This is a genomic window from Streptomyces sp. NPDC055243 (assembly GCF_044544025.1).
Taxonomy (GTDB): Bacteria; Actinomycetota; Actinomycetes; order Streptomycetales; family Streptomycetaceae; genus Streptomyces.
On sequence record NZ_JBITWR010000024.1, the window covers coordinates 1 to 55795 of the forward strand.

Here is a 55795-nt window from a genome sequence, read left to right on the forward strand (position 1 = left end):
CGGGCCCCCCCCCGCCCCCGGGAGCCCACCCCCCCCACCCCCCCCCCCCCCCCCCCCAACCCCCCCCCCCCCCCCCCCCCCCCCCCCCCCGGGGGGCCCCCCCCCCCCGCCGTTCGGGCTTCTCATCTTTCTCTTATGCCGCCCTTATCCGTTCATCACGGCGCGTACTTAGCTTCACGCTCATGTTCTTCACCTACCTGAGGCGCGAGCTGCGCCGCCGCAGAAAAGCGGCCCTCGTCGTGGCCTCCGGACTCGCGCTCGGCATCGCGCTGGTCATCGTCGTCAGCTCCGTGTCGTCCGGCATGAAGCAGGCGCAGGGCAAGGTCCTGGAGTCGCTCTACGGGCTCGGCACCGACATGACCGTCACCAAGGCGGCCACTCCGCCCAAGGAGGGCGGCCAGAGTGGGCGCCCGCGCTTCAAGTTCGACGCCAAGGACGCCGACGAGGACGGCAAGGAGCAGAGCAGCGACCGCGTCATGGTGCAGGGCTTCCAGACGCTGTCCTCGTCCACCGTCGCCAAGGTCGACGGCCAGAGCGGTGTCGCCGACGCCGTCGGCGGTCTCAGCCTGCGGGTGATGAAGGTCAACGGCCAGTTCGAGCGGGGCGAGTTCGAGCAGGCGCCGGGCTCCACCGGCAAGGGCCGGCCGCCCGGCGGCGGCAGCGACCAGCAGGAGGGGCAGGTGCGCGGCGGCGGAGCCGACTTCGACGTCGACTCCTACAGCGTCTACGGCACGGACGTCGGCAAGCTCGACCTGGGCCCGCTGACCTCCTCCAAGATCAGCGAGGGGCGTACGTTCACGGGGTCGGAGTCCGACGCCAAGGTGGCCGTCGCCGACGCGTCGTACGCCAAGGAGAAGAAGCTCTCCGTGGGCGACACCGTCACGATCTCCGGCACCAAGATCAAGGTCGTCGGCATCGCGACGCCCGACAGCGGGGACGCCGCGGCCAACCTCTACCTGCCGCTCAAGCGCGCCCAGACCCTCGCCGACTCGAAGAACAAGATCACCACGGTGTACGTCAAGGCCGCGGACTCGCAGCGGATCGACGCGGTCAAGAGCGCCATCCAGAAGAACGTCTCCGGGACGACCGTGACCACGTCGGCCGACCTCGCCGACACCGTCTCGGGCTCGCTCTCCACCGCCTCCGACCTCGCGTCCAGCGTCGGCAAGTGGCTCTCCATAGCCGTGCTCGTCGCCGCCTTCCTGGTCGCGGGGCTGCTCACCTCGTCGGCGGTCAGCCGTCGCGTACGGGAGTTCGGCACCCTGAAGGCGCTCGGCTGGAAGAGCGGCCGTGTGACCCGGCAGGTCATCGGCGAGGCGGTGGTCAACGGCCTGGTGGGCGGCGTGCTCGGCATCGCCGTCGGCCTCGGCGGCGCGTACCTGGTGACGGCGATCAGCCCCACCCTGACGGCCCGGCTCGGCTCGGCCGGCGGGCAGTCGGGCGGCGGCATGGGCGGCGGACCCGGCGGCGGGGGCCCCGGCGCCGCGCTGAGCGAGTCGGCGTCCAAGGCCCTGGACATCTCGCTGACCGCACCGGTCAGCGCCACCACCATCGCGCTCGCCGTCGGCCTCGCCGTGGCCGGCGGTCTCATCGCGGGCGCCTTCGGCGGCTGGCGTGCCTCGCGGCTGCGGCCCGCGGACGCCCTGCGCCGCGTCGAGTAGGAGGCCAAGCGACCGCCGCTCACGCCGCCAACCCCCTTACGCATCGCAGGAGTCACACCATGTATCAGCTCAGAGGCGTCACCAAGCAGTACCGCAGGGGCAAGGAGACCGTCGACGCGCTCGCCGGAGTCGACCTGGCCATCGGCGACGGTGACCGGCTCGTCATCCAGGGTCCGACGGGCGGCGGCAAGTCCACGCTCCTGCAGATGCTCGGCGGGCTCGACCGGCCGACGTCCGGCAGCGTCGAGCTCGACGGGGTCGACCTGGCGGCGCTGCCCGAGGCGCGGCTCACCAAGGTCCGCGCCGAGTCGATCGGCTTCGTCTTCCAGTCCTTCAACCTGATCCCCACGCTCAGCGCCCAGGAGAACGTCGAGACGGCGCTCGTGCCGCTGGGCCTGCGCGCCGCCGACCGCCGTGAACGCGCCGCCGACGCCCTGGCGTCCGTGGGCCTCGGCGAACGCCGCAGTCACCTGCCCGCCGAGCTCTCCGGCGGCCAGCAGCAGCGCGTCGCCATCGCCCGCGCCCTGGTCAAGCGGCCGAAGGTGCTGCTCGCAGACGAGCCCACCGGCAACCTCGACGAGTCCATGCGCGACGAGATCATGGACCTGCTCGAAGGGCTCTGGAAGGAGCACGGCCTGACGTTCGTGATGGTCACGCACGACAGCGCCATCGCGCGCAAGGCACCGCGTCTCGCGACGATCCGGCGCGGGCGGATCGAGGTCACGGAGCAGGCCGCGCAGTGACCAACTCACCACTTCTGGCGCGCTATTGAACTTCTGACGCACTATTGAGCAGATGTTCGACTCTGGGCAATACTTCCTCGTCCAGGGGCGAGAGCCCCTTGACCTCCAGGGGGAGACTTGCGCAGACAAGTGAAGAGAGCCTACGGGGCCACGATCGCCACAGCGGCGGCCGTGGCCCTCGCCGCGGGCATGACCAGCCCGGCATCGGCGGCGAAGCAGGCGCCGGACGCGAACCCGGCGGCCGCGCATGCCGCGGGTCTCGACAGCGCCGAACGGACCACGCACCGCATCACCCTGATCACCGGCGACCGCGTCACCGCCGACTCCAAGGGGCGCGTCACCCGCTTCGAGCGGGCGAAGGGGCGGGAGCGGATCCCCGTCATGACCAAGCGGGTCGGCGGGCACACGCTCGTGATCCCGGCCGACGCGCAGCGCCTGATAGCCACCGGCAAGCTGGACCAGCGTCTGTTCGACATCACCGAGTTGAGCAAGAAGGACAACCGCAGGGCCCAGAAGAAGGGCCTCAAGCTGATCGTCGGCTACAAGGGGGCCGCCGCGGGGGCCAGGTCCGATGTGCGCGCCGCGGGCGACACCACGGTTCGCAGGACCCTGAAGTCCCTGAACGCCGACGCCATCACGACCCCGAAGCAGGACGCGGGCGACCTGTGGTCCGCGCTCGTGGCCGAGAAGGGCGCCGCCACCGCGTCCGGCGTCAGCCGCGTCTGGCTGGACGGCGTACGCAAGGCGAGGCTCGACAAGAGCGTGCCGCAGATCGGCGCCGACAAGGCGTGGGCGGCGGGCTTCGACGGCAAGGGCGTCAAGGTCGCCGTCCTGGACACCGGCGTCGACGCCACGCACGCCGACCTGAAGGACCAGGTCGTCGGCGAGAAGAACTTCACCACCGCGGCCGACGCCAAGGACCGCTTCGGCCACGGCACCCACGTCGCCTCCATCGCGGCCGGCACCGGCGCGAAGTCGGGCGGCAAGCTCAAGGGCGTGGCGCCCGGCGCCAAGCTCCTGAACGGCAAGGTCCTTGACGACAACGGCTACGGCGACGACTCCGGCATCATCGCGGGCATGGAGTGGGCGGCCGACCAGGGCGCCGACGTCGTGAACCTGAGCCTGGGCGGCGGCGACACCCCCGGTGTCGACCCGCTCGAAGCCGAGGTGGACAAGCTCTCCGCGGAGAAGGGCATCCTCTTCGCGATCGCCGCGGGCAACGACGGAGAGCCCGGCAGCGTCGGCTCCCCGGGCAGCGCGGACGCGGCCCTCACGGTCGGCGCGGTCGACGACAACGACAAGCTCGCCGACTTCTCCAGCCAGGGCCCGCGCGTCGGTGACGGCGCCATCAAGCCCGACGTCACCGCCCCCGGCGTGGACATCACCGCGGCCGCGGCCCCCGGCAGCGTCATCGAGCAGGAGGTCGGTCAGAAGCCCGAGGGCTATCTGACGATCTCCGGTACGTCGATGGCGACCCCGCACGTGGCGGGCGCCGCCGCCCTGCTCAAGCAGCAGCACCCGGAGTGGAAGTACGCCGAGCTCAAGGGCGCGCTGACCGCGTCCACGAAGGGCGGCAAGTACACGCCGTTCCAGCAGGGTTCGGGACGCATCGCGCTCGACAAGGCCATCAAGCAGTCGGTGGTCGCCGAGCCGGTGTCGCTCTCCTTCGAGGCGCAGCAGTGGCCGCACACCGACGACAAGCCGGCCACGAAGAAGGTGACGTACAAGAACCTCGGCAAGGAGGACGTCACCCTCGACCTCACGGCGACGGGCACGAACCCCAAGGGCGCCCCGGCCCCCGCGGGCTTCTTCAAGCTCGGCGCGAAGACGGTGAAGGTCCCCGCGGGCGGCACGGCGGCGGTCGACCTGACCATCGACACCAAGCTCGGCGGCACCGTCGACGGCGCGTACTCCGCGTATGTCGTGGCGACCGGCGGCGGCCAGACCGTGCGCACGGCGGCCGCGGTCGAGCGCGAGGTCGAGTCGTACGAGCTGACGCTGAAGCACATCGGGCGCGACGGACAGGCCCCGAAGTACTACGACAGCGACCTGGAGGGTGTCTCCGGGCTCGCCACCCGGAAGTCCTTCAACCCCCACGACGCCTCCGGCACGGTCAAGGTCCGTGTCCCCAAGGGCGGTTACCTGCTGAACACCAGCATGTTCGCCGACCCGGAGGACTTCACCAAGGGCGCCGACTGGATCGCCCAGCCGAAGCTCAGCGTCACCAAGGACACGACGGTGACGCTGGACGCCCGCAAGGGCAAGCCGGTCGACTTCACGGTCCCGGCCGCGGACGCCAAGCCGTCCTTCGCCCTGGCGGACTTCACGGTCGACACACCGCACACCAGCTACTCCTTCGGCTGGTTCCTCGACTCGTACACCGACTTCCGGACCTCGCACCTGGGTCCGCAGGTCACCGACGGGTCGCTCTACCAGCAGTGGAACGGACACTGGGTCAAGGGTGACGACGCCGAGTACGACACCGTGATCGGCGGCAAGGTCAAGCAGGTCGCCACGGGCTACACCAAGCACTTCAAGGCCTCCGAACTGGCCACGGTGAAGGCGAACCTGGGCGCTTCGGCCAAGGGCAAGAAGGGCACGATCGGAGCCCTGGGATACCTCCCGGGCAGCTCGGGCGGCTCCTCGATCAACGTTCCGCAGGCGCTGCCCGGCACCCGGACGCTGTACCTGTCCACGGCCGACGCCGTGAAGTGGGGCCTGTACTTCGAGCAGCAGGCAGGGGTCGACCCGGACGGCTGGCCGATCACGGACGCCGGTTACACGCTGGGCGCGGCGCAGAAGTTCGAGGCGGGCAAGAGCTACGAGAAGACGTTCAACACGGCCGTCTTCGGCCCGCGCATCGGCGGCGAGTACGGCGTCACGCGTCGGGGCAACGAGATCGGCGGCTCTCTGCCGCTGTTCGCCGACGGCAAGACGCACGTGGGCTCCTCGCTCTACACCTCGGTGAAGACCACCCTCCACAAGGGCTCCACCAAGATCGGCGAGAACGAGGACCCGCTGGCCGGCGGCTCCACGTTCAAGGTCCCCGCGGCCGAGGCCGAGTACAAGCTGTCGACGTCCGTGAAGCGCAGCGTCAAGGTGGCCGCCGCCTCCACGCGCATCGACGCCGCCTGGACGTTCCGCTCCAAGAAGGCCGACAACGCGAAGCTGCCGGTCTCCACGGCACGGTTCGCCCCGGCGGTCGACCTGAGCAGCAAGGCCAAGGCAGGCGAGACCCAGTCCGTGCCGGTGACGGTGCAGGGCGCGGCCGCGGGCGCGAACCTCAAGTCCCTCGCGGTGTACGTGTCGTACGACTACGGCCAGACCTGGAAGAAGGCCACCGTCAGCGGCGGCAAGATCAAGGTCAAGAACCCGGCCGCGGGCAAGGGGATCTCCTTCCACGCGAAGATCGCGGACAAGAAGGGCAACAAGTCGACGCTGTCGATCTACAACGCGTACTACGGCAAGTGAGGCAGGTGAGGCGAGTGAGGCGGGCAAGTTAGCCGCACCACGCGCTGACTAGGCAGGAACCGCGGCGCCGAAGGGGCTGTCGATCACGTATCGCCAGTACCCGTCGGCGCCGCGGCGTGCCACGTCTGTGGCCGTGGAGCTCACGACTCCCTCGATCTCCCAGTCGACGACCAGCAGCGCGATGTCGCCGGAGATGTGCACCTGGCGCGGGCGCACGGAGATCGGCAGGCCGGTCGCGAGGAACGGGCCGTTCGCCCGCGCGATGTCCGCGAGTCCGTGCACCGTGTCGCCCGACTGCGGCACGAAGGCGGCGTTCTCCTCGTAGAGCTCGTGCACCGCCTGCGGATCGCCGCTGTTGAACCGCTCGGCGAAGGCGGCGGGGACATCCTGGGGACGGGTGGGAAGAGCCGTGGCGGTCATGTGCAACCCTCCGGGAAGGGCCCTGGAGCGGGCCTGTGCCGGCAACAGTAGGAGGCGCTCCCGTGACTCACCGAACGGTAAGCCAGGGGGTGGGACAGGGGGTGGGGCAGGGCGCGGTGCAGGGGCTCCCGGACGACCCGATGGCCCGCGTCGGCGCACCCGCGCCCGGCTGCCCTGTGGAGATCGCCCTCGCCGCCCTGCGCGGCCGCTGGACCACCTTGATCGTCCGGGAGATGCTGCGGGTCGACTCCTACGCGTACAGCGAACTGGCCTCCACGCTGCCGGAGTTGTCGGACAAGGTGCTCACAGAGCGGCTCTCCCAGCTGGTCGCCGCGGGCGTCGTCCTGCGCACCAGAACGCCCGGCTGGCCCCCCACGGTCACCTACGAACTCACCCCCCACGGGAAAGAACTCGGCCCGGTCCTGCAGGCGCTGTGGGACTGGGGAGCACGCGTGCCGGCACCACCCACCGCACAGGAAGCCGACGTCACATGACCGTCCACACCGTCGAGTACATCCGCTACCGCATCCCGCCCGAGCTCTCCGCGGAGTTCCTCTCCGCGTACACCCGCGCCGCCGTCCCGCTGGCCGCGGCGCCGAGTTGCGTCGACTACGAACTGACGCGCTGCGAGGAGGACTTCGAGCACTTCGTCCTGCGCATCACCTGGACGTCGACCAAGGACCACATGGAGGGCTTCCGGCGCTCGGAGCTCTTCCGCGACTTCTTCGCGGAGATCCGTCCGTACGTCGAGAACATCGAGGAGATGCGCCACTACACGCCCACCGCCGTGCGCGGCAAGGGCGCGTCGACGCCGACCCTGTACGCGTGGGCGGGCGGCGAGGAGAACTTCGAGCGCCTGACGGAGATCTTCTACGCCAAGGTCCTCAAGGACGACCTCCTCGCACCGCTCTTCGAGGGCCTGCCCGCCGAGCACGCCCGGCACGTCGCCCAGTGGCTCGGCGAGGTCTTCGGCGGCCCCGCCGCCTACTCGCAGGAGCACGGCGGCCACTCCGAGATGGTCGGCAAGCACCTCGGCAAGGGCATCACCGAGCCGCAGCGCCGCCGCTGGGTCAACCTGATGCAGGACGCGGCGGACGACGCGGGCCTGCCGACGGACGCCGAGTTCCGGTCCGCCTTCCTCGCCTACATCGAGTGGGGCACCCGGCTCGCGGTCTACTTCTCGGGACCGGAGGCCAGCCGCCCGACCGACCAGCCGGTGCCGCTGTGGAACTGGGGCGCGGCGCCTCCCTACCAGCCGTGACGGCCGGGGGCGGGCGCCCGGGACGGCTACTTCCCGGCGCCCGCCGTGCCGGTGCGCGTCGCGTCCACGCCCCAGCTGGCGAGCAGCCGCAGGGCGTCGGCCGACGCCGAGTCCGGCTCCGCGTGGTACGTCACCAGTGACTGGTCGTGGTCGTCGGGCAGCCGCAGCGTCTCGAACGACAGGGTCATGTCGCCCACCAGGGAGTGGTGCAGGCGCTTGACGCCGTGGCCCTTCTCCCGCACGTCGTGCGTGGCCCACAGGCCCCGGAACTCCTCGCTCTTCACGGAGAGCTCGCCGACCAGCGCCGAGAGCAGCGGATCGTTCGGGAAGCAGCCCGCGTCCATCCGCAGGAAGCTCACGATGTCCGACGCCTTCTGCTCCCAGTCACGGAAGAGCACACGCGACTCGGGGTGCAGGAAACAGATCCGCGCCCAGTTGCGCTCCTCGGGCGGCATGGTGCCCCAGTCGCCGAAGAGCGCGGCGGCCATGCGGTTCCAGCCGAGGATGTCCGAGCGGCGGCCGACCACATAGGCGGGGACGCCGTCCATCGCGTCCATCAGCTGGAGCAGCGCGGGCCGCACGCGCTGGGGGCGGGCCGCCCGCTTCTTCTTGTGCTGCTTGGGCTTGGCCAGGTGCGTCAGGTGGGCGTGCTCGGCGTCCGTGAGGCGCAGGGCGCGGGCGATCGCGTCCAGGACCTCGCCCGAGACGTTGCGGCCGTTGCCCTGCTCAAGACGGGTGTAGTACGCCACGGAGACCCCCGCAAGCTGCGCCAGCTCCTCGCGGCGCAGGCCCGGCACCCGCCGGTGGCGCCCGAAGTTCGGCAGGCCGACGTCCTCCGGCTGCAACCGGGCCCTGCGGGTGCGCAGGAACTCGCTGAGCTCGGCGCGGCCGTCGAGGGGCTCGGGGGCGGGGGAGTGCTGGGCGTGGTCGTCCATGCTTCCCAGTATCAGGGCTCGCGGGGGTACGAGCCTGTCCCCACCAGTAGTAGGACCACTGGACGTAGGCAGAGCTGTGACCTGGGTAGATGTCCGCACGCCTGGCACGGTGGAGGACATGACCGCACAGACCAGCACCACCACCGTTACCGCCTACGCCGCCCCGTCCGCCAAGGCCCCCCTGGAGCGGACCACCATTCCGCGCCGCCCGGTGGGCGAGTCCGACGTGCTGATCGACATCAAGTACGCGGGCATCTGTCACTCGGACATCCACCAGGCCCGCGACGGCTGGGGCGAGGGCATCTTCCCGATGGTCCCGGGCCACGAGATCGCCGGTGTCGTCACCGAGGTCGGCTCCGCCGTCACCAAGTTCGCCGTCGGCGACCGCGTGGGCGTCGGCTGCATGGTCGACTCCTGCCGCGAGTGCGTGAACTGCAAGGCGGGTCTTGAGCAGTACTGCCTCAAGGGCAACGTCGGCACGTACAACGCCCTCGACAAGAACGGCGAGCCCACCTACGGCGGCTACTCCACGCACATCGTCGTGGACGAGGCCTTCACCGTCCGCATCCCCGACGGCCTCTCCCTGGACGTCGCCGCGCCGCTGCTGTGCGCGGGCATCACCACGTACTCCCCGCTCGCGCACTGGAACGCGGGCCCCGGCAAGAAGGTCGCCGTCGTCGGCCTCGGCGGTCTCGGCCACATGGCCGTCAAGATCGCGCACGCGATGGGCGCCGAGGTCACCGTCCTCTCGCAGACCCTGCGCAAGAAGGACGACGGCCTGAAGCTGGGCGCCGACCACTACTACGCGACCAGCGACGACGCGACCTTCGAGGAGCTCACCGCCTCCTTCGACCTGATCGTCTCGACGGTCTCCGCCCCGCTCCCGCTGGACAAGTACCTGAGCCTGCTGCGGACCGACGGCGCCATGGTGAACGTCGGCGCCCCCGAGGAGCCCGTCTCGCTCAACCTCTTCTCCGTCATCGCGGGCCGCAAGACCCTCGCGGGCTCCGGCATCGGCGGCATCCAGGAGACCCAGGAAATGCTGGACTTCTGCGCCGAGCACGGCCTGGGCGCGGAGATCGAGCTGATCGACGCCGACAAGATCAACGAGGCGTACGAGCGTGTCCTCGCCAGCGACGTGCGCTACCGCTTCGTGATCGACACGGCCACGATCTGACCGGTCTGATCGGCCGCCTTCAGCGAGGCGTGTGAACCAGGACGTGACCGCCGTCGCCCTGCTGCCCCGAAAGGGACAGCAGGGCGACGGCGTTTCCGCCCGGGGTGTGGGCGGGCGGCGGTGTGGCCGTGTGGCCGTGTGGCCGGAACTCGCCTCGGCCCGCGGCCCTAGGACACATTGCGCAGCAGGTGGGGGGCCGTGTGACCGATGTCGGGGGCGCGGCCCGTGCCTAGTGTGGTGGGCGTCAACACGGGCACTTCAGACGCAGAGGAAGAGGTCGCACGATGACCATCGCGCTCAACCACACCATCGTCGCCGCCAAGGACAAGAAGGCGTCCGCTCAGTTCCTGGCCGACATCCTGGGCCTCGAAGTGAGCCCCCAGTACGGCCCGTTCACCCCCGTGGAGATCCCCAACGGCGTCACGCTGGACTACTACGAGGGCGAGGGCGACGACGCGCCGATCACCCCCCAGCACTACGCCTTCCTGGTCTCCGATGAGGAGTTCGACGCCATCTTCGGGCGCATCAAGGAAGCGGGACTCACCTACTGGGCCGACCCGCAGCACAAGATCGTCAAAGAGATCAACACCAACGACGGCGGCCGGGGCGTGTACTGGGACGACCCGAACGGCCACGTCCTGGAGATCCTCACCAAGCCGTACGGCAGCGGGTCCTAGGCGCCTGCGGCTGTTGGCCCCTCCGCCAGGAAGTCGAGCACCAGGGGCGTCGCCTCCCGCGCGAACTCCTCGAAGTACGCGTGCCGCGCACCGGAGATGAGCCGCATCCGGGCCCCGGGAATGCGGTCCGCGAGCAGGGGCGCGTTGGCCGTCGGGTTGAACACGTCGTCCGTGCCGTGCACGACGAGCGTCGGCGCCGTGATCCGCGCCAGCGCGTCCCAGGAGTCGTGCCGGGCGCTGGCCCGCAGATGGCGGCGCCGGGCGTGCGGGGGCATCGCCGGATCGCCGAGCGTGTGGAACACCGGCTTCTGCGAGCCGCGTTCCCGCTCGGCGATCCAGCCGGGGGTGTACATCAGCTCCATGAGGGCGCGGCGCGCGGCCGAGGCGTCGGCCTGGCTGAGGGCGGCACGCACCTCGGGGCCGCGCTCGATGCCGTGCGGCGCCCCCGGTGACGTACATCCGAGGACGAGCCGGTCGACCCGCCCCGGGTGGTCGGCGGCGATCCACTGGGCGACACGGCCCCCCATCGACGTGCCGTACACATGCGCGCTGTCGATGCCCGCGTGGTCGAGCACGGCGACGACGTCGCGGGCGAAGCCCGGGGTGCTGTAACTGTCGGTCTCCGGGTGTCCGCTCTCGCCGGTGCCGCGCCAGTCGAGGACGACGGTGCGGTACGCGGCGGCGAAGTCGTCCCGCACCGGGTCCCACCAGCGGTGGCTGTTGGACTGCCCGCCGAGCAGGACGAGGGGGTGTCCGGAGCCGTGGACTTCGTAGTGCAGGGCGGTGCCGTCGGGGGCTTCAGCGAGGGGCATGGGTGAACGGTAACCATCCGCCGGCCGCGCCGCCCTCGCTAGGGTGCCGGGATGATCGGGACACCCATTCAGGTACCAGAGGGCTTCGCGCTCGGCACGGTCCAGCGGGAGGGCGATCGGGGCCGCGCGTGGCTCGCGACCCTGCCGGAGCTGGCCGGCGAACTGCTCACGCGCTGGGACTGCGAGCCGACACAAGCGGTCACGCACGGGCAGGTCGGCATCGTCGTCCCCGTGAGACGGCGGTACGACGGGACGCCCGCCGTCCTGAAGATCTCCTTCCCGCACCCCGGCAACGCGCACGAGCCGGACGCCTTCGCGGTGTGGGCGGGGCGGGGCGCGGTCCGGCTGTACGAGCGGGAGGACGCGCGGTTCGCGATGCTGCTGGAGCGGGCGGGTGCGGGAGCGGGCCCGGACTCGGGCTCGGGCCCGGGGGCAGGGTCTCTCGCCGACGTCGAGGACACCGACGAGGCGGTGACCGTCGCCGGGCGGCTCGCGCGCCGGCTCGCGGTGCCCGCGCCCGCGGGGCTGCCGCGGATGAGTTCGCTCGTGGCCGAGTGGGAGCGCGAACTGCGGGACGAGGACCGGGAGTTGGGGTCACCACTGCCCGCCCCCGTGGTCGCCGCGGCGATCGGGACGGTCCGTGAACTCGGCCGGGACCAGCCGGACACCCTCGTCCACGGCGACCTGCACTTCACCAACGTACTGAGGTCGGAACGCGAACCCTGGCTCGCCATCGACCCCAAGGGCTATGTCGGAGACCCGGCGTACGACTCGATCACGCTGCTGCGCACCCGCTTCGAGCCCCTGCTCACCGCGCCCGATCCGCGTGCGGCGGCCCTGCGCCGCCTCGCCGTCTTCGCCGACGCGGCGGAGGTCGACCGGGAGCGTGCCCGGAGGTGGGCGCAGGCGCGGGCGGTGACGGCGGCGCACTGGGGGCTGCGGCACGGGGACCCGGCGTGGGTGGTCAAGGCGACGGCGGCGTTGGCGGAGGCGCTGACGTGAGGCGCCGCGCGGCGGGGCGTTCGCCCGGGGCGGAACGCTGATCGCTGGCTGGCGGCCGGGGCGGCTCCTACCCTGAGAAGGTGAGCAGCCAAGAGCGGTACCACGAGCCGGAGCAGGCCTCGAAGACGGAGCGGCCCCCGAAGGTGGAGCAGCCCCCGACGGTGGAGCGGCAGGCCCGCGTCATCCCGCTGCGCCCCCGCACTGCGGGGGCGCCGCCGCACCGGCCCGCCGCCCCGGTGCGCACAACTCCCGTGTCACCGAAGGTGAAAGAGCCCCTGTGGCGGGACGTGGTGGGTGACGTGCTGCGCCGCGAGCGCCTCGCCCAGGAGCGGACGCTCAAGGACGTCGCCGACGCGGCCCGCATCTCGATGCCGTACCTCTCCGAGGTGGAGCGCGGCCGCAAGGAGGCTTCGTCCGAAGTCCTCGCGGCCGGCGCGCACGCCCTGGGTCTGAGCCTGGCGGACCTTCTCTCCCTGGCGCAGACCGAGTTGACCCGCCAGACGCAGTCGACGCGACCGCGCCAGGGAGACATCCGCCTGGCGGCGTAGGGGCTCTCCGGCACCTAGGCCGCGGCGAGCATCCGCCGGCTGAGCACCTCGTCCGCGAGTCCGTACGCCACCGCGTCCTCGGCGGTGAACACCTTGTCGCGGTCCATGTCCGCGCGCAGCGTGGCGACATCGTGCCCCGAGTGCCGGGACAGGACGTCCTCCACCTGCGAGCGGATCCGCACCATCTCCTTGGCCTGGAGGGTGAGATCGGAGACGGTGCCCTGCTGCCCGCCGCTCGCGGGCTGCCCGAGCAGTACGCGCGCGTGCTCCAGGACGAACCGCCGCCCGGGATCGCCACCGGCGAGGAGCACGGCGGCGGTGGACGCGGCCTGCCCGACGCAGAAGGTCGAGATGGGGGCGCGGACGAAGCTCATGGTGTCGTAGATGGCCATGAGCGAAGTGAAGGACCCGCCCGGCGAGTTGATGTAAATGGCCACCTCCCGCTCGGGGTTCGAGGACTCCAGGTGGAGCAGCTGCGCGATGACGACATTGGCCACGCCGTCGTCGATCTCGGTGCCGAGGAAGATGATCCGCTCCGAGAGCAGCCTGCTGAAGACGTCGTAGGCACGCTCTCCCTGCGGGGTGCGCTCGACGACGGTCGGAATCGTGTACTGGCTCATGTCAGACCCCCAGTCCCATCCGCGGCTTGGTGGCGGCGGGCCGCACATCGGCGAGCGAGTCGAGCACGCGGTCGACCATCCCGTACTCCTTGGCCTGCTCGGCGGTGAACCACCGGTCACGATCACCGTCACGCGAGATGGTCTCCTGCGACTGCCCGGTGTGCGCGGCGGTGATCCGCTCGACGGCCTTCTTCGTGAACTCCAGGTTCTCGGCCTGGATCGCGATGTCGGCGGTGGTGCCGCCGATGCCGGCGGAGGGCTGGTGCATCATGATCCGCGCGTTGGGCAGGGCGTACCGCTTGCCCGCGGTGCCCACGGCCAGCAGGAACTGCCCCATGCTGGCGGCGAACCCCATGGCAAGGGTCGACACGTCGTTGGGAATCAACTGCATGGTGTCGTAGATGGCGAGCCCGGCGGTGACGGAGCCGCCGGGGCTGTTGATGTAGAGACTGATGTCGGTCCGCGGGTCCTCGGCGGAGAGCAGCAGCATCTGCGCACAGACGCGATGCGCGGAGACCTCGTCGACCTGCGTCCCCAGAAAGACGATCCGCTGGGTCAGCAACTGCGCGGCCAGATGATCGTCGAACCGAGTCGAGGGCGTCTCGCCCTCGGAGGCTCGCGGGGCAGTGGCGTGGACGATGGGTGGCATCGTTGGTCCTCCTGACGGTGGGAGCGGCGGCTGACCTGTCGGCCGCGCTGTTCTGTCCCACCACCTTCGGCCGACCGTCCCTGCCGCGTAAGGCCTGTCGCCCCGCAGCAGATTCGCCGAGGGCAGAGCGGATGCCCGCCCGGCCGTCCGGACCGTCCGCCGATCTGCTGGTGCGCCGCCTCGGTGGGAAAATGAAAGCGGGTGATCCTCAGTTGAGGAGGCGGATCATGGGACAGGCACGTGACGTCATGGACCGGCTCACGGACGCGCTCACCACCCACCCGGATCTCAAGGCCATCGGCGAGCTGTATGCCGAGGACGCGGTCGCCCTCACCCCGGACGAGGGGGAGATCCGCGGCCGCGACAACATCGTGGAGTACTGGCGGCAGATGACGGAGGCGGTCCCCGAGGCCACGTTCGAGACACTGCACGCGTACGAGGCCGGTGACACGGCCATCGACGAGGGGATCTTCAGCGGCAGGAACATCGGGCCGCTGCGTCTGCCGTCCGGGGAGACCCTTCCCGCGACCCAGAAGGAGGTCAGGATCCGCGGGGTGGACATCGCCACCGTGGCGGACGGCCGGATCGTCGATTACCGGCTCTACTTCGACGAGATGGAGTTTCTCGGGCAGCTGGGAATGCTGCCCGACGAACCGTCCTGAGAGAGCTTGCCCGGCGCCGCCGCCCTGCCGCTACTCCGCCGTGGGAGCGGGAGCGGGGGCGATCCCTGTCGGGCAGGCCCGGCCCCAGTTCGTCTCCGAGGGGCTGTCCAGCTGCAGGCCCGTGCCGCCGATGCCGCAGTAGCCGTCGGGGTTCTTGTCGAGGTACTGCTGGTGGTACCTCTGCTTTTCGGGCAGTATTAGAACTGCCCGACAGGCAGGGGGAGTTCGACATGATCAAAGGCGATCAGTTAGTCCCGGTGGTGGCCTACGCGAGGATCTCGGCTGACCTGGAGAGGGACGGCCACGGGGTCGAGGACCAGCACAACGTCAACGACGAGACTGCGGCAGCGCTCGGCCTGAGGATCGTTCACTACTACACAGACAACGATCTCTCGGCAGCGAAGGCCAATGTCGTACGGCCGGACTTCGAAGGGATGTTGAAGGCCCTCAAGGCCGGACAGCTCCCGGACGGCCAAGAGGTACGTGGAGCGATCGTCGTCGCGGATGACCGACTGGTGAGGCGGGTCGGCGACTACGAACGATTCGTGGACGCGCTGACGTACGAGGACGGCCGGGTCTACGCGGACGCCAAGGGGCTCAAGGACCTCTACAACGAGGACGTCGAGTCCATGGGCCTGTTCGGAGTCGTCATCGCGAAGGCGGAAGTGCGCAAGATCAAGCGGCGCACGCGTCGCTCGCACCGTCGTCGCGCCGAGCAAGGCATTCCCGTTGGCGGTACGCGGCCGTTCGGTTGGAAGGCTGACAAGCGGACGCTTGAGCCGGAGGAAGCTGCTCTGTTGGCCAAGGCGGCGCGCGACGTGATCGGGGGAAGGTCGCTCCACTCCATCCTTGCCGAATGGAGTGATGAGGGTGTGAGGACCGTTCACGGAAACGTGTGGCGAAGCCGATCTCTGAAACTTTCCCTTTGGAATCCTCGATTGTGTGGATGGAGAAGGCACAACGGGGACCTGGTCAGAGATGCTGGCGGTGTCCCAGTGGTCGGGCAGTGGGAAGCCATCATCACGCCGAAAGAGTGGATGGCTATCGATGCCCTCTTTTCCGCTCGGCTTGGCCCCAACATCAAGGCCGACGGCACAATTACTGACTACCGGACTCCCTCACATCTTCTGACCGGGATTCTCCGATGCGGAAAGCCGAAGGCGGACGGGCAGATCTGCAACGCTCCCTTGAGGGCGAGCACCAGGGCAGATCTATCAGGTGGATACCTCTATCAGTGCCCGAGTCGGTCCATGGGTGGTTGCGGGGGTAGCGCCCGTAATGGAACCAAGGTGGACGAGTACATCACGGAGGCCGTACTCGCGAAGCTGGAGGAGCGTGCGGCCGTCAAGAGCGAGACGGACTCTGTGTGGGGTGGAGAGGACGAGCTCAACCGTTTGATGGCCAAGCAGCGGAAGATGTTGCAGGCGTGGCAGGAGGACCAGATCTCGGATGAGCTGTTCTTCCCTGAGAACCACAAGATGGAGTCCCGCATCAAGGAACTGCGCAAGGAGCGCACGCAGCATGCCTTGCGTGTTCAGCGGGCTTCGGTGGTGACTGAGGACGTTCGGGAGCAGTGGGAGTCAGGCAGGCTCGATATGGCGCAAAAGCGTGCGCTCATTCGCGAGGCGCTTCACGCTGTGATCGTTCGGCCTGTGGGCGGAGGGGGAAGGCGCCCGTTCAATCCTGACCTACTCGACCCCAAGTGGACCGAGGGATAGAGCAACATGCAGATGGAGGGAGCGCGACTATTAGCGCTCCCTCCATCTGTTGTTTAGCCGAGTCGGCGTGGCCGATGGCCCTTATGGTGGATTCGCTTTCCGTCACATTCATCGATTAGGTCGACGCCGAGAATCGTTGATATGCGGCGCCAACGCTCTTCGCTCCAAGCTGGTGCTTTCGCAGCCTGCGCCTTCCCCCATTCCCGAGGGTTCGGGTGAGTCATTCTCTCCACCCCGACCCCTCACATAGCTCGTCCTCCCGTGCTTCCCGAGCCAGTTGCCGGGACTGCGCGAGATCTTCGGCGATGCCTGCGGCGAAGAGGGCGGCGCCCGGGGTGTAGCCGGAGCCGAAGTAGCGCCAGGCAGATTCCTTGAACAGGTTCGGATCGTCGTCCGGTCTGGGGCCGCCACGCACGTAGTCGGCCCGTTCCTCGCGCAGTGCCGCGTATGTGGTCGAGTAACGGCGCGACTTGGTCAGGATGTGCCCCCGGTAGCCGAGCGTGTGAGCCCACGCACGCAGCCGCAGGGGTGCCAGCTCCACCAGGCCGCTCAGGCGCCAGCAGGTGCCCATCAGGGCCCGGATGTGAGGCGGGACGACCGCAGCGCGGATGTCCGTCAGACTCCGCACCGCGTAATCGAGTCCGGCCCCCGTGTCAGCGGCTCCCTTGGACACGTACTTGGCCACGTAGGCGGCCACCGCATCATCACTCAGGCCGTCGTCATCGCCGAACGCCTGGATCGGCCGGACATCCAGCTGAGCACCTAGCGAAAGGAGTTCAGTCCCGTACGCCTGTGATTCGGGCACCCGCACACTGGCCGACGAGGCAGCCGCCCGAATCGCGTCAGTCAGCAGTCCACCCGTGGCCCAGTCCGGGGGCGGGTCACCGGGGCCACTCGGACCGTCGAGGCGGACGACGGCATGGAAGTGCACCGCAGCCCGCTTCTGATACTCGGCGACCTTCGCGAACGACACCACCAGGTGCTCACCGAGCCGTGAGCGAGACACCCCGCCAACCGACGCCAGGAAGCGGCGCACACCAGTGGTGAACCGGTCCCAGAGCCGCCCCGCGTGCGCATGCCACAGCACGTGCCCCACGTAGTCGTAGCAGTCCGCGCACAGCGGCCGACCCACCAGCGGATCATCCTCACCGTGCAGACGGGAGCAACCGAGCCGCTGCCCGTGCTCGCACCGGGGATCATCCCGACGAGGACGACACCGCTCTCCCTCGCGATGGACCAGCCCGAAGGAGGGCGCGGTCAGGGTGACGAACAGGCGGGTCCTGCCTCTAACTTGATCGGGCACACCCTTGCCGCCGAGGAGGCCGGAGCGCACCAGGTGGAAGGTGTCCCCGCCATGCTGATACGAGCACGGCGCACAGACCGAGGAACGCCGGTTGCGGCAGCGCACGGCCAGCCGTTCGCCGGGCTCATCCGCTGTCGAGTAGGCGGCAACTGCCTCACCGGTCGTGGTGTCCCATGTGGTGGTGGAGCCGGACAGGTGCACCGGATGAGCGCAGCCGCCGATCGCTTCGATCTGCTCTAACCAGCGAGAGAACAGTGGATCACTGACGATTCTTATGACGTCACGGTCCACCTCTGAGGGGGCTTGCATTCGTTTCTCGTGTTCCAGCTCCGCCGAGCGTTCCTGCGGGGCGGACGTCGATGCGGACGGACGGGTATTGCGTGTGGTGCTGGCGTCGAATTCGGCAGACATGACGCGGCCTCCAAAGCCGGAAGTCGGGAAGTAGGTTGCGTGTATCCATGAGCGGTTCTCTCCTCTGCGCTAACAGGGCGCTTTGATCACAGGCGCCCAGTTCAGGCGCGTTCAACTTGCCCTTACATTCTATGAGTTGGAACTGGCAATGACCCCCGGATATATCCCCGGGCGAGTCTCAGGGAGGACACCACGGAGACGGGAATCCCGCGCCGAGGCCGGAGGGATCGCGCCTCATCAGCTCGTGCCGCACCCAGGCTGTGCGCTTCCCCAGACGCCCGCGATCGGACCTTGCGGGGCAGGGGTGGCGGAGACTGTCTTCACTTACTCAAGGGCGCGCCTGCGGCGCGCCGGGTGGCTTCGGCCGCACCGGCCGGGCGTGCGGCCTTCGGCCGGTCCCGTCCGCACGGCCACCACCCGGCGACCGCAGGCAACCCCGCGACGTGAACAGCAACCGCATCCCTGCCGCTGTCCCATCTCAGCGACCAGAAGCGGCAGCCACGGCGGACGGCTTCAGGCCTTGAGCCCCTCCCCGAGCGGAACCCCGCACCAGGCGACCCCAGAGCCCACCAGAGCAGTAACCGGGGCTTACCCAGGTCTCGGCTGGGGCCGACGGCCTTCGAGGCTTTAGGCAGCCGCCATGGGGCGAGCCTCGAAGAACAGGGGGCCGATCGGGCTATTGCGGGCAGGTCCCAAGGACTGCCCGATTCGCTGGCGAGCGTAAGGCCCCCTGTTCACTCGCCCCATGGCAGCTCCCGCCCAAAGCCTCTACGGCCGGCGGCGAGGTCACCGCACACCACAACCCCGGCTCAGGTCCACACCCTGATGAGGACCGCCCGCTGCGCACGGCACGGCCCGGTTCTCCCGCAGGGGCGGAAGAACCGGGGCCACAGCGGCAGGACGGGGGAACTAGCGCCTACCGCTCTCCCCACTCCATACCGGGGGAGCGGAACGGACGGGACTAAGTGTGAGGCCACGCCAGCCCCGCCCTGCTCTAGGTCGAGGTACGCTCCTCAACCGCCGGATCAGTGATCACGGCACTGAAGAACTGGAACGCCGTCAGCTCGAAGCCGGTATGGCGCGTCAGGCCCGCGTGCCTGAGACACCACAACTGCGCCTCACCCGGATCAGCCGAGTCCACCGAGCGCTCACTACAGGCAAGGCACGTGCCGACATGCCGCACGTCCGAGCCGGGCATGGCTGCCAGCGTCCATTCGAGCGGCACGAACCGGCCCCGCGGAACGCGTCTCCCTCTCATCCGGTCGCTCCCGGGGAAGGCTGCGGCCCTTCATCACCATCGTCCACGTCAGGATGATCCGATGCGGCCAGGCGATCACCCCGGCTCTCCGCGATCCGTTGAACCTCCCGAAGCGACTCGGTCAGCCGGGCCGCCACGAAGCGCAGTTCTTCGGGCGTGGCTTTGGAGTCGGCGATCACGTTCGCAGCGTGCCCAAGGAGATCACCGGCCATGCCCAGTTGCACACTTTCCGTGTTGTCGGCCAGCCGCGACACGAAGCCCGTGCCCGGGCCCACCAGGACGCAGGGATTTCCTTCCAGCGTCGACCACGGCAGCACCCGCGTTTGAATGGTCATGCCGTCACCTCGACCCCATGAATCAGGCGCGGACCGATATCCACGCCGTGCTCGGCCAGCCACAGTTCACGCCGCCGCGCCCTCTGCCGCCGCTCTTTCTGCCGCCGCTCGAAGGCGACGAGGTACGGGCGCACCAATCCGATGTCCTCACCGCGCAGCACAGGCACGCGCGGCAGCGGTCGGGGCGGCGCATCGACGCTCGGAACAGGCAGGGGCAGTTCAGGAGTCCGGTGGCGCCCCGCAGAGGGACGCAAGATCCGTAACAACGACTCGAAGATGCGAGCGATACAGTCCGGCATGTCGGCGCTCCAATCAGCGTTGACCACACCCCGGGGCCGGTCGCACGGTCGCCGGGGTCTGTCTCGCCATCCTTGTCGCGTGATGTGCGCTGCCGGGAGTTGACAGCCGTTGACAGCTACTCTGGAGAGAACGGTCAACACCAGGGGAAGCACATGAGCGCCGAATTCGGCCCACGGCTCCGCGCACTCCTCACGGAGAGAGGCATGACCCTGAGGGGCACTGCACGCGCCCTCAACTACAACGTGGCCTATATCTCCCGCGTCGCCAACGGCCACCAGCGCCCTTCAGCGCAACTTGCCGAGGCACTGGACAAACTCCTCCAGGCGGATGGGGAGTTGGTGCGAGATTCCGCACCCGTTGCACCGAATGAGCCGCCGGGCCCAGCTTCCGACATCGCACACATGAAAGCCAGTGCCGAACACATCCTTAAGCACGCTGACCACTATGGCGGAGATGCCGTAGCGCCCGTAGCAGTTCAGGTTTGGCAGTCCGCACAGCGCAAACTTGATGCCGGGGAGATCCCGGAACCGGCCCAGCGAGGCTATGTGGCCGCCCTAGCAGAAGCTGCTGAAGTCGCCGGATGGCTGCTCTTTGATTCCGGTGATTGGGTAGCGGCCCGTAATGCGTTCCTCGAATCACACATGCTGGCCCGGCATGCTGGAGAGCGGCCCATGGAGTGGTTCGCCCTGGACATGCTTGCCATGCTGGACACCGAATGCAGCCGTCCCGGAGGGGTGCGACGCATCACCGATGAGCTGTTGGCGCAGCCCCGGATCCCTCCGCGAGTAGCACTTCTGGCGCGCGTCAGGCGAGGCAGGGCACTCGCTCAGATAGGAGATCGTCAGCGAGCTCTGACCGACTTGGACGCAGCCCGAGGGGGAGCAGAAGAATCTCTGAGCCCACGTGATCCCAAATGGGCATGGTGGGTGAACCAGCAGGAAATTGGAGGGCATTCAGGGCATGCCCTCTTGAGTCTCGCGGAATTGAACGCGGCGATCTTCAAGTTCCAAAGCGCACTCGAACATGCAACACCGCGGGGCGTCATGCTGTACCGCATTGAGCTCTTGCACAGCTACGCAAGAGCCAAGGCGTGGAGGGAAGCTGAAGAGGAAATCCAAGAGATCTCACCTCTCCTCAGCACCATCACCTCGGGGAGGAACCGACTTCTCCTGAGAGACGCATTGCGGGTCGTCGAACGAACCTCGGGAGTGCCGGTAGGCCTGTCCGCTCTTGTCCGAGACACAGCCGCAACGATCACCCCCTGAGGGAGTCACCCGTTCTCGCCAAATGGCACCGGGTGCGGACACTGAGGCGAGCGCCCGGTACCTGGAGCACGTCACGCGGCGACGCCAGGTATCAGTGCCACTAGGCCGGACAGGAAACTTCCTGCCGCTGCCAACGTGACGAGGGTGGCCTTGCCATCTGAGAACAGGCCTGAGCAGAACTCACGTACTCGCCGTCGGAAGATCAGCATCTTGAGCTTTTGCCATCGATGCTGGTGGATATGGCAGCCCATGAGGATGCCGGTTGCGTTGTTGCGGCAGCCGTCCTTCCGCCCTCTGACGGGAGCTCCGCAAGTCACCGGGGCTTGGAAGAAGGACCAGAGGAGGACGACGCCGGACAGGGCGATGATCGCTGCCGGGCCTGCTGCCTCATTGATCCACGCTGCGATGAGTAGGGCGCCAGCCAAGACGCCCCACCATTGCCCTAGACCGCCAAGCAGACTGCCTCTTGCCCCCGAAGTCGCCATGCTTGTAATCGTGGCGAGGAGCTTGATGGTTCACGCATTAAGCGGGCGGTATGGCCGGATATGGCTTGAGGACGGCTAGCGCCTTGCGCAGTCACCAAGCTTGAACGATGCGTGGAGCGGCTGTGCCGCCGTACTGACTCACAGTCGGCGGCGCAGTCTGATTCGTCGAGGGGGAGCTGAACGCCTACTGCTCCGAGGCCTGAGGCGCCGGGGCGATCCCCGTCGGGCAAGCCCGTCCCCAGTTCGTCTCAGACGGGCTGTCCAGCTCAAGGCCAGTGCCGCCGATGCCGCAGTACCCGTCCGGGTTTTTGCTGCTCGAAAGATACTGCTGGTGGTAGGCCTCCGCCGGCCAGAACGGGCGGGAGGCTGCCGGGAGGATCGTCGTGGTGATCTCGCCGTGCCTCGCCGCCGTGAGGACCTGCTGGTACGCGTCTCGGGATGCCACCGCGCCCGCTTCCTGGTCGGCGGAGTGCGTGTAGATCGCCGAGCGGTACTGCGTGCCCACGTCGTTGCCCTGGCGGAAGCCCTGCGTGGGGTTGTGGGACTCCCAGAAGAGCTTCAGGAGCGCGGCGTACGAGACGCGGGTCGGGTCGAAGACCACGCGGACCACCTCGGCGTGGCCGGTCAGGCCCGAGCACACCTCCTCGTAGGAGGGGTTCTCGGTGTAACCGCCCTGGTAGCCGACGTACGTCGTCCAGACGCCCTCCGTCTGCCAGAACTTGCGCTCCGCCCCCCAGAAGCAGCCGAGCCCGAAGTCCGCGATCTCCAGGCCCTCGGGGTAGGGGCCCAGGAGGGGGTTGCCGAGGACCGTGTGGCGGGACGGGACCTCGAATTCGGGGGTCGCGCGGCCCTTCAGGGCCTGCTCGGGGGTGGGGAGCTCGGGCGTACGGCCGAAGAGCATGGAGCTGTCCTCCTGGGGCGGAACGGGGCGGAACGGGGTGAGGCGGGGTGAGGCGGTGTGGGGTGGGGCCGGGCGTTTTCTGTGCGGGGCTTTCGCTCCCGCGTCAACGCTCTCGGCACCAAACGCATTCCGTCTCAGTGCGACAGCGTCGCCGGGCTGCCGCCGTTCGCCTCGTACCCCGCGACCGCGAGCGCGCGGTACACCGCGTAGTCCGCGGCCGGGTCGGCGGAGACCGTCCAGGGCAGGGCGCCGACGTGGCCGTCCACGTGGATCAGCTGGTTCATCGCCTCCGCCCACCGCTCGCTGCGGACCAGGAAGAAGATCAGGAGGTGCCGGACGTGCGCCAGCATCGGGTCGTCCGGGCGGGCGGAGTGCACCGCGTAGAGCGCGCCCTCCATGGCCTTGCGTACGACCTCGCTCTCGTAGAAACCACTGACCATGTTGACCTCGGGCAGGTGCTCGTACACCGCGAAGAGCGGGAGTCCGGCCAGGAGCGAGCCCTTGGGGGCGCGGGCCGCCGCGGCCTCCGTGAAGTTGTTCGCCAGCTCACGCGAGCCGTGCCACTTCTCGCACCAGTAGTGCAGGGCCGCCAGGTGCGCCCCCATGTGCGCGGGCGCGCGGTCCAGGATCTTCAGCCACAGCTGCTCGAACTCCTCGCGCGGGTACGCGAGGCCGCGGGCGATGGAGAGCTCGATGATGTACGGCACGGGGTCCCCGGGGGAGAGCAGCGCCGCCTGCGCACAGGCCTCCTTCGCCTCCTCCAGGATGATCCGGAACTCGTCCGTCCCGGACGTGGACGACCTCCAGGCCTGCTGGACCAGGAACTCCGCGTGCACCGCCGCGCCGCCCGCGTCCTTGGGCGCCTCGGCCCGCCACACCCGCAGCCACTGCCCGCCGGGCTGGTCGCCGACCCCGCCGGGGCGCTGCTGGAGCTCCAGGGAGGCCGCTCCCGCGAACGCCTGCACGCGCTGCCAGCGCACCTCGCCGTGCACCTCCGTGCCCGCGAGCAGCTGCGAGGCCGCCTGCCAGCTCTGCGACCGCTGGACCACGTCGAGGACGTCCAGGAGGTCGCGGTCCGGTCCCGGCATGCGGATGTCCAGCTCCTCCTGCCGCGCGAAGCCGTAGTCGGCAGGGTCCGCGGCGTCCGGTGAACCGGGGGCGACCTGGCGGATTCCGCCGCGCCTGCGCAGCAGGACAGGGCCGAGCACCGCCCCGATCATGATCGCTGCCATCAGCACCCAGAGAATCTCCATGACTCAAGCGAACCAGACGGGTCTGACACTTGGCGAACCAGTCTCGAACTCGTCGGCCCGCTCCCCGTCCCGGACTAGGCTCTGGCCACATGAGTGACACGTTCAGCAGCCAGAGTTTCGAGACCGTCGCGATCCACGCGGGCAATACCGCCGACCCGCTGACCGGCGCCGTCGTCCCGCCGATCTACCAGGTGTCGACGTACAAGCAGGACGGCGTGGGCGGGCTGCGCGGCGGCTACGAGTACAGCCGCAGCGCCAACCCCACCCGTACCGCCCTGGAGGAGAACCTGGCCGCCCTGGAGGGCGGCAGGCGCGGGCTCGCCTTCGCTTCGGGCCTGGCCGCCGAGGACTGCCTGCTGCGTACGCTGCTCGCCCCCGGTGACCACGTGGTCATCCCCAACGACGCGTACGGCGGCACGTTCCGGCTCTTCGCGAAGGTCGTCTCGCGGTGGGGCGTCGAGTGGTCGGTCGCCGACACCTCCGACCCGGCGGCGGTACGGGCGGCCGTGACCGACCGTACGAAGGCGATCTGGGTGGAGACCCCCTCCAACCCCCTGCTCGGCATCACCGACATCGCCGCCGTCGCCCAGGTCGCCAAGGAGACGGGGGCCCGCCTCGTCGTCGACAACACCTTCGCGAGCCCCTACCTCCAGCAGCCCCTGGCGCTCGGCGCGGACGTCGTCGTGCACTCCCTGACGAAGTACATGGGCGGGCACTCGGACGTCGTCGGCGGCGCGCTGGTCGTCAACGACGCCGCGCTGGGCGAGGAGTTGGCGTACCACCAGAACGCGATGGGCGCGGTGGCCGGGCCCTTCGACGCGTGGCTGGTGCTGCGCGGCATCAAGACGCTGGCCGTCCGGATGGACCGGCACAGCGAGAACGCGACGAAGGTCGCCGAGATGCTGACGCGGCATGCGCGCGTGACGCGCGTTCTCTACCCGGGGCTTCCGGAGCACCCCGGTCACGAGACCGCCGCCAAGCAGATGAAGGCGTTCGGCGGGATGGTGTCCTTCCAGGTCGCCGGGGGCGAGGAGGCCGCGGTGGCCGTCTGCGACCGCGCGAAGCTGTTCACCCTGGGGGAGTCGCTGGGTGGCGTGGAGTCCTTGATCGAGCACCCGGGGCGGATGACGCACGCGTCCGTGGTGGGCTCGGCGCTCGAGGTCCCGGCGGACCTGGTGCGGCTCTCGGTGGGCATCGAGAACGTGGACGACCTGCTCGCCGACCTTCAGCAGGCGCTGGGCTAGTCGCCCTCGACCCCGCTCACCAGCGGGTGAGGGGTGGAGTCGTCTCCGAGGGCGGCTCCACCCAGGGCTGCTCGACCGACGCCCAGATCACGAAGGCGACCGCCGCCACGAGCAGCGTGAGCCACAGCAGCCGGCGCAGCGCCCTCCTGCGGCGCAGCATGCGGCCGCCGCGGCGGACCGCCTGCTCGTGGAGCTCGGGCGGGACCGAGGGGGGCGTGCCGTCGTCCAGGAGGTGGCGGACTGCGTTCGCCTTGCGGTCGAACTGGCTCATGACGGGGCCGCCTCCTCCAGGGGCCGCGTCGGTGCCGGGCCGCGCGGCGGGTGCAGGACCGTCTCCATCGCGCGGGCGCAGATCGCCCCCACCCGGTCGGCGGGCAGGCCGAGGAGGGCGGCCGTCTGCTCCTCGGCGACCCCCTCGTACAGCCGCAGTACGAGGATCAGCCGCTCCTGGGGCGTGAGCCGGGCCAGGACGCCGCCGTGGCCGCGGTGCCGCCGCCAGGCCCCGCGGGCGAAGCGGATGGCCAGCTGCTGGCGGGTGCGGTCGTACGGGTCCTCGCCGCGCATCCGGTCCCAGGCCGCGTACGAATGGGCGAGGGACGCGGTCAGCAGGGCACGCGCGCGTGGGTTGGCGTCCGGCGGCTCGGTGGTGAGCAGCGTGGCGGCATGCAGCAGCCGCCCTGCCGCGCCCGCGACGAACGCCTCGAACTCCCGGGCCCGGCGGGCGTCCGCAAACGCCTGCCGTCCGCGCACCGCGCCTCCCGCCTGGAGGGGGACGGGCCCCCGGTCTCATATGAGGCCAGGCACACGGCCGAGGTCAAGAGGCGGGAGCCCCCGGAGCGGTCGGGCTCGGGATGCGGACGCCCCGGGAGGCGTCGGGCTCAGGAAGCCGGCGCGTCCGGAGCCGACTGGGAGGTCTGGCGGGCGGAGAGCGCTGAATTGAAGCGCGTGAGGAGCGTGCAGAAGCTTTCGCGCTCCTCCGGGGACCAGTCACCGGTCAGTTCGGCCATGAGGTCACGCCTCGACGACCGCACTTCGTTGAGGCGGGCTTCGCCGCGCGGCGAGAGCTGGAGGACCACGGCGCGGCCGTCCTCGGGGTGCGACGTGCGCTTGACGAGCCCCGTGTCGACCAGCGGGGCGACCTGCCGGGTGACCGTCGAGGAGTCGATCCCCATGCTCGCCGCGAGCGCCTTCACGCCCATCGGCCCCTCCTTGTCGAGGCGGTTGAGCAGCAGATATGCGGCGCGGTCCATGGAGTTGCGGACCTGTCCTACGCCGCCGAGGCGGGTCTGCTCCGCACGGCGGGCGAACACGGCCACCTGGTGCTGCAGCGTGTCGAGGAGGCCGGGATCGCTGGCGGTCGTCATGTCCGGAGTTGTGGGCATGGCCGGGGGCTCACTTCATGCGAGGGCGATGGGTTGGGGGACAGGGTACGCGGCCGGGACGCGGGGCGTACCAGCGCTGCGCAAACCAGTCTCGGCACGTGGTCACCACAGGAGGACCCTGGTGTGAGCTGGGAGACTGGCCGTCATGAGCTACCGCACGCCTCACTCCTTGCCGACGGTCACCCTCGACGACGTGCGCGGCGCCCAGAAGATGCTCTCGGGTGTGTCCAGGGTGACGGCGATGGAGGGCAGCAGGCACCTCTCGCAGCTGGTGGGCGCGCCGGTCCACTTCAAGTGCGAGAACCTCCAGCGGACGGGCTCCTTCAAGCTGCGTGGCGCGTACGTACGGATCGCGGGCCTGCTCCCCGAGGAGCGCGCGGCCGGTGTGGTCGCCGCGAGCGCGGGCAACCACGCGCAGGGCGTGGCCCTCGCGTCCTCGCTGCTCGGCGTGCGGTCCACGGTCTTCATGCCGGTGGGCGCCCCGCTGCCCAAGGTCGCCGCGACCCGCGAGTACGGCGCGGAGGTGCGGATGCACGGCCAGGTGGTCGACGAGACGCTGGCCGCCGCGCAGGAGTACGCGCACGAGACGGGCGCCGTCTTCATCCACCCCTTCGACCACCCGGACATCATCGCGGGGCAGGGCACGGTGGGCCTGGAGATCCTGGAGCAGTGCCCCGAGCTGCGCACCCTGGTCCTGGGTGTCGGCGGCGGCGGGCTCGCGGCGGGCATCGCGGTGGCGGTCAAGACGCTGCGCCCGGACGTCAAGGTGATCGGCGTGCAGGCGGCGGGCTCCGCGGCGTACCCGCCCTCGCTCGCGGCCGGGCACCCGGTGTCGATCGAGAACCCGGCGACGATGGCCGACGGCATCAAGGTCGGGCGCCCCGGCGACGTGCCGTTCCGGATCATCGACGAGCTGCTGGACGACGTGGTCACCGTCTCCGAGGACGAGCTGTCCAGCGCGCTGCTGCTCTGCCTGGAGCGGGCCAAGATGGTCGTCGAGCCCGCGGGGGCGAGCCCCGTCGCGGCGCTCTTGAGCAGGCCGCAGGAGTTCGAGGGCCCGGTGGTCGCGCTCCTGTCGGGCGGCAACGTCGACCCGCTCCTGATGCAGCGGATCCTGCGCCACGGCATGGCGGCCGCGGGCCGCTATCTGTCGTTGCGCCTTCGCCTCACGGACCGGCCCGGGGCGCTGGCCACGCTTCTCGGGGTGTTGTCAGTGGTCGACGCCAACGTCCTCGACGTGGGCCATGTGCGGACCGATCCGCGCCTGGGACTCACGGAGGTGGAGGTGGAGTTGCACCTGGAGACCAAGGGTCCGGCGCACTGCGCCGAGGTCGGCGCGGCCCTGCGCGAGGCGGGCTACACCGTCATCGGTTGATCGGCCGGCCGCTGAGGCCGATGACGCCGTGCCCCGCCGCGAGTCCCTTACGTCCGACGCCGTTCCCCCCCCCCCCCGCCGCTCCGCGTTGTCCACAGGCTTCGCCCATCCCGTTGAAGAGACGCGATGTATCGCGTTATGGTGTGTCTCACGTCGCTGGTCGCCGGGCGCGCGATACCCGGCAAATCTAAGCTTTTCCGAAGGAAGTCACCCAAACCACGGGGAGAACCCTCATGCCAGGCGCCATCTACGCCGAAGGTCTCGTGAAGACCTTCGGCGACGTAAGGGCTCTGGACGGCGTTGATCTGGATGTCCCGGAAGGCACCGTGCTCGGTCTCCTGGGACCGAACGGCGCGGGCAAGACCACGGCGGTGCGCTGTCTGACGACGCTTCTGACGCCGGACAGCGGCCGGGCGGTCGTCGCGGGCATCGATGTACTGAAGCATCCGAACGAAGTGCGGCGCTCGATCGGCCTCTCGGGCCAGTTCGCCGCCGTCGACGAATATCTGACGGGCCGCGAGAACCTCCAGATGGTCGGCCAGCTCTACCAGATGAAGGCCAAGGAGGCGAAGGCCAGGGCCGGCGAGCTGCTCGACCGGTTCAACCTCGCCGACGCGGCCGACCGCCCCTCCAAGACGTATTCGGGAGGCATGCGCCGCCGCCTGGACCTGGCGGCCGCGCTCGTCGTCTCGCCCCCGGTGATGTTCATGGACGAGCCGACCACGGGCCTCGACCCGCGCAACCGCCAGCAGCTCTGGGAGGTCATCCAGGAGCTGGTGGCGGGCGGCACGACCCTGCTGCTCACCACCCAGTACCTCGAAGAGGCCGATCACCTGGCGCACGACATCTGTGTCATCGACCACGGCCGGGTCATCGCGCGCGGCACCTCCGACCAGCTCAAGGCGCAGACCGGCGGCGAGCGCGTCGAGGTCGTGGTGCACGAGCGCGAGGACATCACCCCGGCCACGGAGGTCCTGCGCGGCCTCGGCAAGGGCGAGGTCGCCGTCGAGAACCACACCCGCAAGCTCACGGTCCCGGTCACCGGCGGCGCCAAGCTGCTCGCCGAGGTCATCCGCGAGCTGGACGCCCGCGGGGTCGAGATCGACGACATCGGACTGCGCCGCCCGACCCTGGACGACGTGTTCATCTCACTGACCGGCCACGCGGCCGAGGTGACGAACGGCGAGAACGGCGAGATCGGCCAGATCGGCAAAGACACGGAGGGCGCGAAGTGAGCTCGACAACCGAAGCGGTCCGGACCGTGGCCCCCAGGCCGCGCGGCGGCGTCGTCCAGTCGGTCAACGACTCGCTCGTCGTCGCCAAGCGCAACCTCATCCGCATGACGCGCATCCCGGAGATGATCATCTTCGGCCTGATCCAGCCGATCATGTTCGTGGTGCTCTTCGCCTACGTCTTCGGCGGCTCGATGAACATCGGGGGCAGCACGGACCCCAGTGTCTACCGCGAGTTCCTGATGGCCGGCATCTTCGCCCAGACCGTCACCTTCGCCACCGCGGGCGCCGGCGCGGGCATCGCCGACGACATGCACAAGGGCCTCATCGACCGCTTCCGCTCGCTGCCCATGGCGCGCGGCGCCGTCCTCACCGGCCGCACCATCGCCGACCTCGTGCAGACCGCGCTCACCCTGGTCGTGCTCGCGATCGTGGCGCTCCTGGTCGGCTGGCGGGTCCACGAGGGCATCGGCAAGGCGATCGGCGCCTTCGGCCTGCTCCTCCTGCTCGGCTATGCCTTCACCTGGATCGGCGCGCTCATCGGCCTCTCGGTGCGCACCCCGGAGGCGGCCACCTCGGGCGGCCTGATCTGGCTCTTCCCGGTCACGTTCATCTCGAACGCCTTCGTCCCCACGGACAACATGGCCACCTGGATCCGGACCATCGCCGACTGGAACCCCTTCAGCGCCACCGTCCAGGCCTGCCGCGAGCTGTTCGGCAACCCAGGAGTGGTCGACTCGTCGGCCTGGCCCATGCAGCACCCCGTCTGGGCCTCGGTGATCTACTCGATCCTGATCGTCGTGCTCTTCCGGACCCTCGCGGTCCGCAAGTACCGCTCGGCCACGGCCTGACCGCGGACACGTGACCTGACCGCGGACACGCGAAAGGCCCCCCGCGCGGGGCGCGGGGGGCCTTTAACGTCAACCGATCATCAACCGAAGAGGCCTCAGGCCTGGTAGGGCTTGGCCTCGAGGATCTTCACCGATGCGAGCTTGCCGTTCGGCAGTTCGTACTGCGCGTCCTCGCCGATCTTCTTGCCGTTCACGCCGCTGCCCAGCGGGGACTGCGGCGAGTACGTCTCGATGTCGCTGCTCGCGTACTCGCGCGAGGCGAGCAGGAACGCCAGGGTGTCGTCCTCGTCGCCGTCAAAGGCGATCGTCACGACCATGCCGGGCGCCACCGCGCCGTCCGCGGCCGGCGCCTCGCCGACCTTCGCATGCTCCAGGAGCTGAGTCAGCTGGCGGACGCGGAGCTCCTGCTTGCCCTGCTCCTCCTTGGCCGCGTGGTACCCGCCGTTCTCGCGCAGGTCGCCCTCCTCACGTGCCGCCGCGATCTTCGTAGCGATCTCGGTGCGCGCAGGACCAGACAGGTACTCCAGCTCGGCCTTGAGCTGGTTGTACGCCTCCTGGGTCAGCCAGGTGACGTTTTCGCTGGTCTGGGTCACAGGTGCTCCTCGTAGGTACTGGGAATACAAAGCATCGCCCTACCCAGAAGGATGTTCCCTAACGGGTGGGCGAAACCACGAGCCTAACAATTCAGGCGCGTGAGGGGGAGGACATAAGCCATCAGAAATACGTCAACGCAGGTGAGAGCAGGTACGCCGGGGGCGTCGGACGACCGGTGTGGCGCGAGGGGCACCCCGACGGCACCCCGACGGCACTCCGACGGCACTCCGGCGGCGGCCGACGTCAGTCCGAGTGGCAGCCCAGCAGCTCCGCGCTCGTCCCGCGCGCCTTCGTGCGCAGCGTGACGACCTTGTCGATCCGGCCCGTGTCCTGATCGAAGCGGAAGTCGGCGCGGCCCACCTCTTCGCCGTCCTCGGCCTGCGAGCGCAGGGTGCAGTAGCCGTGCGCGTCCGCGTCCTTGCGCACCTCGAGGTGCACCTTGACCGCGCTGTCCGACGCGACCTCGAACTTGATCACTTCGCCGCTGACCTTGGTGCCGGAGACGTAGTCGTATCCGAACCAGCCGATCATCAGGAGGAAGAGCACGCCGAGGACGCCGCCGGTGATCTTCAGCTTCCGGTCCGCGCGCTCGTCGGCCGTGCGCGAGCGGCCGTATCGGCCCTCGGGGATCTTCTCGCCCACGGCGGTCATGATCGTCCTCCAGGAAAAGGGATGCCGGAATTTTCCGCCCCCCGGTTCCGTCACTATAGAAGCCGCCCATTGCGCCGAATGACCGAGGGCGCCGGATCACTGAGGATCAGAGTCTTGACTGAGCAGCTTCGACTGATGGCCGTCCACGCCCACCCCGACGACGAGTCTTCGAAGGGCGCGGCCACCATGGCCAAGTACGTGTCCGAGGGGGTGGACGTGCATGTCGTGACCTGCACGGGCGGGGAGCGCGGCGACATCCTCAACCCCAAGCTCCAGGGGGACACCTACATCCAGCAGAACATCCACGAGGTGCGCCGCAAGGAGATGGAGGAGGCGCGCGAGATCCTCGGCGTCAAGCAGGACTGGCTCGGTTTCGTCGACTCGGGGCTGCCCGAGGGCGACCCGCTGCCGCCGCTGCCCGAGGGCTGCTTCGCCCTGGAGGACGTCGACAAGGCGGCCGGTGAGCTGGTCCGGCAGATCCGCTCCTTCCGTCCGCAGGTCATCACGACGTACGACGAGAACGGCGGCTACCCCCACCCCGACCACATCATGACCCACAAGATCTCGATGGTGGCCTTCGACGGGGCGGCGGACGCCGAGAAGTACCCCGAGAGCGAGTTCGGCCCGGTCTACCAGCCGAAGAAGCTCTACTACAACCAGGGCTTCAACCGGCCGCGCACCGAGGCGCTGCACCAGGCGATGCTCGACAAGGGCCTGGAGTCGCCGTACGGGGACTGGCTCAAGCGCTGGGACGAGTTCGAGCGGGTCGAGCGCACGCTGACCACGCATGTTCCCTGCGCCGACTTCTACGAGGTGCGCGACCGGGCGCTGATCGCGCACGCCACGCAGATCGACCCCGAGGGCGGCTGGTTCCGGGTGCCGATGGAGCTCCAGAAGGAGGTCTGGCCCACGGAGGAGTACGAGCTCGCGAAGTCGCTCGTCGATACATCCCTCCCCGAGGACGACCTCTTTGCGGGCATCCGCGACAATGCCTAGCGTGAACGCACATCTGGCAATGACGCATCTCGTCCCTCTCGCCAAAGAGGTCGACGATGACAAGGTGACCCCGGGTGTTCTCGGCTTCATCGTCTTCGCGGTGATGGCTCTCGCCGTCTGGGGTCTGATGAAGTCGATGAGCAAGCACATGCGGAAGGTCGACTTCAAGGAGCCCGCGGAGGCCTCCGCCTCGGAGGCGAGGGCCTCCGAGGCCGAGCCCCGCAAGGGCTAGCCCGCTGCCGCCACCGTCACTCCCATCACCTCGCGGGAGTGACGGTTCGGCACCATGCCCAGGCGCCAGGCCTGCCAGCCGGCCTCCAGGTCGGCGCCGCGCTCCAGGAGGAGGCCGTACGCCTCCATGTAGTCGTCCAGCTTGCCGTCGCGCGTCGGGTGACCGGCGCGGGCCAGCTGGCTGAGCTCCTCCTGGGCGACCGCGGTGCCGATCTCCCAGCCGCCGGGCGATCCGTACGGCAGCAGGGTGCAGCGCAGGAAGCGGGCCCAGTCCTCGCCCCGCCGGTCGCCGTACGAGGCGAACAGCGCGGCCGCCTCGTCGCACAGGGCGAGCGCCTGCTGGGCGCGCGTGTTCCCCGCGTCCACCACCGCGAGCTCCAGGCACGTCCAGGCCTCGCCGTGCGCGACACCGATGCGCTGGAAGTCGGCGCGGGCGTCCACCAGGAGCTGGCGGGCGAAGCCGGAGTTGCGCAGCGAGCCCGTCTGGGCGGCGCGCTGGTCGCGGGTCACCCGGGCCGAGTGGTGCCGGGCGCAGGCCAGGCCGTACACGTCGCGCATCCGCGAGAACATCGTCCGCGAGCGCTCCAGCTCGCGCACCGCCTGGTCCAGGCTGCCCGCCTCCTCCAGGGCCTGGCCCAGGTAGTAGGCGGTCCACGCCTCGCCGCGCGCGTCCTCGTTGTCGCGGTGCCGGGACACCGCCTGGCGCAGCCCGTCGACCGCCGCCGACGCGTCGCCGTCCACCAGGCGGGCGCGCGCCAGCTGCGTCAGGGCCCAGGCCTCGCCGCGGCCGTCGCGCGTGCGCCCGTACAGGTCGAGGGCGCCCTTGAGCTGCTTCTCCGCGCGCGGTACGTCGCCCATGCGCAGGCAGAGCTGGCCGAGCTGGAAGTGCGCCCAGGCCTCGCCGTGCAGGGAGTCGTTCTCGCGGTGCAGGACGAGCGAGGCCTCCAGGAGACCCAGCGCCTCGTTGAGGTTGGCGCGGTCGCGCTCCACGGCGGCGAGGGCGTGCATCGTCCAGGCGCGGTCACCGGCGAGCTCGTCGGCGGCCTGGAGCTCCAGGGCCTCGTGCAGCCGCGCGGACGCCTCCGTCAGATTGCCCTGGTGGTGCAGGGTGATCCCCAGCGAGCACAGGGCCAGAGCGGCGCCCGCGTCCTGGTGGGCCTCCATGTACAGGTCCACGACCGACGTCAGGGTGGTGCGCGCCTGGTCGAGTTCGCCGAGCTGGCGGGACGCGATGCCGGTGCGCCACCGCACGCTGCGTGTGAGGAGCCCCTGGTCGACGGCTTGCGTCAGCTCGCTGATCTCGCCCAGGCGGTAGAGGTCGCCGCGCAGCAGGCAGTAGTCGCACAGCGCGCCCAGGAGGTTGAGCACCGCCTCCTGGTCCACGCCCTCCGCGTGCCGCAGCGTCGCCGTGATGAAGCTGGACTCGTCGTCCAGCCAGCGCAGGGCCGCTTCGAGCGAGGAGAAGCCGTGCCGGTCGAACTGGCCCGCCCGCGTCGACATCTTGCCGTCGACCAGACGGATCACCGATCCGGCGAGCTCGCTGTAGCTGACGATGAGCCGCTCCTGGGCGGCCGTGCGCTCGGCGGGCTCCTCCTCGTCGATGAGACGGGCGAGCGCGAAGGCGCGTACGAGATCGTGCAGGCGGTAGCGGCTGCCGCGCACGTGGTCGACGAGGCCCGCGCGCGCGAGCGCGGTCAGCTGGCGGGCCGCCTCCGTCTCGTCGGCGCCGAGCAGGGCAGCGGCGGCGGCCGCCCCCAGGGACGCGCGGCCGGCGAGCGCGAGCCTGCGCAGGAGGCGCCGCGCGGGCTCGGTCTGGTCGGTGTAGCGCAGCCACAGGACGCGCTCGACGGGCTCCACGGGGCCGTACGCCGCGAGGTCGGCGGCGAGCCGGCTCGGTGTGCGCGCGCCGATCGAGGACCCGGCGACGCGCAGGGCGAGCGGCAGGCCGCCGCACAACTCCCGCACCACGTCGGCGGATTCGGCGTCGTAGGGCCCCGACGCGTCCTCGGCCGCATCCCGCAGGAGCTCCTCCGCGCCCGCCGCGTCCAGCGGCTCCACCGGCAGCTGGTGCACCCAGGCCGGGAGGTCGGCGGGCAGTTCCAGGGGCTTGCGGGTGGTGACAAGGACGAGACTGTCGGAGCGCTCGGGCACCAGGGTGCGCACCTGCTCCGGGTCGCTCGCGTCGTCGAGCACGACGGTCACCGCGAGCCCGGTCAGATACTGGTGGTACAGCTCGCTGAGCCGCTTGAGCTGCTGTTCCTGCGAGGAGCGCTCCCGGATGAGGAGCTGCTCGCGCGGGGCGCCCAATCGATTCAGCAGATGCAGGAGCGCGTCCCGCGTGGACAGCGGCTTGGAGCTCTCGCCCCGCAGGTCGACCACGCAGGCGCCCCGGAACTGGTCCCGCAGATCGTGCGCGGCACGCACCGCGAGCGAGGACCGCCCGGAGCCCGGCGCGCCGTGCAGCACGACGACGGTGGGCCGGGTCTCGGTGCTGGCCCGCGCCGCGTGCACCCACTGGGCGACGCGGGCGAGCTCGGCGCGGCGGCCGGCGAACGGCCCGTCCGGCTCCGGCAGTTGGGTGAAGGACTGCTCCAGTACGGTGCGCCTGCGGGCCGCCGCGCTCTTGTCCGTGCCCCGCAGCTGGGGCGCGGCCTTCTTCTTGCCGGAGCCGGAGGACGCCTGGAGCACCCGCTGCTGGTCCAGGAAGGGCCGGATGCCCCGCACCTCCAGGGCCGTCAGCCACTGCAGCCGCAGCTGCTCGGGCCCGCCCGGCTGGCTGACCGCACCGGCGCGGCGGCTGGCCGCGGGCACGTGGGACGCGGTGACCTTCAGGACGGTGGTGGCCGCACCGGCGACGGCGACGGCGGCGCCCGCCCCCATGGCGGTCGAGACCCCGGTCCCGAGCACGAGGTCGGCCAGGCACGCGCCCACGGCGGCAACGGCCGCCACCAGCAGGGGAGTTCCGGCCCCCTCCTTGGCGTACCGCTGCCCGAAGGAGAGCTGCCCCGCCTCCGCCTCGTCCACGGCCTGCGTGTAGGCGGCGTACTCCTCGGCGGCACTCTGCCCCATGGCATCCAGCGCGCCCCGGGCCCGCGAGAGCAGCACGCCCCCGTCGATCCGCCCGCCGGAGCGGCGCACCTCTTCCTCCACCGCCCGCACCAACAGCCGCTCGGCTTCGGCCCGATGGCTGTCCCGCATATGGGTCCCCCTCCGAGAGCAATAGTCACCTGCGGGCACAAGTGTCCTGCGTACGGAGCTCCGGCGCGAGGGAGTCCGCGGATCACGTGGGGCAGTCCACGGATCGGAGGGCCGGGTGCGCGAGGATGGAAGGCATGCCGAACCGACTGGCCCATGAGACGTCCCCCTACCTTCTTCAGCACGCCGACAACCCCGTCGACTGGTGGCCCTGGTCGGCGCAGGCCTTCTCGGAGGCGCGGGAGCGCGGCGTTCCCGTGCTGCTCAGCGTCGGGTACAGCAGTTGCCACTGGTGCCACGTCATGGCGCACGAGTCCTTCGAGGACGCCGGCACGGCCGCCTTCCTGAACGAGCACTTCGTCAACGTCAAGGTCGACCGCGAGGAGCGGCCCGACATCGACGCCGTCTACATGGAGGCCGTGCAGGCCGCGACGGGTCAGGGCGGCTGGCCCATGACGGTCTTCCTGACGCCCGACGCCGAGCCCTTCTACTTCGGCACGTACTTCCCGCCCGAGCCCCGGCACGGCATGCCGTCCTTCCAGCAGGTGGCCGACGGGGTGCGGCGCGCCTGGACGGACCGGCGCGACGAGGTCGCCGAGGTCGCGGGCAAGGTTGTGCGCGACCTCTCCGAGCGCCAGCTGGCGTTCGGCGCCGACGAGCTGCCCGGCGAGGACGAGCTCGCGCAGGCGCTGCTCGGCCTGACGCGCGACTACGACGCATCGCGCGGCGGATTCGGGGGCGCGCCCAAGTTCCCGCCGTCCATGGTCGTCGAGTTCCTGCTGCGGCACTACGCCCGCACCGGCTCGGAGGGCGCCCTGCAGATGGCGGCCGACACCTGCGAGCGGATGGCGCGCGGCGGGATCTACGACCAGCTGGGCGGCGGGTTCGCCCGGTACTCCGTGGACCGGGAGTGGGTCGTGCCCCACTTCGAGAAGATGCTGTACGACAACGCCCTGCTCTGCCGGGTCTACGCCCACCTGTGGCGGGCCACGGGCTCGGACCTCGCGCGGCGCGTCGCCCTGGAGACCGCCGACTTCATGGTGCGCGAACTGCGCACGAACGAGGGCGGGTTCGCCTCCGCCCTCGACGCGGACAGCGAGGATGCCACCACCGGCAAGCACGTCGAGGGCGCCTACTACGTGTGGACGCCGGAGCAGCTGCGCGAGGTGCTCGGCGACGCGGACGCCGAGACCGCCGTCGCGTACTTCGGGGTGACGGAGGAAGGGACCTTCGAGGAAGGCGCTTCGGTGCTGCAGCTCCCCGAGGGCGGGAGCGGGGACGGGGGCGGTGGCGCGGTGGCGGATGCCGACCGGATCGCCTCGATCCGGGAGCGGCTGCTCGCGGCGCGCTCGGAGCGGCCCGCGCCCGGCCGCGACGACAAGATCGTCGCCGCCTGGAACGGGCTCGCCGTCGCCGCGCTCGCCGAGGTGGGCGCGTACTTCGACCGGCCCGACCTGGTGGCGGCTGCGGTGGGCGCCGGTGACCTGCTCGTACGGCTGCACATGGACGACCGCGCACGGCTCTCCCGGACGTCCAAGGACGGCCAAGTGGGCGCGAACGCGGGCGTGTTGGAGGACTACGCCGATGTCGCGGAGGGGTTCCTCGCGCTGGCGTCCGTGACGGGGGAGGGGGTCTGGCTGGAGTTCGCCGGGTTCCTCCTCGACCACGTGCTCGGCCAGTTCGTGGACGCGGAGTCCGGGTCTCTGTACGACACGGCCGCGGACGCCGAGCAGTTGATCCGGCGGCCGCAGGACCCCACGGACAACGCGGTGCCGTCCGGGTGGACGGCGGCCGCGGGGGCGCTGCTCTCGTACGCGGCGCAGACCGGGGCCGAGCCGCATCGTCTGGCGGCGGAGCGGGCGCTGGGCGTGGTGAAGGGGCTCGCGCCGCGGGCGCCGCGGTTCATCGGGCATGGCCTTGCGGTGGCGGAGGCGGCGCTGGACGGGCCGCGGGAGGTGGCCGTGATCGGCCCGGTGGGCGGCGAGTTGCACCGCACCGCGATGCTTGCGGGGGCGCCTGGGGCGGTGATCGCCGCCGGGCCTGCGGACGGCGAGCTTCCGCTGCTCGCGGGGCGGGGGCTGGTGGAGGGGCTTCCGGCGGCCTATGTCTGCCGGCGGTTCGTCTGCGACGCGCCTACCACTGACGTGGGGGAGCTGGCGGCGAAGCTGTCTGGCTGAGGGCTCTGGCGCGGGGGCCTTGGTGGCCGTCCATCACCGGCTCCGCCGAGTTCGTCCTCAAACGCCGGACGGGCTGGAGATCCAGCCCTCCGGGCGTTTGAGGAGCGGGGGTCCGGGGGCGGAGCCCCCCCGGGTCTGTGGCCGGCGGGTGCCCACCCAGGGTTTGGCCCCCGGGCTGTATTTCAGCCCCTCCGGCGTGTGAGGAGCGGGGTCTGGGGCGGAGCCCCAGCTAGGCCCCCGCGCCGAGCGGGTTTTCGGGAAGGGGCGGGGGCGGGGAGAATTCCGCCACCGCCCGCGCCACGATCCCCTCAAGGCGGTCATGATGCGCCCCCCGCCAGTACACCCGCCCGCACTCCCCGCACTCCGCGAACACCTCGTACGTCCCTCGCGTACCGCCCTCCAGACGCTCCGCGACCTCCTCCTTGCTCGCCGCCCGCAGCGAGCCGTTGCACGCCGTGCAGCGGGTCCACGGGTGCAGGGCGGGGGCGAAACGGCTCAGTACGTCCCGGAGTTGTTCGTCCGGCGCGTCGCTGTAGACGTACGCGCCGGCCCACAGCTCCCGCCGCCGCAGCAGGCCCCGGTCCCGGCTGAGCAGCACCCGCCGCTCAGCGGCCGAGCGCGTGGCCAGGGCGGGGTCGCCGATGTCCGTGCTCTCGTATGCCGCGTCCACGCCGAGCAGGCGCAAGCGCCGTGCCAGCGTGCCGAGGTGGACGTCCAGGAGGAAGCGCAGGGGCGCGTCGGGGAGGGGCTGGGGGCGGGGGACGGCGCGGACCTCGACCGACTCGTCCGCCGCCGGGACGTGCGAGACCGCGACCTCCGCGCCGTCCACCACCAGCGAGCCGACCTCCGTCAGCGGAACCCCGAGCGACTCGACGACGTGCCCGAGCGTGGACGCGCCGTCCGTAACGGCCTTGGTGGGGCCGCCCCTTCGGTCGTGCTGCACGAAGAGGCCCAGCTCGGGGGCGAAGCGGATGAGGATCTCCGGACCGTTCATGCGGTCAGGATGGCACGGGCCGAACGCGCACGGCCGGGGATTTCCCGCGGCCCGCGGGCGGGATCGCGCGGAGTGTCAGGCTTCCGGCGCACCCGTGCCGAAGCCGGAGGTCAGCATGTCCATCGTGCGGCCCACCAGCTCGCCCATGTCGTCCTGGTGGCCGTGTTCCGCCCAGTACGCCGCCGTCTCCGTGAGCGCGGCGATCAGGGCCATCGAGAACACCCGGACCTCCAGCTGCCCGGGGTCGCGGCCGCTGCGCTCCGCGATGACGCGGCAGAGCATCTGGCCGGTGACCGACATGCTCTCCAGGAGCCGGGACCGCACGGCGGGGACCTCGATCATCAGGCGCGTACGCAGGCGCGAGACCTCGGGCTCCTCCGTGAACCCGAGGCCCACCGCCCTGCACAGCACGATCCGCAGGGACTCCACGATCGGCTCGTCCGCGGGGCGCGCCCGCAACTCGTCCTCGAGCAGCGGGTCGTACTCGTCGGTGAGGACGATGTCCTCCTTGGTCGGGAAGTAGCGGAAGACCGTCGACGCCGACACCTCCGCCGCCTCCGCGATCTGCTCGACCGTCGTCGCCTCGTACCCCTGCTCCTCGATCAGCCGGTAGGTGGCCTCACGGATCGCGATGCGGGTCTTGAGCTTCTTCCGTTCGCGGAGCCCCGGCCGGGGGCCGTGCGCGGAAGCGGTGGTGCGTGCGGCGGTCATGGCGCTCATTGTCGGGCATCCTCCGGCCGCCGTGCCATGTCGGCGCCGTCCGGCGTCGTGCCGGCCGCCTTCGGCAGCAGCGCCGCGACCAGCAGCGCCGTCACCAGCGCCGCGATGCCGCTCACCAGGAGGACCGTCACCATGCCGTCGATGTACGCCGCGTCGGCGGAGTCCACGAGCCCGGGAGCCCCGAGCCGTTCGGCGACCGCGTGGGCGGCCACCACCGAATCGCCCGCGGTCTGCGCCGCCGCGTCCGGCAGCCGCGCGGTGTCGAGGCGGTCGACGTACACGCTGGAGAGCAGCGAACCGAGCAGCGCGATCCCGACGGCGCCGCCCACCTGCCGCACGGTCATCAGGAGACCCGTGCCCGACCCCGCCCGCTCGACGGGGAGCGCGCCGAGGGCCGAGTCCATGGACGGCACGACGGCGAAGCCGAAGCCGAGTCCGGCGACGGTGAGCCAGAGCGCGGTGAAGCCGTAGCCGGATTCGACCGTCGTACGGCTGCCGAGGATCGCCGCGAAGGCGAGGACGACGAGCCCGGCGCTGATCACCGCACGCGGGCCGAAGCGGCGTACGACGGGCTCCGCGCCCCTCGCCGCGACGAGGAGGCCGCCCATCATCGGCAGCATCCGCAGCCCGGTGCCGAAGGCGTCGTGGCCGAGCACCGCCTGGAGATACTGCGGAAGGACGAACATCAGACCCGACAGGACGAACATGACGAGGGTCGCCGCGAGCGTGTTGAGCAGGAAGCCGCGGTTTCGCAGCAGCGACATGTCGAGCATCGGGCGCGGCATGCGCCGTTCGCGCAGGACGAGCGCGGTGATCAGGACGGCCGCGCCGCCGAACATGCCGAGGATCAGCGGGTCGCCCCAGCCGCGTACGGGAGCCTCGATGATCCCGTAGATGAGCGCGCCAAGACCGGCCGCGGTGAGCGCGGTGGAGGCGACGTCGACCTTGGGGGAGGACGGGTCGGTCGTCTCCGGGAGCAGGAAGACGCAGGCCGTGATGCCGATCGCGACCATCGGGACGTTGATCAGGAAGATCGAGCCCCACCAGAAGTGGTCGAGCAGCCAGCCGCCGACGATCGGCCCGAGCGGCGCGCCGAGCGCGGAGGCCGCCGAGACGATGCCGATGGCCTTGGTCCGCTCGCCGGGAGCGAAGAGCGCGGGCAGCACGGCCAGGGCGAGCGGCATGACGAGCGCGCCGCCCATGCCCATGACCGCCCGCGCCACGACGACCAGCTCGACGGAGTGGACGAGGGCGCCGAGCAGCGAGCCCACCAGGAAGACGCCGAGCCCGGTGACCAGCATCTTGCGGCGCCCGAACCGGTCGCCGAGCAGCCCGGCCGGAAGCATCAGGGCCGCGAAGACGACGACGTACGCATCCGCCATCCACTGTTGCTCGCCCGTGCTCGCGTCCAGCTGCCCGGCCATCGTCGGCAGGGCGACGTTGAGGATCGTCATGTCGAAACCGAGCACGAGCATGCTCGCGACGAGGGCGGCGAGCGCCCACCAGCGGCGGGGGTCGCGCTGCTCCACGGCAGACGCATTCGTGACAGTGGCCATGAAATGAGAGTAGCTCTCAAAAGGTAGTCACCGTCAATACCTGCGTCGGCCCGCGCCCGCGCACGCGAATGGCCGCGGCTCGAAAGCCGCGGCCATAAGAAGGAGAAGGAGAGGGTGGGGCGTGGTGACTACCCGTGCTGGTAAGCCACCAGCGAGATCCCCACGTAGTGCACCGCGAACGCGGCCAGCGTCAGCGAGTGGAAGACCTCGTGGAAGCCGAAGAAGCGCGGGGAGGGGTTGGGGCGCTTGATGCCGTAGATCACGCCGCCCGCGCTGTAGAGCAGTCCGCCCACGATCACGAGGACCAGGACGGCGATGCCGCCCGCCCGCATGAAGTCGGGCAGGAAGAAGACCGCGGCCCAGCCCATCGCGATGTAGCAAGGGGTGTAGAGCCAGCGCGGCGCGCCGACCCAGAAGACGCGGAAGAGGATGCCGGCCACCGCCGCGCCCCAGACGCCCCACAGCAGCCACTGCCCCTTGGAGCCGGGCAGCAGCAGCATCGTCAGCGGGGTGTACGTGCCGGCGATGATCAGGAAGATGTTCGCGTGGTCGAGTCTGCGCAGCACGCCGTCCGCACGCGGGGTCCAGGTGCCCCGGTGGTAGATCGCGCTCACTCCGAAGAGCAGGCAGGCCGACAGGACGTAGATGCCGACGGCGATCCGGCCACGGGTGGAGTCCGTGAGTGCCGTGAGCACGATGCCGGACACGAGGACCAGGGGGAACATGCCCGCGTGCAGCCAGCCGCGCATCTTCGGCTTCACTTCGGCGAGGTCCGGGAGCGGCAGGGCATCGAGCGCGGACGAGTCGGCGCCCTTGGTCGGGGGGTCCGTGATCGCGTCGGGGACGGGAGCGGTCATGAGGGGAATCGTACCTACGCAACCGTAAGTTAGGCATCAGTCAGGGGAGAGCCGTGGCGTACAAGTGGCGATGCTCACGGTGATACCCGAGCGTACAAGTGACGGACTCGCGTACAGAAGGCCGCCCGAGCGAGTGGCGATGCTCACGCCGCTCACGTGTGAGGCCCTCTGGACATATGCGCGGAAGCGTCGGATGATCAAATGAGTGCGGTCGGCACCGGATGAGCGCCAGAGGGAACACCACGTGAAGCGTCCGGGTCGCAGCCCCCACGGGGCAACAAACCTATAAACCCCTCGTATAGGAGCAATCGTGGCGCGCGACATCGCGGCTCCCCTTCTCTCTGAGTCCCAGGGCACCGCCCCCACCAACCACCAGGACCTCGTCTCCTGGGTGAGCGAGATCGCCGAACTGACGCAGCCGGACAGCGTGGTCTGGTGTGACGGGTCCGAGGCCGAGTACGAGCGCCTGTGCGAGGAGCTCGTCGCCAAGGGCACCTTCAAGAAGCTCGACCCGATCAAGCGCCCGAACTCGTACTACGCGGCCTCCGACCCGACCGACGTCGCGCGCGTCGAGGACCGCACCTTCATCTGCTCCGCGAAGGAGGAGGACGCGGGCCCGACCAACCACTGGAAGGACCCCGCCGAGATGCGGGAGATCTTCACGGGTGAGAAGGGCGTCTTCCGCGGCTCGATGCGCGGCCGCACGATGTACGTCGTGCCCTTCTGCATGGGCCCGGTCGGCTCGCCGCTCTCCGCGATCGGCGTCGAGATCACCGACTCCGCGTACGTCGCGGTCTCCATGCGCACCATGACCCGCATGGGCCAGGCGGTCCTGGACGAGCTCGGCGACGACGGCTTCTTCGTCAAGGCCGTCCACACGCTCGGCGCCCCGCTCGAAGAGGGCGAGGCCGACGTGCCGTGGCCCTGCAACTCCACCAAGTACATCTCGCACTTCCCCGAGGACCGCGAGATCTGGTCGTACGGCTCGGGCTACGGCGGCAACGCCCTGCTCGGCAAGAAGTGCTACGCCCTGCGCATCGCCTCCGTCATGGCGCGCGACGAGGGCTGGCTGGCCGAGCACATGCTGATCCTGAAGCTGACGCCCCCGCAGGGCGAGAGCAAGTACGTCGCGGCGGCCTTCCCGTCCGCCTGTGGCAAGACGAACCTCGCCATGCTGGAGCCGACGGTCCGCGGCTGGACGGTCGAGACCATCGGCGACGACATCGCCTGGATGCGCTTCGGCGAGGACGGCCGGCTCTACGCGATCAACCCAGAGGCCGGTTTCTTCGGCGTCGCGCCCGGCACCGGCGAGCACACCAACGCCAACGCCATGAAGACCCTGTGGGGCAACTCGGTCTTCACGAACGTCGCGCTCACGGACGACAACGACGTCTGGTGGGAGGGCATGACGGAGGAGACTCCGGCCCACCTCACCGACTGGAAGGGCAACGACTGGACGCCCGAGTCGGGCGTCCCGGCCGCGCACCCGAACGCGCGCTTCACCACGCCCGCCTCGCAGTGCCCGATCATCGCGCCCGAGTGGGAGGACCCCAAGGGCGTGCCGATCTCGGCGATCCTCTTCGGCGGCCGTCGCGCCAGCGCGGTGCCGCTGGTGACGGAGTCCTTCAACTGGCAGCACGGCGTCTTCCTCGGCGCCAACGTGGCGAGCGAGAAGACCGCCGCGGCCGAGGGCAAGGTCGGCGAACTGCGCCGCGACCCGTTCGCGATGCTGCCGTTCTGCGGCTACAACATGGGCGACTACATGGCCCACTGGGTCAAGGTCGGCGCCGACAAGCCCGACCAGTCCAAGCTGCCGAAGATCTACTACGTGAACTGGTTCCGCAAGAACGCCGACGGCAAGTTCGTGTGGCCCGGCTTCGGTGAGAACAGCCGCGTCCTGAAGTGGATCGTCGACCGCCTCGACGGCAAGGCCGAGGGCGTCGAGACCCCCATCGGCATCCTGCCGACGGTGGACTCGCTGGACACCGAGGGGCTCGAACTGCCCACCGCTGACCTGGAGTTCCTGCTCACGGTCGACAAGGAGGTCTGGCGCGACGAGGCCTCGCTGGTCCCCGAGCACCTGAACACCTTCGGCGACCACACGCCCAAGGAGCTGTGGGACGAGTACCGCGCGCTGGTGCAGCGTCTCGGCTGAGATCCCGCGCATTCCGGATGGGCCCCGCACAACGGCGTGCGGGGCCCATCCGCGTATATCCGCATCTTGCATACGCCGCCTTCACATGCCCCTCACATGTTTCAATGACCCCACACGGCGGCCCTTCGATCATTTCGGGCCACCAAATGAGCCTGTGGGGGGACAAGTTGAAGCACTCTCAGCGGTTAAGGCGTGTGACGGGCGCCGCGCTCGCGGCGGTCCTGGGGTCGGCCGGTCTGGTCGCCGTCACCGCGCCCGCCGCGTACGCCGCCACTCCGTCGGACGAGGTGGCGAAGCTGCCGATCTCCTCGTTCGGGGCGATGGTGGTCGACGACGCGCAGGAGCGGGTCTACGTCACCGACGGACGCATGAGCGGCAGTGGCGCGAGCGCCGTCCTGGTCTACAACTTCCAGGGACAACGCGTCGGTTCGCTCGCCACGGATCAGCCGGCGTCCGGCATGGCGCTCAGCGCGGACGGCGCGACGCTGCACGTGTCGCAGTCCAACCGCATCCTGACGTTCGACACGGCGACGCAGGCCAGGACCGGCGCGGCGACCACGCCCTATGACGTCACCTGTGGCCGGGAGGTGGCCGTCGCGGGCGGCAAGACGTGGTTCACGGAGACGCCGTACACCGGCGGCTCGTACTGCGACCGCCCCGACAACATCGCGCTGCTGTACGGGGTCAACGGCACCTCCTCGACCAACACCGGCTGGAACAGCGAGGGGCGGCTGCGGCTCGACACCGGGCCCGGGGCGCCGGACCGGCTCGTGATGGGGCAGGCGGGCGCGGGCAACGCGGCCAACGCGTTCCTCGCCACCTTCGACGCCAGCGGCGAGAACCTGGTGCGGGGCCCCCAGCGGCGCTTCGCGGACGCCGAGGGCAAGGGCGCGCTCGACCTGAAGGACATCGCCCAGAGCGCCGACGGCAAGCGGATCGCCGTGGCGGACGCCGCGTACGGCACCCGGCTGCTCGACGCCGCCGACCTGGCGGACGCCCCGGTCGGCTACCAGCCGCTGCCGGAGGGCGCGAAGGCGTCGGCGGTGGCGTTCAGCGGCGACGGGAAGTACGTGGCGCGGGGCGCGGCCGCCTCCGGCAGCACGTCCGACCTGCTGATCCAGCCCGCCGACCCGGCGGACGGCGGCGCACCGCTGGAGTTCGCCTTCGAGGGGGAGCTCGACGGGGCGCGGGTCGTGCCGCAGGGTCTGAGCTGGGCCAAGGACGGCTCGCGGCTCTTCGCGGTGACCTCGGACGGCGGCGGCGGCCACTGGCTGCACGTCATCAAGCCCCCGGCCGCCCAGTACGACTCGCGCTTCACGGGCACCCTGAGCACCACGCCCACCAAGCCCGTGGTCGGTGAACCGCTCGGCATCCGCGGCAAGTTGGAGCTGGACGGGCCCGCGCCCGCGGAGCCGGTGAAGGTCGAGGCCGTCCGGAAGGACGCCGACGGCACGCAGGAGGTGGCGGCCGCCAAGGTCGCGGCCGACGGCAGCTTCACCGTCCTGGACGTGCCGGACCGGCTCGGCGAGGCGACGTACACGCTGCGGTTCCTCGGCGACGTCACGCATCGCCCCGCCGAGGACGTCACGGTCACCGTCGACGTGGCGAAGGCGGCGACGGCGATCGAGCTGACGGCGCCCGCCGAGGCGACCCGTACGGGTGGCGTGGAGATCACCGGCACGTTGACCGGGCAGGGGCGTGCGCTGCCGTCCGGGATCAGTCTGAAGGTGACGCGGACCGACCGGTTCGGCACGACGGGCGAGCTGACCTCGGCATCGGTCGCGGCCGACGGCACGTTCAGGATCAAGGACCTGCCGAACAAGCGCGGCAGGACGGTCTACGCCGTCAGCTACGAGGGCGACGCCCTGCACGCGGGCTCGTCGGCCGAGGCGACGGTACGGGTGATCGGCTAGCCGGGCAGATGGCACCCGGTCCGAAGACCTCAGGGCCTTCGGACCGGGGCCGTTCAGGGCCGCGCCCCGTAGGGGCGCGCGGAACTGCGCGACAAGCCGCGAATCACCCGCAGCCGCGCACGCGGCCTCAGTGGCAGCTCAGAGGGCGCCAACCAGCCGGGCGGCGCCCTCGTGCGCGTCCATGCGCCGGGCGGCGAGAATCGCCGCCGCGGTGTCGGCGCGGGACGCCGCCACCACCAGGGCGCGGCCCGCGAGGGCGTGGGCGCGCTGGTGCAGGGCGGTGAGGTGCGGTTCGTGGATCGCGGTCACCACGGCGGAGCGGACCGGCGGAAGACCGCCGCGCAGCCGGGCCACCTCGGACGCCAGCTGCTCGGCGGCGTCGTCCAGGTCGGTGGCGGGCGCGAGGGCGCGCAGCTCGTCCGTGACGGCGAGGAGCGCGGCCAGGTGCGCGGCGAGCTGGATGTCCAGCTCCTCCTCGCGCGAGCGGTGCGGGAAGTCGCCGGGGTCGGCCATGGCGTGGACCGACTTGGTGCGGATCGGCTCGTACATGGAATGGCCTCCTGGCGGGTAGCTTGAAAACCATCCTACATTAGATTCAGTCTAAAGTTGACTCCGGCGGCTCTCCGCGGATTAGGGCTGGGGCTGGGGCTAGGGCTGGGTGTAGCCGTCCAGGAAGGTGCCGATCCGGGTGACGGCCTCGGTCAGGTCCGTCACGGTGGGCAGCGTGACGACCCGGAAGTGATCGGGCTCGGGCCAGTTGAAGCCGGTGCCGTGCACGACCATGATCTTCTCGGCGCGGAGCAGGTCGAGCACCATCTGGCGGTCGTCCTTGATCTTGAAGACCTTCGGATCGAGCCGCGGGAAAAGATAGAGCGACCCCTTGGGCTTCACGCAGCTCACGCCGGGGATCTGCGTGAGCAGGTCGTACGCCGTGTCGCGCTGCTCCACGAGCCGGCCGCCCGGCAGTACGAGGTCGTTGATGGTCTGCCGCCCGCTGAGCGCGGCGACCACGCCGTGCTGGCCCGGCATGTTCGCGCACAGGCGCATGTTCGCGAGGATCGTCAGGCCCTCGATGTACGAGGACGCGTGGGCCTTCGGCCCCGAGATGGCCACCCAGCCCACGCGGTATCCGGCCACCCGGTAGGCCTTCGACATGCCGTTGAAGGTGAGGGTGAGCAGGTCCGGGGCGATGGCGGCGGTGGGGGTGTGGACGGCATCGTCGTAGAGGATCTTGTCGTAGATCTCGTCGGAGCAGACCAGGAGGTTGTGCCGACGCGCGATGTCGGTGAGGCCGCGCAGCATCTCCTCGCTGTACACGGCGCCGGTCGGGTTGTTCGGGTTGATGATCACGAGCGCCTTGGTGCGGTCGGTCACCTTGCGCTCGATGTCGGCGAGGTCCGGCATCCAGTCCGCCTGCTCGTCGCAGCGGTAGTGCACGGCCGTGCCGCCGGAGAGCGAGACCGCGGCCGTCCACAGCGGATAGTCCGGCGCCGGTACGAGGACCTCGTCGCCGTCGTCGAGCAGGCCCTGCATGGCCATGACGATGAGTTCGGAGACGCCGTTGCCGATGAAGACGTGCTCGACGTCCGTCTCGATGCCCAAGGTCTGGTTGTGCATGACCACCGCGCGGCGGGCGGCGAGCAGGCCCTTCGCGTCGCCGTAGCCGTGCGCGTCGCCGACGTTGCGGAGGACGTCCTCCAGGATCTCGGGCGGGCACTCGAACCCGAAGGCCGCCGGGTTGCCGGTGTTGAGCTTCAGGATGCGGTGGCCCGCCGCTTCCAGCCGCATCGCCTCCTCGAGCACCGGGCCCCGGATCTCGTAACAGACGTTGGCGAGCTTCGTCGACTGGATGACCTGCATGTCCGCGAGCTTACGGGCGCGTAAGGAGACCCGCCTCGTGTTTTGCGCCACGTAGGGGGGTGCGGGGGAGTGGGGCCGGGGTTTCCGAGTGTCCTGTCAGCGGTCAGTCGTGTCCGTATGCGGTCTTGTCCTCGCGGCCGAGTACCTCAACAATGCGCATGACAAAACCGAAGCAACTTCGGTCACACAGTCATCAGAGGGGACCCCCCACATGAACAAGCCTCTCGTCGTCGCGTGCTTTTCCGCCCTGCTCCTCGGAGCGACCGCGGTGCCCGCGACGGCCGTCAGCGACGAACGGCCCGTCAAGGCGAAGGCGGTTGACTTCGCGGGCACGGTCGCGCTGAGCAACTGTTCCGGCTCCGTCGTCCGCGTGCCGGACTCGAAGCCGGGCGACCCGGCGCTCGTGATGTCCAACGGCCACTGCCTGGAGGCCGGATTCCCGGCGCCCGGCGAAGTCGTCGTCGACAAGCCCTCGTCGCGCAGCTTCACGCTGTTGAACTCCAGCGGCGGCAACGCGGGCACGGTCAAGGCGAGCAAGATCGCCTACGGCACGATGACGGACACCGACCTCTCGCTCTACCAACTCACCAGCACCTACAGCGAGATCGAGAGCAAGTTCGGCATCAAGGCCCTTGAACTGAACGCGTCGCGACCGGAGCAGGGCAAGGCGATCACCGTCGCGTCCGGCTACTGGAAGAAGATGTACAAGTGCAGCATCGACGGGTTCGCCTACCGCCTCAAGGAGGGGAACTGGACCTGGAAGGACTCGGTCCGCTACACCCCCGACTGCCAGACGATCGGCGGCACTTCGGGCTCTCCGGTGATCGATGACGCCACCGGCAAGGTCGTCGCCGTCAACAACACCGGCAACGAGAGCGGCGAGGAGTGCACGGACAACAACCCGTGCGAGGTCGACGAGAACGGCAAGGTGACGGTCCGCAAGGGCATCAACTACGCCCAGCAGACGTACGGCGTCGTGCCGTGCGTGGCGCCCGGCAACAAGATCGACCTGAGCCGCGCGGGCTGCGAGCTCCCCAAGCCGTAAGGCTTCGGACCACGGCGGGTCGGCCCAGCCGGGCCGGCCCGCCGAATTGTCAAGAGTTCTCGCCCCTTGTCCCCCTCCACGGGCCCCCGAAGAATGCCCATGACAACCACACAGGGCACAGCTACAAGGGGGGCTCCACACATGAACAAGGCTCTCGCGGGCGGCTTACTCGCCCTCACCCTCGTAGGGTTCGGCTCCGCACCCTCGGTCGCGGCTCCGGACGGCACGTCGTCGACGCGAGCGGCGGGGGAGGCCGCGAAGAAGGGCGTCGACTTCGCGGGGACCGTCGCGCTCAGCAACTGTTCGGGCTCCGTCGTCCGCACGCCCCAGTCGAAGGCGGACGACCCCGCGCTCGTCCTCTCCAACGGCCACTGCCTGGAGAGCGGCTTCCCGGCGGCGGGCGAGGTCATCGTCGACCAGCCGTCCACCCGCACCTTCAAGCTCCTGGACGCCAAGGGCGCGGAGAAGGCGACACTCACGGCGAGCAAGATCTCGTACGCGACGATGACCGACACCGACATCTCGATCTACCAACTCACCACCAGCTACGCCGACATCCAGAAGAAGTACGGCATCAAGGCACTGGAGATCGAGGACGACCACCCGGTCAAGGGGCGAGCCATCACAGTCGTCTCCGGCTACTGGAAGCAGACGTACACCTGCAAGATCGACGGTTTCGCGTACCGCCTCAAGGAAGGCGAGTGGACCTGGAAGGACTCGGTCCGCTACACCCCCGAGTGCCAGACCATCGGCGGCACTTCGGGCTCGCCGGTGATCGACCACAAGACCGGCAAGGTCACGGCCGTCAACAACACGGGGAACGAGGACGGCGAGCGCTGCACCCTCAACAACCCGTGTGAGGTGGACCGGAAGGGCAACGTGACGGTCCGCAAGGGCATCAACTACGCCCAGCAGACGTACGGGATCGTGCCCTGCGTCGGCCACGACAGCAAGATCGACCTCGCCCGCAAGGGCTGCAAGCTGCCGCGCCCGGCAGCCGCGAGGCGGTAGCGGGCGGTGTACGTGGTCCCCATCCCCGTCGGTGACGGGGATGGGGACCGTTCTCAGTCGAGCAGGCTCTCGCCGAACCGCGAGCCGCTCGCGAGGCCGAAGTCGGCAGAGCTGAGCGACGTGGAACCGGAACCGGTGAGGCCGGACGACGTGCCCGGCAGGGTCCACAGGCCGCCGCTGCGGTTGTTCTCGAAGGAGGCTGTCACCGCCAGGTCGCCCTTGCCGTCCTTGTCGTAGTCGGCGATCCGGACCTGCGCGCCGAAGAGATCCCCGGCCTCGGCGGCGCCCGGAACCCCGGCGGTGTCCTGGGACACGCGCACGACCGAGGACTGCGAGACACCGGAGGCGGAACCGCGGAACACGGTCACGTCACCGGCGTTGTCCAGGTCGCCGAGCTGCTCGCCGTTGGCGCCGACCACCAGCTCGGCCTTGCCGTCGCCGGTGACGTCACCGATCGCCACCGAGGCTCCCCAGTTGTCGCCGTCCTCGTTGGCACCGGGCACGCCGGCGCTGTTCTGGTGCAGGGTCACCGGCTCGCCGAAGCCCGTCGGGCTGCCCAGACGGACCCTGACGTAGCCGGAGCCGTTGCTCGGGTCGTCGACGGAGAAGAACTCGGGCCAGGTCAGGGAGGTGGCCATGTCATCGAAGCCGTCACCGTTCACGTCACCGAGAGCGACGGCGGTGTTCCCGTCGTCCACACGCTGAATCCGGCTCGGGCGGCCCTCCTGACCCGTGAAGATGTCGGTGCCCGGCCGTCCGGTCCCGGCATCGCCGGTCACGGCCAGGTCGTCCTTGCCGTCCCCGTTGACGTCGCCCACGGCGGCCTCCGAGTACCGGAGCCCTCCACCAGGGACCGACAGGGTGTACGCGGGCACCGGCTTGCTCGCTCGGTCGAAGCCGCCCTTGTAGACGACGGCCGCGCGCGGCTCGATCACCGCGAGGTCCGCGCCGCTGTCGCCGGTGAAGTCCCCCACCGCGACGTCCCAGCCGTGGGACTGCCACTGTTCCGGGTTCTCCACGGTGGTCGTGGTGCTGCTGGTGAACGGCTTCACGCCGCCCCACAGGATGGTGACGCTGCCCTGGCCCTCGAAGTCCCCCACGTCCTCGCCGTCGGCGCCGACGACGAGGTCCGCGTATCCATCACCGTCGAGGTCGCCGCTGGCGATCGACATCCCGAAATGGTCACTGTCCTCGGGCGTGCCCGGCACGCCCGAGGAACTCTGAGTGAGCGAGGCCTTGCCGGTGGTGGCCGGACCGTCGGCCGTCCCGAAAGCCACGACCACCTCACCCGCGGCCTGCGCCCCGCCGACGGTCTTGTACGGCGCGCCGACCGCGATGTCCCGGTGCCCGTCACCGTTGAAGTCGTCGGCGAGCTTGGCGGGTGCGGCAGCCGCCGACGCCACTGGACCAGCGACGAACAAGCCGCCGGTCAGGGCGGTGACGGCCGCGGCGGCGACAACGGTGCGGAAGGGCATGGGCATGAAGGTTCTCTCCTTGGAGCAGTCCTGGACGGTGCCCAAGACAATCCAAGGAGTCGAATGGTTGTACCCCTACCCTGTCAGGCTCTTACAGCCCTTGACCGCCGCCACTCGCCGCCGTACCTCGTGAGGCGTGCACTCCACGAGGACCTGACGCCGTGCCGCGAGCTGCGGCGGCAGCTTGTCGCGCAGCCTGCGGCGGACGAAAGCGCCGGGGGAGTGCACCTGGTCCGGCAGCCCGGCGGTGAGCTGCCGTGCGTGAGGTATCCCGCGTACCCGAGTTGTTCCTCGTATGAGTGACCTGTACGGCTTCGAGATCGAGCCGAAGGTGCGAGCGTGGCTGGACGGTCTCAGTGAGGCGGGCCGAGGGCGGGACGGCCCCGACGCTGGAGCTGCTCAGGCTGCTTGCGGCGGCTCTCGACCCGGACGCGCACCTCACCCCTGGTCACCGACCTCGGTTCGCTCTGGTTCGAAGGTCACGCGGCCTAGCAGCGGTTCGTGGCGGCGGGCGGGACCGTCTTGAGGCAGCGGATCCAGCGGCGAGAACCGGACGGGCCGCCACCCGGTGACGGCGGTCCGCTCCGGTGAGACGTTGCCCGCGGCACTCGTCGCCGGACGGACCGGCGGGGAGGAAGGGAACACCATGACCAAGATGATCGGGCACGTGGAATACGCGAACGACGAGACGGAAGCGACCGACCTGCTCACCGAGTACAGCGAGTCGATCGGCCTTCCCTGGGGACTGATCCCGCAGCGCAAGCGGGAAGCCTCCGTCCGCATCGCGACCTACGAGGACAAGAACAACGGTCTGGCGGCGGCCAAGAAGACCCTCGACGACGACGTGGCCGAACAGCGGCGCGCGGCGCGGGTGGCGGAACGCACGGCGGAGATCAAGAAGCAGGCCGATTCCTTTGTGAACGCGGTCGGAGTGTCGAGCAGCGCCGGCTCGCTCCTCGATCTGTGCAGGCACCACTACGAGCAGGCCAACCACCCCAACTTCACGTTCGGCTCCGGCATGACGGAGACCGAATACGCCTCCTTCCAGGAGGAGTGGGCGGAAGCCGCCGACCTGGCATCGCAGCGCTACAACCAGTTCACGAACCTCCGCTCGACCGCGATCCAGGACAAGGCCGCCCTCGGCAAGGGGCAGGTCGGGGACACCCTGGACACACGCGGCCGGCAGGGCAACGTGTTCGTGACGATCCTGGGCGCGAAGTTCAACGCCCACATCGACATCAAGGGCAAGAAGAAGTAGGGGACCTGGGGGTCCAAGAGGGCGCATCCGGCAACGCGTGCGCCCCCCTGCTGCCAGAACACAACTTTCCCAAAGTAGGTGCGCCACCCCACGCGGATAGATCCGGTCCGCAGACGCTTGACGAGACCGGTTCCGATCCCGGAGCTCTCGCGGGCCCGGCGGTGATGAGGCCCGTGACGGTCATGCCGGAAGAACTGGTCGGCAGCCGACCGGAACACCGAACAGCATGCCGGGAGTGGTCGAGAGTCCCGCCCCTCGGGCCGTCCGGTCGTCTTCCGTCCCGTAACCGCCAACCTCGGGACAACCGGGCGGCCCCGGCATTCAGCAAGGCCGCAGGCACCGCGCCCCCCCCGGCCTAGGGAGCCCGGCGCACCGACCGCCCCGCGAGGACGTCCGTGCGTCGCCCGTCCTCCATCACGAACTTGCCGTCGATCAGGACGTGCGGGATGCCGGAGGGAAGCGTGCGGGGGGTGTCGAAGGTGGAGCCCGCCGCGACCGTCTCGGGGTCGAACAGGACCAGGTCGGCGCGGTAGCCCTCGCGGACGAAGCCCCGGTCGGGCAGCCGCAGCCGGGCGGCCGGGCGCGCGGTGAGGTGGGCGACGCACTCCTCCAGGGTGAGGACGCCGAGTTCGCGCACGTAGCGGCCGAGGTACTGGGGGAAGGTGCCGTACGCGCGCGGGTGCGGCTTGAAGCCCTGGAGAATGCCGTCGCTGCCGCCCGTGTGCACGGGGTGGCGCATGATCGCCTGCACGTTCTCCTCGTGGCCGACGTGCTGGAGGATCGTCGAGCCCAGCTTGTCGTTGATGAGCAGACGCCGGGCGGTGACCCAGGGCTCCTCGCCGCGCTGCTCGGCGGACTGGGCGACGGTCTTGCCCACGCAGGAGGCGAGCCCCGGGTCGGAGACGCCTGAGATCTCGATCTTGTCCCACTCGATCGGTACGCCATGACAGCCGTCGGCGCCGATGACCTCCATGTGGTGGCGGATCTTCTCGGCGGTCTCGTCGTCCTGCAGCCGGGCCAGGATCGCGTCGGGCCCGCCCTCGCTCGCCCAGCTCGGCAGCATGGCGACGAGCGTCGTGCAGCCGGGGGTGTAGGGGTAGGTGTCCAGGGTGATGTCCGCGCCGTTCGCCAGCGCGTCGTCCAGGAGGGCGAGCAGGTCGGGCGCCTTGCCCTTGTTCACGCCGAAGTTCATGGTGGCGTGCGCGAGGTGGAGGGGGCAGTTCGCGGTGCGTGTGAGGTCGACCATCTCCTCGTACGCCTGGAGGGCGCCGGCGCCGTAACTGCGGTGGTGGGGGCAGTAGTAGCCGTTGAACTGAGCCACGACCTTGCAGAGTTCGGTGAGCTCGGAGTCGTCGGCGTACATGCCGGGGGTGTACGTGAGCCCCGAGGACATGCCGACGGCGCCCTGCTCCATGCCCTCGGCGACGAGCTGCTTCATCCGCTCGACCTCGGCGGGGGTCGCCGGGCGGTCGTCCCAGCCGAGCGCGTACATGCGGACGGTGCCCTGCGGGATGAGGTAGGCCGCGTTCACGGCGATGCCCTGGCCGCCGTGGGAGCGGTCCAGGCGGTCCAGGTACTCGCCGACGGTGCGCCAGTCGAAGTCGATGTCGCTGCCGTCGCCGTTCCAGCCGGTGATGGCCTGGCGGACCTGGGCCAGGGTGCGGTCGTCGACCGGGGCGTAGCTCAGCCCGTCCTGGCCGATGACCTCCAGGGTGACGCCCTGGGCCGCCTTCGCGCTGTGGTCAGGGTCTCGGAGGAGGGCGAGGTCGCTGTGGGCGTGCATGTCGATGAAACCGGGGGCGAGGGCCAGGCCGTGGGCTTCGACCGTGCGGTCCCCCGTGGGGCGGGGGCCCGCGTCCCCTCCCTCCCGGTGGATCTCGGTGATCCTGCCCTCGTGTACGCCGACATCGGCTCGGTAGGAGGCACCTCCGGTGCCGTCTATGACGCGGGCGTCTCGGATGACGAGGTCCACGGGGTGCCTCTCACTTTGCTCGGCTACGGGGTAATCGGGTGGGTGGGTGGGAGACACCCGCCGCGGAGCGGCGGTTCAGGGAGCCCCCAGGACCCGGGGGTCAGAAATAGGTGCGGATGTAGTCCGTGACCGTTCCGTCCGCCTCGACCAGAGGGATCAGCTGCCACTTGTCGAAGGACGTGCACGGGTGCGACAGACCGAGGCCCACCCAGTCGCCCACGGCGAGGTCCGCCTCGGGAGTCGTACGGACCCACCCGTGCTGGTCGGAGAGGCCCGTCACCGTGACGCCCGTCGCGGGCCGCTCCACCCCGCCCCGGCGCACGACCTGCGCCTCGGGCAGGTCGATGTCGTACGCCGCGTCCCGCTTGCCCGCGTTCGTGAACGCCTGCTCCGGCGTCGGCCGGGACACCACCTGCGTCCAGAGGCGGAACGCCGGGTGCAGGGCGCCCTCGTCCGGGACACGGTTGAACGGGGTCAGGTGACGGTAGTGGCCGTCGTCATGGGAGACGTACGCGCCCGACCGGAGCAACTTCAGTACCGGCACCGACAGATCGGGGATCTCGGCGAACACGTCCGCCACCGCGTCGAACCACGCGCTGCCGCCCGCGCTGACGACGACCTCCTCCAGGTCCGCGAACCGGTTCGCCTTGTCGAACTCGACCGCGAGCGAGGTCAGACGCTCCAGCCAGGCCCGCACGCGCTCGGGCGTCGCGTCCGGCACCTCGCCCTCGTAACCGGCGACGCCCACCAGGCGCAGCGTGTCCGCCGCCGCGACCGCGTTGGCGATCTCGACGCACTCGGCCTCCGTGCGCACACCGGTCCGCGCGCCTTCACCCGCGCCGAGCTCCACCACGACGTCGACGGGACGCGTCGCGCCCGCCTCGCGCAGAGCGGCGTCCATCAGGGCGACGCCGGGCACGGAATCGACGTAACATATGAAGCGGAACGCGGGGTCGGCGTCCAGCTCGCCCGCGATCCAGCGCAGTGCGGACGCGTCCACCAGCTCATTGGCGAGGAAGATCCGCTCCACCCCGAAGGCGCGCGCCACCCGCACCTGGTGCGGCACGGCAAGGGTGATGCCCCACGCGCCGTGCTCCATCTGACGCTCGAAGAGCTCCGGGGCCATGGACGTCTTGCCGTGCGGCGCGAAGGCGAGGCCGTGCCGCTCGGAGTACGTCTCCATC

At 70.2% G+C, this 55795-nt stretch carries 51 protein-coding genes and 1 pseudogene (1 of these 52 cut by a window edge); 24 read left to right on the forward strand and 28 right to left on the reverse strand.

Features of this window, described 5'->3' with window-relative positions; all coding sequences use genetic code 11:
* Positions 1-182 precede the first annotated feature (182 nt).
* From ACIGXX_RS40550 to ACIGXX_RS40560, 3 genes are all read left to right on the forward strand, one after another.
* Positions 183-1661, forward strand: a complete 1479-nt coding sequence (locus tag ACIGXX_RS40550; RefSeq protein WP_399983641.1) for an ABC transporter permease — start codon at positions 183-185, stop codon at positions 1659-1661.
* Between the two features lie 59 nt (positions 1662-1720).
* Positions 1721-2404 (forward strand): ABC transporter ATP-binding protein, encoded by a 684-nt coding sequence (locus tag ACIGXX_RS40555; protein WP_351170654.1) that lies wholly within the window; start codon positions 1721-1723, stop codon positions 2402-2404.
* A gap of 129 nt (positions 2405-2533) precedes the next feature.
* Positions 2534-5875 (forward strand): S8 family peptidase, encoded by a 3342-nt coding sequence (locus ACIGXX_RS40560; RefSeq protein ID WP_399983646.1) that lies wholly within the window; start codon positions 2534-2536, stop codon positions 5873-5875.
* A gap of 48 nt (positions 5876-5923) precedes the next feature.
* On the opposite strand, the gene ACIGXX_RS40565 is transcribed toward ACIGXX_RS40560, so the two are convergent.
* Positions 5924-6295 carry a nuclear transport factor 2 family protein gene (locus ACIGXX_RS40565; protein WP_351170647.1) on the reverse strand — a complete coding sequence of 124 codons (372 nt, stop codon included), beginning with the start codon at positions 6293-6295 and terminating at the stop codon, positions 5924-5926.
* 62 nt (positions 6296-6357) lie between these two features.
* Between ACIGXX_RS40565 and ACIGXX_RS40570 the strand changes: the two genes are divergently transcribed.
* Together ACIGXX_RS40570 and ACIGXX_RS40575 are read left to right on the forward strand one after the other, a co-directional pair.
* Complete coding sequence (locus tag ACIGXX_RS40570; RefSeq protein ID WP_351170644.1) at positions 6358-6789, forward strand: helix-turn-helix domain-containing protein; 432 nt, start codon at positions 6358-6360, stop codon at positions 6787-6789.
* Positions 6786-7556 (forward strand): antibiotic biosynthesis monooxygenase, encoded by a 771-nt coding sequence (locus tag ACIGXX_RS40575; protein WP_351170641.1) that lies wholly within the window; start codon positions 6786-6788, stop codon positions 7554-7556. The genes ACIGXX_RS40570 and ACIGXX_RS40575 overlap by 4 nt, the downstream gene beginning before the upstream one ends.
* 26 nt (positions 7557-7582) lie before the next feature.
* On the opposite strand, the gene ACIGXX_RS40580 is transcribed toward ACIGXX_RS40575, so the two are convergent.
* Positions 7583-8491 carry a helix-turn-helix transcriptional regulator gene (locus ACIGXX_RS40580; protein WP_351170638.1) on the reverse strand — a complete coding sequence of 303 codons (909 nt, stop codon included), beginning with the start codon at positions 8489-8491 and terminating at the stop codon, positions 7583-7585.
* Between the two features lie 118 nt (positions 8492-8609).
* Here ACIGXX_RS40580 and ACIGXX_RS40585 point away from each other — a divergent pair, with 118 nt between their 5' ends.
* Together ACIGXX_RS40585 and ACIGXX_RS40590 are read left to right on the forward strand one after the other, a co-directional pair.
* Positions 8610-9668 carry an NAD(P)-dependent alcohol dehydrogenase gene (locus ACIGXX_RS40585; RefSeq protein ID WP_351170635.1) on the forward strand — a complete coding sequence of 353 codons (1059 nt, stop codon included), beginning with the start codon at positions 8610-8612 and terminating at the stop codon, positions 9666-9668.
* A gap of 284 nt (positions 9669-9952) precedes the next feature.
* Entirely contained in the window at positions 9953-10345 is a 393-nt protein-coding gene (locus ACIGXX_RS40590; protein ID WP_351170632.1) for a VOC family protein, read from the forward strand.
* Here the strand turns inward: ACIGXX_RS40590 and ACIGXX_RS40595 are convergent.
* Positions 10342-11157: an alpha/beta fold hydrolase gene (locus ACIGXX_RS40595; RefSeq protein WP_366464634.1), complete on the reverse strand. Its 816-nt coding sequence runs from the start codon at positions 11155-11157 to the stop codon at positions 10342-10344. The two genes, ACIGXX_RS40590 and ACIGXX_RS40595, sit on opposite strands and share 4 nt — an antisense overlap.
* 51 nt (positions 11158-11208) lie before the next feature.
* Here ACIGXX_RS40595 and ACIGXX_RS40600 point away from each other — a divergent pair, with 51 nt between their 5' ends.
* Complete coding sequence (locus ACIGXX_RS40600) at positions 11209-12159, forward strand: aminoglycoside phosphotransferase family protein (protein WP_399983655.1); 951 nt, start codon at positions 11209-11211, stop codon at positions 12157-12159.
* A gap of 161 nt (positions 12160-12320) precedes the next feature.
* A complete protein-coding gene (locus ACIGXX_RS40605) occupies positions 12321-12707 on the forward strand; it encodes a helix-turn-helix domain-containing protein (RefSeq protein ID WP_399983813.1) in 387 nt (128 codons plus the stop codon).
* A gap of 14 nt (positions 12708-12721) precedes the next feature.
* On the opposite strand, the gene ACIGXX_RS40610 is transcribed toward ACIGXX_RS40605, so the two are convergent.
* A complete protein-coding gene (locus ACIGXX_RS40610) occupies positions 12722-13327 on the reverse strand; it encodes an ATP-dependent Clp protease proteolytic subunit (protein WP_351170623.1) in 606 nt (201 codons plus the stop codon).
* Position 13328: 1 nt separating this feature from the next.
* The gene (locus ACIGXX_RS40615) at positions 13329-13976 is read right to left on the reverse strand and encodes an ATP-dependent Clp protease proteolytic subunit (RefSeq protein ID WP_351170620.1); all 648 of its coding nucleotides are present in this window, start codon (positions 13974-13976) and stop codon (positions 13329-13331) included.
* 227 nt (positions 13977-14203) lie between these two features.
* On the opposite strand from ACIGXX_RS40615, the gene ACIGXX_RS40620 reads away from it, so the two are divergent.
* A complete protein-coding gene (locus tag ACIGXX_RS40620; protein WP_399983660.1) occupies positions 14204-14638 on the forward strand; it encodes an ester cyclase in 435 nt (144 codons plus the stop codon).
* Positions 14639-14668: 30 nt separating this feature from the next.
* Here ACIGXX_RS40620 and ACIGXX_RS40625 read toward each other — a convergent pair.
* Positions 14669-14821 (reverse strand): annotated as a pseudogene (locus tag ACIGXX_RS40625) (peptide-methionine (S)-S-oxide reductase); the annotation flags it as partial.
* 47 nt (positions 14822-14868) lie between these two features.
* On the opposite strand from ACIGXX_RS40625, the gene ACIGXX_RS40630 reads away from it, so the two are divergent.
* Positions 14869-16356 carry a recombinase family protein gene (locus ACIGXX_RS40630; RefSeq protein ID WP_361472779.1) on the forward strand — a complete coding sequence of 496 codons (1488 nt, stop codon included), beginning with the start codon at positions 14869-14871 and terminating at the stop codon, positions 16354-16356.
* Between the two features lie 220 nt (positions 16357-16576).
* Here ACIGXX_RS40630 and ACIGXX_RS40635 read toward each other — a convergent pair whose 3' ends face one another.
* The 4 genes from ACIGXX_RS40635 to ACIGXX_RS40650 form a co-directional block, all read right to left on the reverse strand.
* Entirely contained in the window at positions 16577-17968 is a 1392-nt protein-coding gene (locus ACIGXX_RS40635) for a replication initiator (protein ID WP_399983816.1), read from the reverse strand.
* 1096 nt (positions 17969-19064) lie between these two features.
* Positions 19065-19295: a hypothetical protein gene (locus ACIGXX_RS40640; RefSeq protein WP_351170611.1), complete on the reverse strand. Its 231-nt coding sequence runs from the start codon at positions 19293-19295 to the stop codon at positions 19065-19067.
* A gap of 29 nt (positions 19296-19324) precedes the next feature.
* The gene (locus tag ACIGXX_RS40645) at positions 19325-19663 is read right to left on the reverse strand and encodes a hypothetical protein (protein WP_399983663.1); all 339 of its coding nucleotides are present in this window, start codon (positions 19661-19663) and stop codon (positions 19325-19327) included.
* The gene (locus ACIGXX_RS40650) at positions 19660-19962 is read right to left on the reverse strand and encodes a hypothetical protein (RefSeq protein WP_399983666.1); all 303 of its coding nucleotides are present in this window, start codon (positions 19960-19962) and stop codon (positions 19660-19662) included. Before ACIGXX_RS40650 ends, ACIGXX_RS40645 begins: the two co-directional genes overlap by 4 nt.
* Before the next feature lie 153 nt (positions 19963-20115).
* Here ACIGXX_RS40650 and ACIGXX_RS40655 point away from each other — a divergent pair, with 153 nt between their 5' ends.
* The gene (locus ACIGXX_RS40655) at positions 20116-21228 is read left to right on the forward strand and encodes a helix-turn-helix transcriptional regulator (protein WP_351170603.1); all 1113 of its coding nucleotides are present in this window, start codon (positions 20116-20118) and stop codon (positions 21226-21228) included.
* Between the two features lie 71 nt (positions 21229-21299).
* Here the strand turns inward: ACIGXX_RS40655 and ACIGXX_RS40660 are convergent, their stop codons facing one another.
* From ACIGXX_RS40660 to ACIGXX_RS40670, 3 genes are all read right to left on the reverse strand, one after another.
* Positions 21300-21713, reverse strand: coding sequence for a hypothetical protein (locus tag ACIGXX_RS40660; protein WP_351170601.1), 414 nt, complete (start codon positions 21711-21713; stop codon positions 21300-21302).
* 184 nt (positions 21714-21897) lie between these two features.
* Positions 21898-22614, reverse strand: a complete 717-nt coding sequence (msrA, locus tag ACIGXX_RS40665; RefSeq protein WP_351170598.1) for a peptide-methionine (S)-S-oxide reductase MsrA — start codon at positions 22612-22614, stop codon at positions 21898-21900.
* Between the two features lie 134 nt (positions 22615-22748).
* Complete coding sequence (locus tag ACIGXX_RS40670; RefSeq protein WP_351170595.1) at positions 22749-23867, reverse strand: hypothetical protein; 1119 nt, start codon at positions 23865-23867, stop codon at positions 22749-22751.
* A gap of 89 nt (positions 23868-23956) precedes the next feature.
* Here ACIGXX_RS40670 and ACIGXX_RS40675 point away from each other — a divergent pair, with 89 nt between their 5' ends.
* A complete protein-coding gene (locus tag ACIGXX_RS40675; RefSeq protein WP_351170592.1) occupies positions 23957-25111 on the forward strand; it encodes a cystathionine gamma-synthase in 1155 nt (384 codons plus the stop codon).
* Between the two features lie 16 nt (positions 25112-25127).
* Here ACIGXX_RS40675 and ACIGXX_RS40680 read toward each other — a convergent pair whose 3' ends face one another.
* The 3 genes from ACIGXX_RS40680 to ACIGXX_RS40690 form a co-directional block, all read right to left on the reverse strand.
* Positions 25128-25382: a hypothetical protein gene (locus tag ACIGXX_RS40680; RefSeq protein WP_351170589.1), complete on the reverse strand. Its 255-nt coding sequence runs from the start codon at positions 25380-25382 to the stop codon at positions 25128-25130.
* Positions 25379-25861, reverse strand: a complete 483-nt coding sequence (locus ACIGXX_RS40685) for a sigma factor-like helix-turn-helix DNA-binding protein (protein ID WP_351170586.1) — start codon at positions 25859-25861, stop codon at positions 25379-25381. The genes ACIGXX_RS40680 and ACIGXX_RS40685 overlap by 4 nt, the downstream gene beginning before the upstream one ends.
* Positions 25862-25989: 128 nt before the next feature.
* Complete coding sequence (locus tag ACIGXX_RS40690; protein ID WP_351170583.1) at positions 25990-26493, reverse strand: MarR family transcriptional regulator; 504 nt, start codon at positions 26491-26493, stop codon at positions 25990-25992.
* 145 nt (positions 26494-26638) lie between these two features.
* Here ACIGXX_RS40690 and ilvA point away from each other — a divergent pair, with 145 nt between their 5' ends.
* The 3 genes from ilvA (at position 26639) to ACIGXX_RS40705 (ending at position 29951) form a co-directional block, all read left to right on the forward strand.
* A complete protein-coding gene (ilvA, locus tag ACIGXX_RS40695) occupies positions 26639-27868 on the forward strand; it encodes a threonine ammonia-lyase (protein ID WP_366464632.1) in 1230 nt (409 codons plus the stop codon).
* Between the two features lie 233 nt (positions 27869-28101).
* Positions 28102-29103: an ATP-binding cassette domain-containing protein gene (locus ACIGXX_RS40700; RefSeq protein WP_399983675.1), complete on the forward strand. Its 1002-nt coding sequence runs from the start codon at positions 28102-28104 to the stop codon at positions 29101-29103.
* Positions 29100-29951 (forward strand): ABC transporter permease, encoded by an 852-nt coding sequence (locus ACIGXX_RS40705; RefSeq protein ID WP_399983678.1) that lies wholly within the window; start codon positions 29100-29102, stop codon positions 29949-29951. Before ACIGXX_RS40700 ends, ACIGXX_RS40705 begins: the two co-directional genes overlap by 4 nt.
* A 95-nt stretch (positions 29952-30046) precedes the next feature.
* Here the strand turns inward: ACIGXX_RS40705 and greA are convergent, their stop codons facing one another.
* Both greA and ACIGXX_RS40715 read right to left on the reverse strand, forming a co-directional pair.
* A complete protein-coding gene (greA, locus tag ACIGXX_RS40710) occupies positions 30047-30544 on the reverse strand; it encodes a transcription elongation factor GreA (protein WP_249588092.1) in 498 nt (165 codons plus the stop codon).
* A gap of 244 nt (positions 30545-30788) precedes the next feature.
* A complete protein-coding gene (locus ACIGXX_RS40715; protein ID WP_351170571.1) occupies positions 30789-31196 on the reverse strand; it encodes a DUF4307 domain-containing protein in 408 nt (135 codons plus the stop codon).
* 114 nt (positions 31197-31310) lie between these two features.
* Here ACIGXX_RS40715 and mca point away from each other — a divergent pair, with 114 nt between their 5' ends.
* Entirely contained in the window at positions 31311-32192 is an 882-nt protein-coding gene (gene mca, locus ACIGXX_RS40720; protein ID WP_351170568.1) for a mycothiol conjugate amidase Mca, read from the forward strand.
* Positions 32193-32211: 19 nt separating this feature from the next.
* Complete coding sequence (locus tag ACIGXX_RS40725) at positions 32212-32424, forward strand: hypothetical protein (RefSeq protein WP_383826404.1); 213 nt, start codon at positions 32212-32214, stop codon at positions 32422-32424.
* Here the strand turns inward: ACIGXX_RS40725 and ACIGXX_RS40730 are convergent.
* A complete protein-coding gene (locus ACIGXX_RS40730) occupies positions 32421-35621 on the reverse strand; it encodes a tetratricopeptide repeat protein (RefSeq protein WP_399983684.1) in 3201 nt (1066 codons plus the stop codon). The two genes, ACIGXX_RS40725 and ACIGXX_RS40730, sit on opposite strands and share 4 nt — an antisense overlap.
* Before the next feature lie 134 nt (positions 35622-35755).
* On the opposite strand from ACIGXX_RS40730, the gene ACIGXX_RS40735 reads away from it, so the two are divergent.
* Positions 35756-37795 (forward strand): thioredoxin domain-containing protein, encoded by a 2040-nt coding sequence (locus ACIGXX_RS40735; RefSeq protein ID WP_399983687.1) that lies wholly within the window; start codon positions 35756-35758, stop codon positions 37793-37795.
* 229 nt (positions 37796-38024) lie between these two features.
* Here ACIGXX_RS40735 and ACIGXX_RS40740 read toward each other — a convergent pair whose 3' ends face one another.
* From ACIGXX_RS40740 to ACIGXX_RS40755, 4 genes are all read right to left on the reverse strand, one after another.
* Positions 38025-38789 (reverse strand): Mut7-C RNAse domain-containing protein, encoded by a 765-nt coding sequence (locus ACIGXX_RS40740; protein ID WP_351170556.1) that lies wholly within the window; start codon positions 38787-38789, stop codon positions 38025-38027.
* Between the two features lie 75 nt (positions 38790-38864).
* Positions 38865-39509, reverse strand: coding sequence for a TetR/AcrR family transcriptional regulator (locus tag ACIGXX_RS40745; protein ID WP_399983691.1), 645 nt, complete (start codon positions 39507-39509; stop codon positions 38865-38867).
* Complete coding sequence (locus ACIGXX_RS40750) at positions 39506-41065, reverse strand: MFS transporter (protein ID WP_366462967.1); 1560 nt, start codon at positions 41063-41065, stop codon at positions 39506-39508. Before ACIGXX_RS40750 ends, ACIGXX_RS40745 begins: the two co-directional genes overlap by 4 nt.
* A gap of 128 nt (positions 41066-41193) precedes the next feature.
* Positions 41194-41922, reverse strand: a complete 729-nt coding sequence (locus ACIGXX_RS40755; RefSeq protein WP_399983695.1) for a hemolysin III family protein — start codon at positions 41920-41922, stop codon at positions 41194-41196.
* 310 nt (positions 41923-42232) lie between these two features.
* Between ACIGXX_RS40755 and ACIGXX_RS40760 the strand changes: the two genes are divergently transcribed.
* Entirely contained in the window at positions 42233-44077 is a 1845-nt protein-coding gene (locus ACIGXX_RS40760; RefSeq protein WP_351170544.1) for a phosphoenolpyruvate carboxykinase (GTP), read from the forward strand.
* 194 nt (positions 44078-44271) lie between these two features.
* Positions 44272-45990 carry an Ig-like domain repeat protein gene (locus ACIGXX_RS40765; protein WP_399983699.1) on the forward strand — a complete coding sequence of 573 codons (1719 nt, stop codon included), beginning with the start codon at positions 44272-44274 and terminating at the stop codon, positions 45988-45990.
* Positions 45991-46128: 138 nt separating this feature from the next.
* Here ACIGXX_RS40765 and ACIGXX_RS40770 read toward each other — a convergent pair whose 3' ends face one another.
* Positions 46129-46539 carry a hypothetical protein gene (locus ACIGXX_RS40770; protein ID WP_351170538.1) on the reverse strand — a complete coding sequence of 137 codons (411 nt, stop codon included), beginning with the start codon at positions 46537-46539 and terminating at the stop codon, positions 46129-46131.
* Positions 46540-46638: 99 nt separating this feature from the next.
* Positions 46639-47850 (reverse strand): pyridoxal phosphate-dependent aminotransferase, encoded by a 1212-nt coding sequence (locus tag ACIGXX_RS40775; protein ID WP_351170535.1) that lies wholly within the window; start codon positions 47848-47850, stop codon positions 46639-46641.
* Between the two features lie 211 nt (positions 47851-48061).
* On the opposite strand from ACIGXX_RS40775, the gene ACIGXX_RS40780 reads away from it, so the two are divergent.
* Both ACIGXX_RS40780 and ACIGXX_RS40785 read left to right on the forward strand, forming a co-directional pair.
* Positions 48062-48895, forward strand: a complete 834-nt coding sequence (locus ACIGXX_RS40780) for a serine protease (protein ID WP_383826347.1) — start codon at positions 48062-48064, stop codon at positions 48893-48895.
* 141 nt (positions 48896-49036) lie between these two features.
* Positions 49037-49906 carry a trypsin-like peptidase domain-containing protein gene (locus tag ACIGXX_RS40785; RefSeq protein ID WP_361471501.1) on the forward strand — a complete coding sequence of 290 codons (870 nt, stop codon included), beginning with the start codon at positions 49037-49039 and terminating at the stop codon, positions 49904-49906.
* Positions 49907-49959: 53 nt separating this feature from the next.
* Here ACIGXX_RS40785 and ACIGXX_RS40790 read toward each other — a convergent pair whose 3' ends face one another.
* Positions 49960-51387 (reverse strand): FG-GAP-like repeat-containing protein, encoded by a 1428-nt coding sequence (locus tag ACIGXX_RS40790; protein ID WP_399983706.1) that lies wholly within the window; start codon positions 51385-51387, stop codon positions 49960-49962.
* Between the two features lie 640 nt (positions 51388-52027).
* Here ACIGXX_RS40790 and ACIGXX_RS40795 point away from each other — a divergent pair.
* Positions 52028-52639 (forward strand): hypothetical protein, encoded by a 612-nt coding sequence (locus tag ACIGXX_RS40795; protein ID WP_351170520.1) that lies wholly within the window; start codon positions 52028-52030, stop codon positions 52637-52639.
* 355 nt (positions 52640-52994) lie between these two features.
* Here ACIGXX_RS40795 and ACIGXX_RS40800 read toward each other — a convergent pair whose 3' ends face one another.
* Both ACIGXX_RS40800 and ACIGXX_RS40805 read right to left on the reverse strand, forming a co-directional pair.
* Entirely contained in the window at positions 52995-54611 is a 1617-nt protein-coding gene (locus ACIGXX_RS40800; protein ID WP_366462961.1) for a D-aminoacylase, read from the reverse strand.
* Between the two features lie 100 nt (positions 54612-54711).
* Positions 54712-55795, reverse strand: the 3' portion of a protein-coding gene (locus tag ACIGXX_RS40805; RefSeq protein WP_383826335.1) for an amino acid deaminase. It continues 224 nt past the right edge of the window; the window shows 1084 of its 1308 coding nt (coding positions 225-1308); its start codon lies off the right edge, out of view — the gene reads right to left on this strand; its stop codon occupies positions 54712-54714.

Coding starts and splice junctions, on each gene's coding strand:
- ACIGXX_RS40680 (WP_351170589.1), bottom strand. CDS start 25,382: ATGAGCCAGTTCGACCGCAAGGCGAACGCAGTCCGCCACCTCCTGGAC.
- ACIGXX_RS40630 (WP_361472779.1), top strand. CDS start 14,869: ATGATCAAAGGCGATCAGTTAGTCCCGGTGGTGGCCTACGCGAGGATC.
- ACIGXX_RS40600 (WP_399983655.1), top strand. CDS start 11,209: ATGATCGGGACACCCATTCAGGTACCAGAGGGCTTCGCGCTCGGCACG.
- ACIGXX_RS40750 (WP_366462967.1), bottom strand. CDS start 41,065: ATGGCCACTGTCACGAATGCGTCTGCCGTGGAGCAGCGCGACCCCCGC.
- ACIGXX_RS40610 (WP_351170623.1), bottom strand. CDS start 13,327: ATGAGCCAGTACACGATTCCGACCGTCGTCGAGCGCACCCCGCAGGGA.
- ACIGXX_RS40595 (WP_366464634.1), bottom strand. CDS start 11,157: ATGCCCCTCGCTGAAGCCCCCGACGGCACCGCCCTGCACTACGAAGTC.
- ACIGXX_RS40670 (WP_351170595.1), bottom strand. CDS start 23,867: ATGGAGATTCTCTGGGTGCTGATGGCAGCGATCATGATCGGGGCGGTG.
- ACIGXX_RS40555 (WP_351170654.1), top strand. CDS start 1,721: ATGTATCAGCTCAGAGGCGTCACCAAGCAGTACCGCAGGGGCAAGGAG.
- ACIGXX_RS40620 (WP_399983660.1), top strand. CDS start 14,204: ATGGGACAGGCACGTGACGTCATGGACCGGCTCACGGACGCGCTCACC.
- ACIGXX_RS40785 (WP_361471501.1), top strand. CDS start 49,037: ATGAACAAGGCTCTCGCGGGCGGCTTACTCGCCCTCACCCTCGTAGGG.
- ACIGXX_RS40590 (WP_351170632.1), top strand. CDS start 9,953: ATGACCATCGCGCTCAACCACACCATCGTCGCCGCCAAGGACAAGAAG.
- ilvA (WP_366464632.1), top strand. CDS start 26,639: ATGAGCTACCGCACGCCTCACTCCTTGCCGACGGTCACCCTCGACGAC.
- ACIGXX_RS40795 (WP_351170520.1), top strand. CDS start 52,028: ATGACCAAGATGATCGGGCACGTGGAATACGCGAACGACGAGACGGAA.
- ACIGXX_RS40550 (WP_399983641.1), top strand. CDS start 183: ATGTTCTTCACCTACCTGAGGCGCGAGCTGCGCCGCCGCAGAAAAGCG.
- ACIGXX_RS40790 (WP_399983706.1), bottom strand. CDS start 51,387: ATGCCCATGCCCTTCCGCACCGTTGTCGCCGCCGCGGCCGTCACCGCC.
- ACIGXX_RS40730 (WP_399983684.1), bottom strand. CDS start 35,621: ATGCGGGACAGCCATCGGGCCGAAGCCGAGCGGCTGTTGGTGCGGGCG.
- msrA (WP_351170598.1), bottom strand. CDS start 22,614: ATGCTCTTCGGCCGTACGCCCGAGCTCCCCACCCCCGAGCAGGCCCTG.
- ACIGXX_RS40755 (WP_399983695.1), bottom strand. CDS start 41,922: ATGACCGCTCCCGTCCCCGACGCGATCACGGACCCCCCGACCAAGGGC.
- ACIGXX_RS40780 (WP_383826347.1), top strand. CDS start 48,062: ATGAACAAGCCTCTCGTCGTCGCGTGCTTTTCCGCCCTGCTCCTCGGA.
- ACIGXX_RS40770 (WP_351170538.1), bottom strand. CDS start 46,539: ATGTACGAGCCGATCCGCACCAAGTCGGTCCACGCCATGGCCGACCCC.
- ACIGXX_RS40715 (WP_351170571.1), bottom strand. CDS start 31,196: ATGACCGCCGTGGGCGAGAAGATCCCCGAGGGCCGATACGGCCGCTCG.
- ACIGXX_RS40745 (WP_399983691.1), bottom strand. CDS start 39,509: ATGAGCGCCATGACCGCCGCACGCACCACCGCTTCCGCGCACGGCCCC.
- ACIGXX_RS40635 (WP_399983816.1), bottom strand. CDS start 17,968: ATGCAAGCCCCCTCAGAGGTGGACCGTGACGTCATAAGAATCGTCAGT.
- ACIGXX_RS40740 (WP_351170556.1), bottom strand. CDS start 38,789: ATGAACGGTCCGGAGATCCTCATCCGCTTCGCCCCCGAGCTGGGCCTC.
- ACIGXX_RS40690 (WP_351170583.1), bottom strand. CDS start 26,493: ATGCCCACAACTCCGGACATGACGACCGCCAGCGATCCCGGCCTCCTC.
- ACIGXX_RS40735 (WP_399983687.1), top strand. CDS start 35,756: ATGCCGAACCGACTGGCCCATGAGACGTCCCCCTACCTTCTTCAGCAC.
- ACIGXX_RS40660 (WP_351170601.1), bottom strand. CDS start 21,713: ATGGCGACTTCGGGGGCAAGAGGCAGTCTGCTTGGCGGTCTAGGGCAA.
- ACIGXX_RS40650 (WP_399983666.1), bottom strand. CDS start 19,962: ATGCCGGACTGTATCGCTCGCATCTTCGAGTCGTTGTTACGGATCTTG.
- ACIGXX_RS40645 (WP_399983663.1), bottom strand. CDS start 19,663: ATGACCATTCAAACGCGGGTGCTGCCGTGGTCGACGCTGGAAGGAAAT.
- ACIGXX_RS40700 (WP_399983675.1), top strand. CDS start 28,102: ATGCCAGGCGCCATCTACGCCGAAGGTCTCGTGAAGACCTTCGGCGAC.
- ACIGXX_RS40585 (WP_351170635.1), top strand. CDS start 8,610: ATGACCGCACAGACCAGCACCACCACCGTTACCGCCTACGCCGCCCCG.
- ACIGXX_RS40575 (WP_351170641.1), top strand. CDS start 6,786: ATGACCGTCCACACCGTCGAGTACATCCGCTACCGCATCCCGCCCGAG.
- ACIGXX_RS40565 (WP_351170647.1), bottom strand. CDS start 6,295: ATGACCGCCACGGCTCTTCCCACCCGTCCCCAGGATGTCCCCGCCGCC.
- ACIGXX_RS40580 (WP_351170638.1), bottom strand. CDS start 8,491: ATGGACGACCACGCCCAGCACTCCCCCGCCCCCGAGCCCCTCGACGGC.
- ACIGXX_RS40775 (WP_351170535.1), bottom strand. CDS start 47,850: ATGCAGGTCATCCAGTCGACGAAGCTCGCCAACGTCTGTTACGAGATC.
- ACIGXX_RS40725 (WP_383826404.1), top strand. CDS start 32,212: ATGACGCATCTCGTCCCTCTCGCCAAAGAGGTCGACGATGACAAGGTG.
- ACIGXX_RS40675 (WP_351170592.1), top strand. CDS start 23,957: ATGAGTGACACGTTCAGCAGCCAGAGTTTCGAGACCGTCGCGATCCAC.
- ACIGXX_RS40615 (WP_351170620.1), bottom strand. CDS start 13,976: ATGCCACCCATCGTCCACGCCACTGCCCCGCGAGCCTCCGAGGGCGAG.
- ACIGXX_RS40655 (WP_351170603.1), top strand. CDS start 20,116: ATGAGCGCCGAATTCGGCCCACGGCTCCGCGCACTCCTCACGGAGAGA.